Source organism: Silanimonas sp. (genome assembly GCF_044377035.1).
Classification (GTDB): Bacteria; Pseudomonadota; Gammaproteobacteria; order Xanthomonadales; family Xanthomonadaceae; genus Silanimonas.
This window is the reverse complement of record NZ_JBILJW010000024.1, coordinates 1-43,673: the sequence shown is the minus strand read 5'-3', so window position 1 is coordinate 43,673 and position 43,673 is coordinate 1. Positions and strand designations below refer to the sequence as shown.

The window sequence follows — 43,673 nt, the reverse complement described above, 5'->3', positions numbered from 1 at the left end:
CGCCGAGGAAGCCGGTGGCGTGGCATTCGTCGCTGTGGACCATCGCGCCGGACTTCGCGGCCAGCGCGGTGATCTCATCCAGCGGCGCGATGAAGCCGTCCATCGAGAACACGCCGTCGGTGGTGATCAGGATGTCGCGCACGCCGTCGGCGCGGGCCTGCTTCAGCTGCGCCTCGAGGTCGGCCATGTCGCAGTTGGCGTAGCGGTAGCGCTTGGCCTTGCACAGGCGCACGCCGTCGATGATCGAGGCATGGTTCAGGCTGTCGGAGATGATCGCGTCCTGTTCGCCCAGCAGCGGCTCGAACAGGCCGCCGTTGGCGTCGAAGCAGGCGGCATAGAGGATGGTGTCCTCGGTGCCGAAGAACTCGGCGATCTTTGCCTCCAGCTGCTTGTGAAGATCCTGGGTACCGCAGATGAATCGCACCGAGGCCATGCCGAAGCCGTGGGTGTCGAGGGCCGCCTTGGCCGAGGCGATCACGTCCGGGTGGTCGGCCAGGCCCAGGTAGTTGTTCGCACAAAAGTTCAGCACCTTGCGGCCGTCTTCCAGCGCAATCTCGGCCGACTGGGGGCTGGTGATGACCCGTTCCGCCTTGAACAGGCCGGCGGCGCGGATCTCGGCCAGCTCGGCGGCATAGCGGGTGAGGGCGGGGGTGACGGGGGTGTTCGGGGCCATGGCGATCGGGGTACACGGGGCGGGGGCGGCATTATGGACCCGGGCCGGGATGTCTTCCGTTGTCCTCCGGCGCTTGACACAATTCACACTTGTAAAACATGTTGCGGAACCGGACTTCCCGATCCGGTCACCCAGGGGACCATGTCGCGCACTCTGCAAATCGGACTCGTCGAAGACGATCCCACCCAGGCCAAGATCATCTCCACGATGATCGAGAACTCGGGCATGGATTGCCTTCACTACGGCACCGAGCTCGATTTCCGCCGCCGCATGGGGCCGGAATCGATCGACCTCCTGCTGCTCGACTGGAACCTGCCCGGGGTTTCGGGCCTCGACCTGCTGCGCGAACTCCGCCAGACCAATGCGACGCTGCCGGTGATCTTCCTGACCGGCAACGATCAGGAATCCGACATCGTCACCGGCCTGCAGGCCGGCGCCGACGACTACATCGTGAAGCCGGCGCGCGCCGCCGAGCTGGTGGCGCGGATCAAGTCGGCCATGCGCCGCGCCGCGCCGCTCAGCAACGCCAACATCATCGAAGACGTCGAGCCCTTCGGCTTTGATCTCGACCGCCGCCGCCTCACCCTGCACGGCGAGCAGATCGAGCTCACCGACCGCGAATTCGACCTGCTGGTGTTCCTGTTCCAGCGTCGTGGCAAGGTGGTTTCGCGCGAAACCCTGCTTTCGCAGGTGTGGCGCGTCGGCCCGAACGTGGCCACGCGCAGCATCGACACCTATGTGAGCCGTCTGCGCAAGCGCCTCGGCCTGCAGGGCGACAGCGAATGGCGCCTCGAGGGCATCTACCAGCACGGTTACCGCTTGGTGCGCAGCAGCAACGACGATCCGGCGGACGTCCCCGAAGCCGACGTCGGCTGAGGCCTCGGAGGGAGGCTCCGCGCGATGCCGACGGTTCGGCATCGCGCCCCCGGCTCAATACCCCGCGTCGAAGCTCGGCTGCCGCACGCTGAATTCGCGCGCAGGCCCGATCGACTGCTCCACCACCGCCCAACCCTCCGCCAGCAGCGCGGCGCGCGCGCGCGGGCTGGCGTCCCGCGAGAGCAGCAAGCGCTTGTCGGCCACCCTCGCCAGTGCCGGGTCGGCGAAGAAGTCGGCTGTTTCCGGCGTCCACTGAAGCAGGTCGACGGGCAGGGCCAGCCACAACCGCTCCTCGCCATCGCGCAGCACGAGGGCTTCGCCGAAGATCTCGAAACGCGTCGGGAAGCGCGGCCGTGCCGCCACCATCAGCTGCAGCGCATCGACGACGAAGCGGGCCTCGGCCTCGCGCTGCACGCTCGCAGCCAGGCCCAGGAAGAACTCGCAACCTCCTTGCGGCGCCAGCTCCAGCAGCGCATCCACCGCCTGTGTCTGCAGCGTCGGGCTGTAGCGCGAATTGTCGAAGAAGGCGTCCTGCACGTCGGTATGGCAGGCCAGGGGCGCGAGGCGCGCCACGTTCCAGGCTTCGACCTCTTCCGGCGGTTTTTCCCACACCATGCGGTGGATGCGACCGCTTTCGCCCAACACCGTGCCGGCGGCACCGCCGACCTGTCCGAGGCCGAAACCCACGCCGCGCCGACCGACGAGGGCCGACCAGGCGAGCCGGTCCATCTCGGCGCCGAGCCACGGGTTCGTGGAGTAGGGGTCGATGCCCAGCTCGCGGCCGAGTTCGCGTCGCGCCGCGTTGTAGCCCAGCCAGCGTTTGCCGAGCTTCAGCGCGACCCCGCCGCCCTTCTGCCACCAGGGTTCCGGCTCCGGCGGCAGCGGCTCCGCGTCGCGCGGGCGCAGGCTGGCGTCGAACAGGGCTTCGTCGGAGACCGCCTCGACCGCGCGCTCGCCCAAGTCGGAGGCTTGCCGGCCATAGCGCGACGCACGCCGACCGAACACGCGCAGCATGCCGGCCGGCAGGCCGATGACGCTCTCCACCGGGCGGGTGACCACGCCGGCCAGCGCCGAGCCGGTCTGCACCAGCGAAGAGGCCGCCGCGCGGCCCGCGGTGCCGGCCGCGCCCTGCGCGCGCAGGCGGCGCACGACCTCCATCTCGACGGCGCGGATCTCGAGCAGATCGAGGCTTTCGACGCGGAGCTCCGCGGGCTCGATGTCCTCCAGGCCGGGCCCGTGGGGCTGCAGCACGAACTGCGCCATGCCGCCGACGATGGTCGCGCAGGGCGAGGCGCTGAAATCCTCGGCACCGAGCAGGGTGGGCGAGGCCAGGGCCGAGGCGGGGACGGCATCCGGGCCGCAATCCCCGGGGGACGCGTGGGCACCGGCATGGACGAACAGCAGGCCCGCTGCCAGCCAGGCGCGGGGTTCACGGAGAAGCGAAGGCATTCAGTCGAAGCGTTTTTCGAGGTAGTAGCGGGTGTAACCGGGCGGATTGTCCGCCTGCTGGCCGAACTGCCGATAACCGAGCCGCTCGTAGAAGCCCAGCGCCTGGAACTCGATGGTCTCGAGGTACACGCCGAGCGCCCCGCGCTGCCGCGCCCAGTGTTCGGCCTGGTCGAGCAGCTGCATGCCGATGCCGGTGCGCCGGCGCTCCGGCAAGACGGCCAGCATGTCGACGTGCAGCCATCCCAGCCCGTACTGGCCGGCCAGCCCGCCGACGAGATCGTCCTCGGCGTCCAGCGCGGTGATCACCATCGGCAGCCAGTCCGGGCGGCCGATGAAGCGCGCGTTGTAGTCGCGAAGCATCTCGCGGATGGCGAGGGCCTTCTCGCCGTCGAGGTCGGGGTCGACGGCGATGCGGACGCTGGAGGCGGAGCACATGGGCGTGGCCTCGTGGGGAGGGGGATGCCGCGGGTCAGTTCCAGCTGCAGACGACCTTGCCGCAGATGCCGGCATCCATCAGGTCGAAGCCGCGCTGGAAATCGTCGATGTGGATCTGGTGCGTCAGCACCTTCTGCAGCGGGAAGCCGGTGAGCACCATCTGCGTCATCTTGTACCAGGTCTCGTACATGCGCCGGCCATAGATGCCCTGCACCGTGAGCCCCTTGAAGATGATCCTGTCCCAATCCACGCCGGTGCCCTTCGGAAGGATGCCGAGCAGTGCGATCTTGCCGCCGTGGTACATGCAATCGAGCATGTCGTTGAAGGCGCGCGGGTTGCCCGACATCTCGAGGCCCACGTCGAAGCCCTCCATGTGGAGGTCCTTCATGACGTCCTTGAGGTTCTGGTTCGCGACATTCACCACGCGGGTGGCGCCCATGTCGGCGGCCAGCTTCAGGCGATAGTCGTTGACGTCGGTGACCACGACGTTGCGCGCGCCGATGTGCTTGCAGATGCCGGCGGCGATGATGCCGATGGGGCCGGCGCCGGTGATCAGCACGTCCTCGCCGATGACGTCGAACTCCAGCGCGCAGTGCGCGGCGTTGCCGTAGGGGTCGAAGAACGCGGCCAGCTCGCTCGGGATCTGGTCGGGGATCGGCCAAAGATTCGATGCCGGCATCGCGATGTACTCGGCGAACGCACCGGCGCGGTTCACGCCGATGCCGACCGTGTGCGGGCACAGGTGCTGCTTGCCGGCGCGGCAGTTACGGCAGACGCCGCAGACGATGTGGCCCTCGGCCGAGACGCGGTCGCCGACCTTGTAGCCGGTGACGCCGTTCCCGAGTTCAACGATGCGGCCGACGAATTCATGGCCGATGACGAGGCCCGGCGTGATGGTGCGCTGGCTCCACTCGTCCCACTTGTAGATGTGCAGGTCGGTGCCGCAGATGGCGGTCTTCTCGAGCTTGATCAGCACCTCGTTGGGGCCGATCTGCGGGACCGGCACCTCCTCCATCCAGATGCCTTTCTCAGCGTGGCGCTTCACGAGCGCCTTCATCATCATGCCCATCGCGTGCTCCCGGGGCCCTCGGCCCGAAGGGCGCCGATTATACCGGCGCGTCTCCGCCCTCGCGGTGAGCGTCCGGGCCCGGCGGGGCGATCTGCTGGCCGTCGGGCCAGCGGACCGCCGGGCGATGGAACAACCAGCCCTGCACCTTGGCGAAGCCCTGGGCCTGGCAAAAGGCGAATTGTTCCGGCGTCTCCACGCCCTCCGCCACCACGTCCAAGCCGAGCGAGCGGCCGAGCACGCCGATGGCCGCGGCGATGGAGTTGCCGAACCGGTCGCCGCTGCCGATGAAGCTGCGGTCGATCTTCAGCCGGTCGGCGCGCAGCTCGCGGAGGTGCGACAGCGAGGAATAGCCGGTGCCGAGGTCGTCGAGGGCGATGCGCACGCCGAGGGCGCGCAGCGCATCGACGATGTCGCGGGCGCGGGCGAGGTCGTGCATCGCGGCCGATTCAGTGATCTCCAGTTCCAGCAGGGCGGGCGGCAGCCGGTTGCGCCGCAACTGCGCCTCGACGGCCGCGGGCAGGCCGGAATCGAGCACGGAGGCCGCGGACAGGTTCAGCGCCACGGGCACCTCCGGCAGCCCGGCCTCCTGGCGCTCGCGCAGGTGGCGGCAGACGCGGTCGAGCACCCAGCGGTCGATGTCGCCCATCAGCCCGCCGCGCTCGGCAGCCGGCAGGAAACGGCCGGGCGGCAGAACGCCCTGCACCGGGTGCTTCCAGCGCAGCAGGGCTTCCACGCCGTCGAGATGGCCCGTGGCCACGTCGAAGATGCCCTGGTACTCGAGGAAGAGCTGGTCTTCGCCGATGGCGCGGTAGAGCGCGCCGACGATCTCGACCTCGTCGGCGTCGGAGCGCGCCTGCTCGGGCTCGAAGCGCAGCATGTGCATGCCGGCGGCTTCGGCCTTCTCCTGCGCAAGGCAGGCGCAGGCCAGCAGGCTCTCGACGCTCTCGCGCTGCTGGCGGACGGCGTAGCCGAAGCTCACGCCGACCGGATGGCCGAGGCCTTGGGCGACGGATTCGACCTCGCGGCGGCGGGCCAGCACTTCGGCGTCGGCCAGCGAACCGTCAGCGGTGATGGCGATCGCGAGGCGGTCGCTGTCGATGCGGCCGATCGCGAGGAAGTGGTAGCTTCGCCCCGCGACCAGGGCCTCGCCGACGCGCTGCAGCGCCTCGCGCGCCCAGGCAGAGCCGAGCGTGCGTTCCAGCATCGGGTAGCGCTGCAGGTGCACGGTCATCAGTGTGAGGGGAGCGCCGCCCGCGGCCCCCTGGTCGATGCGCCGGAGGAAGCCGTGCCGGTTCGGCAGGCCCGTGTCCTCGTCGAAGTGCGCCATGCGTTCGGCGGTGAGCGTCTTGGCTTCGGCCATCGCCTGGGTGCGCTCCTGCACCCACACCAGCATCGCGATGGCGAGGGCCATCACGCCGACGAGGCAGAACAGCTGCAGCCACACCGTCACCTCCGCGCCCCAGGCCTGCCAGTCGCGCACGAGGGTGGTCACGGTGTTCACGCCGTTGCTGGCGGCGAGGATCGACAGCGACCCCACCACCAGCCATTGCCCGAGCGTGCGGCCGCTGTCGGGCCGGTGTCGCGCCATCAGCACCACGAGGGCGGCGTAGGCCAGGGTCGTGATCAGTGAGCGGACACCGACGCGCAGCGTGGTGCGCAGTTCCGCACCGGCCGCGTCGAAGGCCCCGGGCCAGGCGAGCGCGACGCCGACGACGACCGCTGCCGCGATGCTCAGGCGGAAGGTCCCGCGGCGCAGCCCCTGCCGGAACACGGTGAGGTACAGCGCGATGCCGAGGAACACGAGATGGATGATCGATGCGGACTGCGAGGCCGCGCTCACCAGCGTGCGCGTCAGGACCCACTGCGGCCCTTGGCCCGCCAGCCAGAAGGAAAGCATGGACAGGGCGTGGAAGGTGCCCAGCGCCGCGAAGCTGGTGGCGAGGATGCGGCGCGACATCCGCAGCCGGTTGCCGCCCATCTGCGCCGCCACCGCCGCCATCGCGAAGGCGATGACCGCCTGCGTGATGTTGAGGAAAACCAGGATCTCGCTGCTCTCCATCGACGGACTCAGCGCTCGATGCGGAAGCCGACGGCGAGCTGGCGCTCGCGCAGGAAGCGGTGGCCGAGCCGATGGCGGGTTTCGACGAAGAACGAGCGGCCGCCGGTGCGGACCCAGGTCAGCCCGAGGGCGACGTCGATCCACTGGTCATCGGGTTCTTCGGTGGCGAACCGGACCGGCGTGCCGCGCGCATCGTCGAGGAAGCGCACGCCCAGGGTGCGCGAGGGGTCGTCGAGCTCGCGGATGGCGGTGACGCGCGCGCTCGGCACCCAGACGCCGGAGGGGCGCGACATCGCGCCGGACACCATGGCATCGAGTTGGACCCGACGGGTGCGGCGCTCGCGCCCCGGCACTGCCAGCGCCCATCCGGCGCCGCCCGATTCCGCGTAAGGCGCGATGCGGACGCGCGAATCGTCGATGCCGAGCCCGCTGTCGATCGAGATCGCGCCGAAGCTGTCGTTCCGGCGGACGGACAGCGCCGCGCCGCGCCGACGGGTGTCCGTGCGTGCGCGGGCTTCGCTGTCGATGGATTCCCCGCCGGGCAGGGCGTAGCGCACGCGGCGCCGGCTTTCGAGGCGGCCCTCGCTCCAGTCCGCCTGCGCCTCGAGGCGCCAGGTCGTCGAAGGCATCCACGCCGCGACCAGCAGCGGGCCATCGACCCGGGCGTCGAGTCGGCCGTCCGAGGCGGTGTAGTCCAGCGTTTCGCGCAGGGACTGCCAGCCGCCGTCGAGGCTGAGCGTCGGCAACGGCTGCCAGCCCGCGCCCAGCAGCAGGCCGGTCCGTCCGGCCTCGAAACCGGCTTCGATCCGGCCCTCGCGCCGGTCGAGGCCGCCATCGATCACGCTGGCCCAAGCGCTCCAGGGCTGCGCTGCATCGGCGTCGCGCGGCGCCGAAGCCTCCGAGCTACCGCGTTGCGTGTCGGCCACGCGCGCATGCCCGGGCAGTTCTCCGAGTCGCTGCGCTTGGGCCGCGCTCTCGAAGCCGCCCGACCCGACGGCACCCAGCGCCGCGCAGCGCAGGGCGAGGTCGCGAACCGCACCCGCGCAGATCGTGGGCAGCGCGGCACGGAGGGCATCGCTGGGGCTGGGCGCGGTCTGGGCCCGTGCCTGTGGCAGGAGGGCCGTTGCGACCAGCAGGCTTGCAAGGACGCTTTGGCCGCCGATTCCCATCGCCTTGCTCCGTTCTGTCGAGCGGACACAGTAGAGACCTTGGCGCAGCGGCGGAAGTCGCCGACGGCCACGCCGCGTGAAATCGCACCCCCGACTTCCGGCAGGGGGGAGGGGGGAGGGGGCGGGCTAGACTCGGGAAGTTTCGTTCGCAAGCATTCCGCTGCGCCTAATTGTCCGAACCGGGGAACCCCTCATGCGTCGACTTCCGCTTGCCGCCGCCGTCGCGGCCACGCTCATCGCTTCCGCCGCCACCGCCCGTGAGGGCATGTGGGTGCCGCAGCAGCTGCCCGAGATTGCCGGGCCGCTGAAGGACGCCGGCCTCGAGCTCTCGCCCGAGCAGCTCGCCAACCTGACTGGCGACCCGATGGGCGCCGTCGTCGCACTGGGCGGCTGCACCGCGAGCTTCGTCTCGCCGAACGGCCTCGTCGCCACCAATCATCACTGCGCCTACGGCGCCATCCAGCTGAACTCGACGCCCGAGAAGAACCTGATGGCGACGGGCTTCAACGCCGCGACGCCGGCCGACGAGGTCTCGGCCGGCCCGAACGCGCGCGTGTTCGTGATGGACCAGATCACCGACGTCACCGCCGACATGCGCGCCGCGATCGCCGGCGCCGCGGATGGCCTCGCGCGCCAGAACGCGCTGGAGGCCAAGCAGAAGGCGCTGATCGCCGCCTGCGAAAGCGAAGCCGGCTTCCGCTGCACGCTGTACTCGTTCTTCGGCGGCCAGACCTTCCGCTTGTTCCGCCAGATGGAGATCAAGGACGTGCGCCTCGCCTACGCGCCGCCGTCCTCGATCGGCAACTACGGCGGCGAGATCGACAACTGGATGTGGCCGCGCCACACCGGCGACTTCACCTTCTATCGCGCCTACGTGGGCCCGGACGGCAAGCCGGCCGCGTTCTCGAAGGACAACGTGCCCTACCAGCCGAAGCACTGGCTGAAGCTGGCCGACCAGCCGCTCCAGGCCGGTGATTTCGTGATGGTGGCGGGCTATCCCGGCCAGACCAACCGCTACGCCCTGTTCGACGAGTTCCAGAACGTCGCTGGCTGGCAGTACCCGGTGGTGGGCCAGCACCTGAAGAACGTCGTCGCCCTCGTCGAGGCGGCGGGCAAGGCCGACAAGGACGTGGAGGTGAAGTACGCCGCCACGATCCGCGGCTGGCAGAACGCGATGAAGAACTGGGACGGCCAGCTGGAAGGCTTCCAGCGCATCGACGCGCTGGCCACCAAGCAGGCCGAGGAGCAGGCCGTGCTCGACTGGCTGCGTGCCGGCGCCGCCGGTGCGGAGGGCCTCGATGCGAAGGCGACCCTCGACGCGCACGCCGCGCTTGAAGCCCTCGCCGCCAAGGCCCGCGAGACGCGCGAGCGCGATCTCGTGCTGGGCCAGGTGGCCAACGCCGGCCTGCTGGGCAGCGTGCGCCAGCTCTACCGCCTCGCGCTCGAGAAGGCGAAGCCGGACCTCGAACGCGCGCCGGGCTTCCAGCAGCGCGACCTGCCGGGCATCGAAGGCGGCCAGCGCCAGCTGGAGCGTCGCTACGCCCGCAGCATGGAGATGCAGCTGATGGCTTACTGGCTGGGCCACTACGCCAAGCTGCCGGCCGCGCAGCGCGTACAGGTTCTTGATGCCATCGTCGGTGACGGCAGCGAGGCGGCGATCAAGGCCGGCCTCGACAAGCTCTACTCGGGCACCCAGCTCGAAGGCACCGATGCGCGCCTCGCCCTGCTGACGGCCGACAAGGCCGCGTTGGAGGCCAGCGCCGACCCGATGCTGAAGCTGGCCGTCGCCCTGCACCCGACGATGCTCGCCATGGAAAACGAGGCGAAGTCGCGCGGTGGTGACAGCCTGCTGCATCGCCCGGCCTTCCTCGCCGCCGTGCAGGCCTATCGCAAGTCGAAGGGCGGCCATGTCTACCCGGACGCCAACCTCAGCCTGCGCATCACCTTCGGCAACGTGACCGGCTACACCCCGCGCGACGGCGTGGCCTACACGCCGTTCACCACGCTCGAGGGCCTCGCGGCCAAGGCGACCGGCACCGAGCCCTTCGACGCGCCACTGGTGCAGCTCGACGCCATCCGCGAGCGCCGCCACGGCAACCGCGCCGATGCCGCGTTGGGCACCGTGCCGGTGAACTTCCTCTCCGACCTCGACATCACCGGCGGCAACTCCGGTTCCCCGGTGATGGATGCGCGTGGCCGCCTCGTCGGCCTCGCCTTCGACGGCAACTGGGAATCGGTGAGCTCGAACTGGGTGTTCGACCCGAAGATGACGCGCATGATCGCCGTCGATTCGCGATACATGATGTGGACGATGGAGCACGCCTACCCGGCGCCGCAGTTCGTCAAGGAGCTCGAGGACGCCGCCAAGGCGCGCTGAGCCGCAAGCGCCCGGCGTGCCCTTCGGGGCATGCCCGGGGCCTCGCACCGGGGGCGGCCGCAAGGCCGCCTTCGTCGTTTCCGGCTACGCTCGGGGCATCGAAAGGAGAAAGCGCATGCGGGTGATCTTCCACGGTGCTGCAGGCGAAGTGACGGGCTCCTGCCATGAGGTCGAAGCGGCCGGCCATCGCCTGCTGCTGGATTGCGGCCTGATCCAGGGCAGCCGCGCCGACGAGGCGCGCAACCGCGAGGATTTCGGCTTCGATTCCGAGGCCATCGATGCGGTGGTGCTGAGCCATGCGCACATCGACCACTGCGGCCGACTGCCGCTGCTGGTGAAGCGCGGCTTCCGCGGGCCGATCTGGACCCAGCGCGCCACCGCCGACCTGCTGAAGGTGATGCTGGAGGATTCGGCGAAGCTCGCGCAGGCCGATGCCGAGCGCGCGCGTCGCCGATTGCACGAGGGCCGCGGCGGTCGCGATGACGAGGAGGAGCTCGAGCCGCTGTACACGCTCGACGACGTCACGAGGACGCTCAAGCACGTGCGCGCGATCGACTACGACGCGCCGACTGCGCTGTTCCCCGGCCTCGTTCTGACGCTGCGCGATGCCGGCCACATCCTCGGCTCGGCCAGCGTCGAGCTGGTCGAGACCGCCGCGGATGGCACGCGCCGGACTCTCGTGTTCTCTGGCGACCTCGGGCCCAACGGCACGCCGATCCTGCGCGACGCCGCGCCGGTGCCGCACGCCGACCTGCTTCTGCTGGAGGCCACCTACGGCGGCCGCCTGCACCGCGAGCGCGCAGCCACCGTGACCGAACTCGGCGAGATCTTCCACGAGGCGTGGCGCGACCGCGGCAACGTCATCATCCCGGCCTTCGCCGTCGGTCGCACGCAGGAGCTGCTCTACGCCTTCGCGCAGCACTTCGAAGAATGGGGCCTCGGCCGCTGGCAGATCTTCCTCGATAGCCCGATGGCCACCAAGGTGCTCGCTGTCTACGAACGGCACGCGGAGCTCTTCGACGAGGAAGCGGCGCGCGTCTTCGCGACGACGCCCCATCCGCTGCGGCTGAAGAACCTGCACCTCACCGACAGCACGGAGGAGTCGATGGCCATCAATCGCATCGACAGCGGGGCCATCATCATCGCCGGCTCGGGCATGGCCAACGGCGGCCGCGTGCGCCACCACCTGCGCCATCGCCTGCCGTTCGAGCGCAACCACGTCGTGTTCGTTGGTTACCAGGCGCAGGGCACCTTGGGCCGACGCCTCGTGGACGGCGCGGCCTACGTGCGCGTGCTGGGCAGCGAGGTGCCCGTGCGGGCGAAGCGGCACACGGTGGGCGGGCTTTCGGCGCACGCCGACCAGGCCGGGCTGTTGGACTGGTACGGCAGCGTCGGTGGCCGCCCGGACACCTTGCTGGTGCATGGCGAAGACGACGCCCGCGAGGCCCTGGCGCGCGAACTGCGCCGCCGCTTCGACGCCGATGTCGAACTGGCGCTGCCCGACATGGCACGCACGGTGGGCCGCTGAGCCGCGAACCTCAGGCCGCGTCGAGCGTGTCGGCGATGTCCCTGAGGTAGATCGAGAGCACGAGTCGCTCCGTCTTCGGCAGCGCGCGGAAGCTCAGCCCCAAGCGCTCGCGGCTGGGTGCCTCCATGGCGCGGCGATGGCAGATCACCGCCTCGGTGGTGATCTGCGTCTTCTCGCCGTCGGCATCGACGACGAAGCTGATGCGCAGCGTGTCGCCCACGTCGCCCATGGGATGCAGGGTTTCCACCAGCGCTCCCGAAGCGCTGAGGTCGAGCACCGAGGCCGCCTGCGTTTCGCCTTTCGCGCTGACGGGCGCGAGCTGGGCCGGCAGCAGGGTGCGCACCCGCAGGGCCTGGCGAACCAGGCGCGCCTGCACGGCCTCCGGCCACGCCAGCAGGGCGTAGACGAAGGGGGCGTCGAACGTTCCGACGGCCTGCGTTTCGAACTGGAAGTCGTACTGGCCAGTGAACCCCTGGACGCCGTAGCGCGCCCCGGTGGCGACCGGCGCCATCTTCTGCCCGGGCATCGGCGCGAGCATCAGCCCCTTGCCCTCGATGGCTGCGCAGAACTGCCACTCCTGGGCGATGCCGGCGTCGCCGATGCGCCAGGTCTGCAGCAGGGTCTTGGGACGCAGGCGCAACTGTCGGAGAGGGATGGCGCTGTTGTTGGAGGCGTCTGCGGGCATCGGAGGGTCCGGGGTGGGGGAGGGCTCAGGCGGGGCCGAGGAAGCGCCACGCCATGGTTTCACCGGCGGCCAGGGGCACGAGCGTCTGCGTGCCGTAGGGCAGGGCCGACGGAATCACGTTGGCTTCCTTGCGCAGCTGGACGCGCGAGGCGTGCCGCGGCAGGCGGTAGAAATCCGGGCCGAAGTGGCTGGCGAAGCCTTCGAGCCGATCCAGCGCACCGGCGGCCTCGAACGCACTCGCGTACAGCTCCATGGCGTGCAGCGCGGTGTAGCAGCCGGCGCAGCCGCAGTCGGATTCCTTGTCCCCTTTGGCATGCGGCGCGGAATCGGTGCCGAGGAAGAAGCGCGCGCTGCCGGAACTGGCCGCGGCGACGAGCGCTTGGCGATGCACCTCGCGCTTCAGCACCGGCAGGCAGTAGTAGTGCGGGCGGATGCCGCCGGTGAAGATGGCATTGCGGTTGTAGAGCAGGTGGTGCGCGGTGATGGTGGCGGCGATGTCGCCCTCGGCGCCCGCGACGTAATCGGCGGCGTCCTTGGTGGTGATGTGCTCGAACACCACGCGCAGGCCGGGGAAATCGCGTCGCAGCGGGATCAGTTTCTCGTCGATGAAGACCTTCTCGCGGTCGAACACGTCGATGTCGCGGTCGGTCACTTCGCCGTGGATGGCGAGCACCATGCCCACCTCCTGCATCGCCTCGAGCGCCTTGTACGTGTGCTTGAGATCGGTGACGCCGGAATCCGAGTTGGTCGTCGCACCGGCCGGATAGAGCTTCACCGCATGCACGAAGCCGCTGTCCTTTGCACGGCGGATCTCCTCGCCCGGCGTTTTGTCGGTGAGGTAGAGCGTCATCAGTGGGTCGAAATCCGAGCCTGCGGGGCGCGCGGCGAGGATGCGCTGGCGGTAGGCCGCGGCCAGCGCCGTCGTCGTCACTGGCGGCTTCAGGTTCGGCATCACGATGGCGCGGCCGAACTGCGCGGCGGTGTCCGGCAGCACCGCCTTCAACGCCTCGCCGTCGCGCAGGTGCAGGTGCCAGTCGTCCGGACGGGTGATCGTGAGCGTGGTGCCGTCGGGCACCGAGGCGGGCTGGGTGAAATGGTGGGCGAGGGTCATGGGATGGGCAGCGAAGGCAGCAGGGCCGAGGCCGCTAGTCTGCCATCGCCGTCAAGGGCGCCGGTTGCCAGCGTGCCGCAAGGCGTCGCGCCAGCACCGCAGCCCAGGCGCCTTGCGTCGCGGCATTGGCGTGGTAGCCGTCGGGGGCGAACTCGTCGGCGCGCGGCACGTAGGTGGTGGGCTCGTGCAGCACGCCCGGTTGTCGCGCCGCCACCCCGGCAGCGAGCGCATCCAGGGTTTGCGCGCGAAGTCCGGCCGCGTAGCGCAGCGGCTGGGGCAGCAGCGGGAAATGCTGCATGCGCGGCAAGCCGCAGAGCAGCACGGTGGCGTGCGGCGCACGCGACTGCAGGCCCTCCACGAGGTCGACGAGGCGTTGTTCGAAAGCTTCGCTGCGCGTAAGCCCGGACACATCGTTCACGCCCACCGAGACCAGCACGAGGTCCCACGGTCCCGCGGGTACCTCGGGAAGCAGCGTTTCGCCCAACTCGCGCACGCAGGCGCCGGTGCGGCCGAGTGCACGCCAGCGCACCTCGCGTTCGAACACTTGGGCCAGCTCGCGGCTGAAGTGGCCGGTGAGGGCGTACTCAAGGCTGGGGCAGCCCACGCCGTCGATCACCGAATCACCGATCGCCAGCAGGTGCAGCGGCGGGCCGTCGCCGACGCGCCCTTCGCGCGGCCCGGGGGCAGGCGCGAATCGTGGTGCCGTACGCTTCAGGCGCAGGCCTTGCGGTGCGGCGAGGGGCATCAATCCCCAGAACAGGGCGCGTTTCCAGAGCATGGCGGGGCGGGCAGGGGGGAGAAACCGGAGTATGGCCGGGGCGGTGCCCATGCGGCGCGCGGCGTGACGCCCCGCCGACGGCGCGCCGGCCACCATGGCAGTCCCGAAATCCGCTGGAACCGCCATGCGCCTCGCTCCCATCGCCCTTGCCCTCGGTCTCGCCATCGCTCTGCCGGTCGCCGCACAGGCGCCCGCCGCGCCGGCCACGGCCGCCGCACCCGTGGCGCAGGGCCCCTACGCGCTGCCGCCGCTGCCCTACGCCGCGAACGCGCTGGAGCCGGCGATCGATGCCGAAACCATGACGATCCATCACCAGCGCCACCACGGCGCGCAGGTGAATGGCCTGAACCAGCTGGCCGCCACCGTGCCGGAGTTGAAGGAAGGCGCCATCGAGCCGCTGCTGGCGCGCGTGTCGACCCTGCCGCCCGGCGTGCGCAACAACCTCGGAGGCCACTACAACCACAGCCTGTTCTGGACGGTGATGGCGCCGGCGGGGCAGGGCGGCGAACCCTCGGGCGAGCTGGCGGCGGCGATCACGCAGGGCTTCGGCTCGATGGACGCGATGAAGCAGCAGTTCTCGCAGGCCGCGGCCACGCGTTTCGGCTCGGGCTGGGCGTGGCTCATCGTCAAGGCCGACGGCACGCTGGCCATCACCAGCACCCCGAACCAGGACAACCCGCTGATGGACGTGGCCGAGCTGCGCGGCACGCCGGTGCTCGGGCTGGACGTGTGGGAACACGCCTACTACCTGAAGTACCGCAACGTCCGTGGCGATTACATCGCGGCTTGGTGGGACGTGGTGAACTGGAATGAGGTGAACCGGCGCTACGCGGCCGCGCGCGCCGCCACGGCGCCCTGAGCCGAGCGCGAGGCCCTCAGCGCCAGAACGGGATGCGCCACGGGAGGTCGTCGTCGCCCGTGGCGTTGTCGTCGAGCTTCCGCTGCGATTCGGGCTGGTCGATCTCGAGCAGGAAGGGCCCGGTGCGTTTAGCCCGCACGTCGATCATCACCTGGAAGCCGCGGCGATCGTGCCGCGCATCCTCGCTCCACCACCAGAGGGCATCGACGGGCTGACCATCCAAGCGGATGGGCTGCGAGGCGGCGAGGCAGTCGAGCACGGCACGGCTGGCCGCGGAATCGGCGAGCCAGCGCTCGCGCGACTTCGGCGCGCAGCGCGCCAGCGCGGCGTCGTGCCACTCCGGCACATAGGGAATCCAGAGCTTCGCGTAGGGGCCGGTGAGCACCTCGCTGGCGAGCGCGGGGGCGTTATGGCTCTCTCCGACGCGTTGGCGGTCGAGGTAGTGCGCGGCGCGCAGCGTGCCGGCATCGCCGCCGTGCAGGCCAGGGAAATCGCCGTCGAGCAGGCCGCCGATGCCGCGGTTCTGCAGCACCGGCACCAGCAGGGCCACCAGGATGACGCTGGTCACGATGGCCGCGATGGCGAACTGGGCCCGCCATCCCCGCTTCACCCCGGCCACGCGGTAGGTGGCCATTGTCGTGCCGAGGTTGCGGTCCGCCGTGAATCCCGCCAGCGCATAGCCCCGCAGGACCGGCATCACCCAGCGCGGTGCCGCTCGGCCGTGTTTGCCAGCATGGTTGTCGACCATCGTGGCGAGCATCAACGGCACGATCCACAGGGCCAGGAAGGCGAAATTGATGGGGACAAGGTGCTTGTCGAGCCCAAGGCCCTTCGCGAAGGCATACGCCAGCAGGAAAAGCGCGCCGAGCGTCAGGGTGAGCCCCGTCATCATCTTGGCCAGCCCGAGTGCCGCACCGAACACCAGCGTGGCGGCGTCGTCGAGCGCCGCGATCCGCTGGGGCAGGGCATCGAGGGCCTCGCCGAGCAGGGCGCGCTGCGCCGGCCCGAGGTTCTCGTTCTCTCGCAGCCGGCCTTCCGGATCCACCGATCGCAGCCCGACCAGCGACACCCAAGCGGCGCGCAGCAGCAGATGCACGAGGAAGCCGAGCGCGAGCCCGAGCACGGCGCCCTGCACGTACAAGCCCAGCGGGCTGACGATGCCCCCCAGGTCGCTCGGCAGTCGTTCGAACAGCCAGAAGACAGCGACGTTGAGTTCGGCGTAGGCCTGGAACAGCGCGAAGACGGTCGCGCCGGAGAGCAGGGTCTCCATCTCCCAGGTCGGGGTGGTGCGCTGGGGCAGTGTGTCGCCGGTGTCGTTCGCGGCGGGCGAAGGGGTCTGGGTCATGGGCCGGGGGTTCCAAATTCGTTGGAACGCTGCCACGCCGCGACGATCCGGGCAATCACGCCCACCTCGCGTTCAAGACTCGGGAAGGCGGCGCGCGTCGCTTTCCGGCCACGGGTACTCCATGTGTGCGGCGGTAGCGCGCGCGAGGTCCTCCCCGAAGTCGGCTTCGATGAGCTTCAGCGAGAGGTCGATGCCGGCGCTGATGCCCGCGGAGGTGGCGACGCGGCCGTCGACGACCCAATGCCGCTCGCGCTGCACCTGCACCGACGGCCAGTCCCGCGCCATCCAGTCGAGGCTCTTCCAGTGCGTGGTGGCCCGCACGCCATCGAGTTGCCCGGCTTCCGCGAGCAGCAGGCTGCCCGTGCACACCGACGCCAACCGGCGCGGCTGCGGCGCAGCCCGGCGAAGCCAAGCGAGGAAGGCGGCGTCCTGCAGCAGCGGCCGCACGCCGTAGCCGCCGGGCACCAGCAGCGTGTCGAGCGCGGCCGGGTCGAGTTCGGCGATGGTCGTGTCGGGTTGCACCTTCAGCCCGCCGCGGCAGTGCACGAGGCCTGGCTGCACACCGGCCACGATCACCTCGTACGGCGACGCCGAATCGCGGCGCGTGGCTTCGTCGAGTCGCAGCGCCGAGAGCACCTCGAAGGGCCCGGCGAAGTCGAGCACCTCGACCTCGTCGAACACAACGATGGCGATGCGGGGCCGGCTCACGCGTCCTCGCGCGTGGGAGCCGCGGCAGCGCCGGCCAGCAGGCCGCCGTCGACGTTGAATTCGGCACCGGTGATGTACGTGGCTTCATCGGAGGCCAGCAGGACGGCAAGCGCCGCCACTTCCTCCGCCTGCCCGAAACGACGAAGCGGGGTGTCGGCCACGAAGGCGGCCATGCGCGCCTCGCGATCCGGGCCGTCGCCGAGCATCGGCTCCCACATCGGCGTCAGCACCGCGGCGGGTTGGATGACGTTGCAGCGGATGGCCGTGCCCTGCTCGGCGGCCCACAACGCCACGCTGCGGGAGTGGTTGCGGACGGCGCCCTTGGCCGAAGCGTAGGCGGCCGCGCCCGGAATACCGACCACGCCCGAGCGCGAGCCGATGTTGATGATGCTGCCACGCCCAGCGGGACGCATCGCCCGCAAGGCCTCGCGGCAGCCGAGGAATACGCCGTCCAGCGTGGTGCGGTGCACGCGCTGCCAATCGGCCAGCGCCACGTGGCAGGGGTCCTGCGGTGCGCTGCTCTCCTCGAAGCCGGTGATGCCCGCGTTGTTCACCAGCACGTCGAGGCGGGACTGCGCGGCGAGCACGCCCGCCACGACCGACGTCCAGTCGGCTTCCTCACGGACGTCGAGGCGCTCATAGCGTGCGCGTGCGCCGAGCGCGGCGGCGAGGGTGCGGCCCTCGTCGTCGCGCACGTCAGTCAGCCAGACCATCGCCCCTTCGGCCACGAAGGCGCGGGCGATGGCGGCACCGATGCCGCGCGCGGCACCGGTGACCAGGCACACCTTGCCCTCCAATCGGCCCAAGCGGATTCAGCCCTTGCGCGCCGCGATGAAGCGGTCGAGCTTCGCCTCCAGCACCGAAAGCGGCAGCGAGCCGTCCTCCAGCACTTCGGCGTGGAAGGCCTTGATGTCGAACGCGTCGCCGAGCGCTTCTTCCGCGCGCGCACGCAGTTCGAGGATCTTCAACTCGCCGATCTTGTAGGCGAGGGCTTGGCCCGGGATGGCGATGTAGCGCTCGGCCTCGGAGACGGCTTCGGTGTCGGTCGTGGCCGAATTGGCCTTCATGTAGGCGATGACCTGTTCGCGCGTCCAACCCTTGCTGTGCAGGCCGGTGTCGACGACGAGGCGGATGGCGCGCCAGATCTCGGCCTGCAAGCGCCCGAAGTACTGCTGCGGCGTGTCGTAGGCGCCGAGTTCCTTGCCCAGCGATTCGGCGTACAGGCCCCAGCCCTCGGCAAATGCCGTTTCGCCACCGAAGCGACGGAACATCGGCAGGCCGGTCAGTTCCTGCTGCAGCGCGATCTGGAAGTGGTGTCCGGGCACGGCTTCATGCAGGTAGAGCGCGTCGCGGTCCCAGTTCTTGCGGCTCGGCAGGTCGTGCGTGTTCACGTAGAACACGCCCGGGCGCGTGCCGTCCTGGCTCGGGCCCTGATAGCTGCCGCCGGCCGCGGAGGCGGCGCGGAAGGCTTCCACCGGGCGGATCTCGAAGCCGGCTTTCGGCACCAGCGAGAACATGTCCTTCGCACGCAGATCGATGCGCTCGCGCAGCGAGTTGTAGTCGGCGAGCAGCGCCGCTTCGGTCGGGTACTCGTACTCCTTCGCCGTCGTCATGTGGACGAAGAAGTCCTGCAGGCTGCCTTCGAAGCCCATCTGCTTCATCACGTCATGCATCTCGCCCTGGATGCGCGCCACTTCGGCGACGCCGATGTCGTGGATCTGCGCCGGCGTGAGGTCGGTCGTCGTCTGCACCTTGGCGAGGTAGGCATACCAGGCCTCGCCGTCCGGCAGCGCCGAGATGGCGACGGTGTCGCGGGTCTTGGGCAGGTACTCCTCGGCCACGAAGCGGCGCAGCTCGCGGTAGGCCGGCATCAGCTGCTCGGCGATCAGCGCGCGGTAGGCGGCCGTGAGGCGCTCCTTCTCCGCGGCGGGCATGTCGGCGGGCAGGTTGGCGATGGGGCGCCAGAACAGCGTGTCCTCGGGCTTGTCCTTGATCAGCGCGTCGAGCTGCGGGATCGCCTTCTGCATCAGCACGCGCGGCTGCACGACGCCGCTGGCCATGCCTTCGCGCATGTTGGCCTGCATCGTGGTGAACAGCACCGGCAGGCGCGAGGCGCGCTTCAGCCAATTGTCGTAGTCCTGCACGGTCTTGAAGGGCTGTGCGTTCGTGCCGGAACCGAGCTGCGCGAACAGCGCGGCGACGTTGCGGAACTGGTCGAGCGGCTGCTGCCAGCTCGGGAAGCGCTCACCTTCGATCTCGAGCTTCATCTCGCGCAGCAGGATCTCGGCGCTCAGGCGGCGCTGCGGCGAGAGGGCCTCGAGGTCGAGGGCCTCCACCCGGGCCAACCAGGCCTTGTTGAAGGCCGAGGCTTCGGCGCGGCTCTCGGCGCTGAAAAGGTCGGGCAGCTGGTCGTTGTAGCGGGCGTCGCCGACGAAGGTGGCACGCAGCGGCGAGAGCTTCAGCGAGGCTTCCCAGTACTCGGCGAACAGCGCGTCGGCGGCGGCATCCGCCGGCTGCACAGCCTCGCTGGCCGTCGTGGTCGCCGGTGCCGCGGGCGTCGATTGCGCGTGGGCAACGGCGGGCAGGCCGACGGCGAGGCTGATCGCCAGAGCGAGAGTGAGCGGGCGCAAGGGCAAGGCGGGAAACTCCGGCAGCGGTCGACACGTAGGGTCGGGGAACGCCGAGCTTCTGCCGATGTGAAGACGGCCGCATGGGCCTGAGGTCACGGTGCTGCGTGAGGAAGCGCGCCCTCGAGCCGCAAAGCGCGCTCCAGGCGCGCGCGGGCTTCGTCATTCCACGGGCCGGCATGCTCGAATCGCCACCGCGCGCGCTCGTCGCGCAGCACGACCGCGGGGAGCGTGGAGCGCGTGAGGTCCGCGGGCAGGACGGCGGCGCGTGGCACCCGGAGGCGGGCGGACCAGTCCTCGAGCGCCGCCGCGTCCGCCACCGGCCCCGTGCCCTCGCGAGTGAGCAGGTGCACCACGCGCAGCCCGCCGGGTAACGTGGAGCGAAGCGCCTTCCACTCCTCGATGCAGGCGCTGCAGGACGGCGCGCCGTACACCACGAGGAAGGGTTCGCCACGCAGCGGGGCGAAGTCGGGTTCGCCGCGCAGGCCCGGCGGTTCGTCGCCGTGCACCCACCACGCCAGCGCGAGCACCAGCCCGACGCCGACGAAGAAACCGGCGTTCAGCGTGAGGGTGCGCGTGCGCGGCTTGGGCCGTTCACCGGTGCGCGAGGCGCGCATGGGTCAGCCCTGCGCGGCGGCCATGCGCAGCTGCTCGGCGCGTTCGCGACCGAGCCACGCGGTGAAGGCGCGGCGCGCGAGGTAGATCAGCGGGATCAGCGCGATCGCCGCCGCGACCTTGTAGCCATAGTTCACCGTGCCCACCGCCAGCCACAGCGAAGTCGGCCAGACCTGCGGGCCGATCACGAAGGCGATGTAGAGCACGACGAAGCTGTCGATGAGCTGCGAGACGGCCGTCGAACCGGTGGCGCGCAGCCACACCCAGCGCTCGCCGGTCATTCGGCGGATGCGGACGAAGATCGCGATGTCGATGAACTGGCCGATGAGGAAAGCCACGGTCGAACCGAGGATCGACCACAGCCCCTGTCCGAAGATCGCCGCGAACGCCGCCTGCTGGTCGGGCACGCCATTGGCCTGCGCGGCACCCACCCACCAGCCGGCCGGCACCAGGGCAATGGCCGCGTAGGCAAAGGCGAAGGCGTAGAGGATCAGGCCGACCGACAGCAGGCTGATGAAGCGCACGCCGCGCCGGCCGTAGAACTCGTTGACGAGGTCGGTGAGCACGAAGATCAGCGGCCACACCAGCACGCCGGCGGTGAACGAGAGCGAGCCGCTCTGGCCGAAAAGCGACCATTCGAAGGGCGCGACGCCGAGCGTGTCTTCGAGCGCGAAGATCTTCACGCCGATCAGGTTCGCGAGCACCGCGTTGACGGCGAAGAAGGCCGCCAGCATCAGGAACAGCCGCGTCGCGCGGTCGTCGAGCAGGGTCACTGGCGCGGCCCCTCGAAGGGCACTTCCTTCGGTGCCACCGCACCGCCGGAGATGATGAAGGCCATCGCCTCGTCGAAGCTCCACTGCGTCGGGGTGAGACGGTCGACCGGCACGATCTCGAGGTAGCCCGAGGTCGGGTTCGGTGTGGTCGGCACGTACACGGCCGCGAGCTCGCGGCCGGTGCCTTCCTCGCGCAGCGTGCGGGTGACGAAGCCGACGGCCTTCATGTCGCGATGCGGGAAATCGATCAGCACGACGCGCTGGGCGCCACCTCCCGGCGGATGCTGCAGCAGGTCGAGGAGCTTGCGTGCGCTCGAGTAGACGACGTTGACCAGGGGCACGCGGGCGATCAGGCCTTCGGTCCAGCGCAGCAGGGTCTGGCCGACCACGCGGCGCGTCAGCGCGCCGACGCCGAGGATGATCAGCAACGTGCCGACGAGGGCCACCACCGGCAGCACCCAGGGGTGCGTGGCCCAGCCGAACACCTCCGGCTGCGCGCCGGCGAGGCCGTTGAGCAGGGGGCCCACCCAGGGCCGCGAGAGGTCGGAGAGCAGGGTGAACAGCAGGCTGATGACGAACCATGCCAGCCAGAGCGGCAGCAGGGTCAGTAGGCCGGTGAGGAACCAGGTGCGGAGATTGCGCATAGCGCCATCGTAGCGGGCTCAGCGTGGACGGCGGGGCGAGGCGTCCAGCAATTCGTCCAGCGAGACCTCGCGCACGAGGCGGAAGCCGAGGTCGTCCTGCCCGCGTTCGTCGCCCGCGGCCTGCGTCGCACCGGCACGCGCCTGCGCGGCATTCGTGCGCCAGCCGGCGCCCGCGGTCTGACGGCCGCCGGCCAGCCACTCACGGGCGTTGCCACCGATATCGACGAGCCCCAGCGACGAGGCCTTGCCGGCGCCCACCGGCACCGTGCCCTCGCGGCGGTCGCAATTCAGGCGGGTGCCGGCGCAATCACCCGCGGCGCCCTGGCTCAACTGGCTCCATTCGCCGGCCGTCGGCAGGCGATAGCGGACACCATCGCGCTGGCCGCGCCATTGCGCGTAGGCGTCGGCGTCGGCGGCGGTGACGCACACCGCCGGGTCGCGCGCGGTCTGGGCGAAGCCGGGATCACTCCAGGTGCGGCGCTCGAGGAAGCCACCGCGGCAGCGCGACACCGGCCGGCCGGTGGCCTGCACGAAGGCGAGGAAGTCGCCGCGGGTCACTTCCGTTTCCATCGCCGCGAGGCCCGGCCGGGCCTCGCTGGGCGCGGTGACCAGGCGCATCGCCGGCCCGCCGCCTTCGAGGCGGGCGCCCGGCCGCGGCAGCAACGCCACGCGGGCGGTGCGGATGGCGTCGGCGAAGCGCGCCTCGTCGAGGCCGTAGAGCGCGATCTCGTCGGTGGCGCGCTTCAGTTCGCGTGCGCTGCGCCGGGAGGCGGCGTCGGCCAAGCGGCGTTCGACGGCGGTGGCGCGCGCGTCGACCAGCGTCGTCCAAGCCGCGCTGTCCTTGAGGGCGGCCTGCTCAACGTAGCGCTGGGCGCGCTGCCACAGCGCGACCGCGTTGGCGTTGTCGTCGTCGTCGAGGGCCTTGTCGATCTGCGCGCCGAAAGCGGCGATGAGCGCGGCCTCCAGTCGGGGCAGGGCGGGATCGCGCGGGGCCAGGGTGCGCGCCGCCAGCAGGGACTCGATCGCGTTGTCGCCGGCTGGTGTGGATAGGCGCAGCCGCGCGATCTGCCGCTGCGCGGCGGCGAGTTCGCGCGCCGCCGGCACGCGCGGGTCGTAGGGCAGGGCCTGCGAGACAAAGGCGGCTGAAGCCGTCGGCGTCGGCGCGTTGTCGGCGCGATCCGCGGGAGCGGCCTCGGCCGAAGGGGGCGTGGGCGGCATCCCGGCCTCGGCGCCGGCCGGGGCTGGCGCAGCCCCCGCGGCAATCGCGACGGAGCCGATCGGGTCGTCAACCACGGTCGGTGCGCTGCCATCGATGGTGAGGAAATCCGGCGCCTGGTCGCGCGAGGCCATCCACCAGGCCGCACCGGCCGCGATCACCAGCGCCGCGGCACCCACGCCCAGCCAGCGTCCGGCGGGCCGTGACGTGGCGGGGCTTTCTCCAGTGGTGCGGCCCGGGGGCGTCGCGGCCGGTTCGGGCGCCGCTTCGCGGGCGGGGCCAAGCCGGTGCCGGCGCTCGAGTTCGTCGAGCGCGCTGAGCATCTGTTCGGCATTGCGGAAACGCTGCTCCTTCGTCTTCGCCATGGCCAGCGAGATGAAGGGCTGCCAATGCCGTCGGTTGCTCGGCAGGGGCGGTATCGGGTCGTGGGCGTGCATCACCGCCAATGCGAGGGCGTCATTGGCCTGGAAGGGCAGATGGCCGGTGACCATCTCGTAGGCCAGCACGCCAACGGCATACAGGTCGGCACGGCCGTCGACGTTGTCGCCGCGGGCCTGCTCCGGCGCCATGTAGGCGGCGCTGCCCACGGCGAAACCGACATTGGTGATGCGCGTCGAACTGCGGAAAGGGAGCGCGATGCCGAAATCCGCCAACACCGGGCGATCGGCGTTGTCGAACAGGACGTTCTCGGCCTTGACGTCGCGGTGCACGATGCCGCGGGTGTGGGCATAGCCCAGCGCGGAGAGCAGCGAGCGCAGCACGGCGATGATCCGCGGCTCGTCGTTGCGCAGGTCGCGCTGGCCGAGATGCCCCTTCGAGAGGTAGGGCATCACGTAGTACATCAGCCCCTGCGGCGAGCGGCCCACTTCGTAGATGCCGACGATGCAGGGGTGTTCGAGTTTCGCGATCGTCCGCGCTTCCTGCTCGAAGCGCTGCTTGCTGATCTCGTCGCGGAGGATCTCCGGCGCGGTGATCTTGATCGCCACCTGGCGATCGAGCGATTCCTGCACCGCGAGATAGACGAAGCTCATCCCGCCCTTGCCGATGCGCCGCATGACCCGATAGCCGGGGATGTCCGGCATCATCGAGGTCAGCAGGGCCGACAACTCCTCCGGCGACATCTCCTCGTCGGGCGACGGCGTGAAGCGCAGGATGGCCATGCGGGTCGGGCGGGGGGTATGGGCGGCCAGCTTCGCGCGTCGTCCGTGGCCTGTCCAGCAGGGAAACCGCGTGGATCCGCGTCGATCAGGGCCTTGGGGCGCTGCTGTCCTGCGGGCTGTGAGCGGCGTCACGTTCCGCGGCGGCCTCGCGGCGAACCCTCGGCTTCAGGCGTACGTACAGCTGCTTGCGCACCCGGGCCACCACGTCGCCTTCGGCATCGACCACCGGGCAGTCCATCCAGCGCAGCACCTTGCCGCCCCCGGCCGCCTCGGCGCGGAGCTCATCGAGCACAGCGTCGTTGAGGTCGAAGCGGCAGCGCACGGTGCCGCGGCCGGGCTTCACGAATTCGATCTCGCCGGCCTTGTCCCAGACCACGTAGTCATCGCCCAGCGCGCGCAGGGTAAGGATCATCCAGAACGGATCGGTCATCGCGAACAGCGAGCCGCCAAAGTGCGTGCCCACGTAGTTGCGGTTCCAAGGGCGCATCCGCAGTTCGACCTCGGCACTGCGCCAGTCGGCGCCGAGGTGCGTGACATGGATGCCGGACAGCAGGAACGGCGGCCAGACGTTGAAGAAGTGGCGGAGCAGGCGGGGCGGCATGCAGGAGATCGCGCAGCAGTAGGCGCGGCGATCATGCCATACGCATGCGTATGGAGGAAGGCTCAGGGAGGAGCGGGTTGGGGAGAGAGTGACGGTCCCGGAGTCTGCTGGGGATCGAGATCGAGCACGCTGGCGACCAGTTCCCCCAGCCCAACACCCAAGGTCTCATTGGCCGCCGACTCTCCGGCATCGGCGAAGTCAGCGCGAAGCGCGAAGTCGCGGAACACCGGCCAATTCGTCGCCAAGCCTTGGACGATCTGCCGCGCGAGGTCGTAGGCCAGTTCGGCCACCTGCTCGCCGGGCGAATGGAAGGCCTCACCCGACCAGAAGTCCGCGATGCGCTGCGGGTTCCAGAATGAGCGGTGGCGAGCTTGGCGCTCGGCCGCTTCGTAATCCAAGGAGGCGGCACAAAGCCGACGCTCGGTGTTGACCGCGATTCCTTCGTTGAGCCAGAGGGGCAAGGGCAGGTGCGACACGAGGCTGTGCGTCATCTCGTGCACGACCGTTGGTTCGATGTGCAGGAGGTCGTCACCGTGAGCGGCGAAATGGCCGCAGCCCTGGTTGATGTGAATGCCGGCGCTGCCGGCGTACTCGCCACCTTCCGGGTAGTAGCGGCTGATGTAGCGGTAGTAGTCGTCCTGCTCGGCGAATAGCAGGAACACGTCCTTGCCGAGGTCTGGCCGCTCGGCGAGACCGTCCAGCAGCCGGATCACCCGGCTGCGCGTCCGTCCGATGTGATCGATGACGACGCGTGCGCGACGGTCGTCGAGGTGGCTCAGGACGAACGCGTCGGCGCTCTCGTGGACGCGGTAGGGCGGGCCCAGAGCTTTCGCGAGATGCAGCACGAAGCTGCGTTCCGCATCCATCCAAGCGCTTGCGGACGCCGTATCGTCCTCGATGCCGGCTCGCCAAACGTCGAAGGCCTGCCAGTCGGGTGTGGGCAAGTCCTCCGCCCAGACCAGCGAGGCTTCGAAAGGAAACGAGGGGCCGTGACCGCCGCCGATGTCCCGCATCGCCATGTCCGCGGGGACGACGCTAAGCGTTGGCCGGAAATCCTTGCGTTGTCCGAACAGCCAGGCGAGCACGGCGGGCTCAGAACAGCACGGAGGCCATCTTCCGCCGGTAGGCGCCCACAAGGTCCTCGTCGTCCACCACGCGGAAGGCGTCGATCAGGGCCTTCTTCGGCAGGCCGTCCTCGTAGGCCCGGTTGCGCTTGAGCATTTCGAGGAACTGCACGAGGCCGGCTTCCGAATCACCCTCGACGATGCAGCGCGCCCCAAGAAGGTGGCGGGCGCGCAGGTCGTCGGGGTTCGCGGCGATGGCCTGTTCGAGCACCACAGCCGGCGGCGCGTCCTTCAGCAGGGCGGCGAAACCCAGTCGCGCGCGGGCCTTTACGGCGCGGTCGTCGGTGGCGAGGTTGGCGGGCAGGGCGTCGAGCAGCGTTTCCGCCTCGGCGGCGGCGCCGACTTTCAGCAGGGCCAGCACGAGGTCGAGCTTCAGCGCGCCGTCGTCCGGGGCTTCGGCCACGGCGTGGCGCAGGCGGATCACCTCGGCTTCCGGGTCGACCGGTGGCGCCTCGGCGGCCGCTTCCTCGGCCACAGGCTCGGCCGGCGAGATGCCGTGCTGGGTGAGGAAAGCCTTCAGCTGCCCCTCCGGCAGCGCGCCGGGGAAGCCGTCGACGATCTGGCCGCCCTTGAGCAGCATCACCGTCGGTACCGAACGAATCTGGAAATAGCCGGCGAGCTGCTGCTCCTTGTCCACATCGACCTTCGCCAGCAGGAAGGCCCCGTGGTACTCGGCGGCCAGCTTCTCGAGGATGGGGCCGAGCGTCTTGCAGGGGCCGCACCAGGTGGCCCAGAAGTCCACGAGCACCGGGACGTCCTTCGACTTCAGCAGCACCTCGGCCTCGAAGCGTTCCAGCGTCACGTCGAACACGTGCGGCGACGCGGCGTCGGCGGTGGGAGCGGAGGCAGGCGGCGTGCCGAAGGCGTCGAGGCGGATCATCGAAGTCTCACGAGGGAAAGGCGCAAGGCGCCGATGCCCCCACGGATGGGGGCGGGGGCACCGGCTTGCAAGGCGGTCAGTTGGCGAGCGGCTTCACCACCGCGCCGCCCTTCATCACGAAGTCGACCTTTCGGGTCAGGCCGATGTCGGTCAGCGGATTGCCGGGCACGGCGACGATGTCGGCGTGGAAGCCCGGCGCGATCTGGCCGAGGTCGGTGGCGCCGAGCACCGTGGCGGCATTAACGGTGGCGGCCTGCAGGGCCACGTTGGCGGGCATGCCGCCTTCCACCATGAACTCGAACTCGCGGGCGTTGTCGCCGTGCGGGCTGACGCCGGCGTCGGTGCCGAAGGCGATGGGCACGCCTGCGGCATAGGCGCGGCGGAAGGTCGCCATGATCTGCGTACCGACCGCGCGCGCTTTCGGACGGATGATCTCCGGGTAGAAGCCGTCGATCTCGGCCTTCTCACCCACGAAGCGGCCGGCGCTGAGCGTCGGTACCCACCAGGTGCCCTTTTCCTTCATCAGGCGCATGGTCGCGTCGCTCATGAAGGTGCCGTGCTCGATGCTGGTCACCCCGCCCTCGATTGCGCGGCGCATGCCGACGTCGCCGTGCGCGTGGGCGGCCACCGTGTAGCCGTAGTCCTTCGCCGTGTCGACGATGGCGCGGATCTCCTCCACCGTGAACTGCGGCGCATCGGCGCTGCGGGCGTAGCTGAGCACGCCGCCGGTGGCGGTGATCTTGATGGTGTCGCTGCCTTCCTTGTAGCGCTGGCGCACGGCCTGGCGGGCCGCGTCGACGCCATTGATGACGCCTTCGGTCGGACCGGGCGGGCCCATCAGCGTGGACAGGGTGTTGTTCAGGCCATTCGTCGGGTCGGCGTGGCCGCCGGTGGTCGCGATCGACTTGCCCGCGGCATAGATGCGCGGGCCCGGGATCGTGCCGGCGTTGATGGCGTCACGCAGGTGCGGGGCGATCTCGCCGCCGAGGTCGCGCACGCTGGTGAAGCCGGCCTCCACGGTGCGGCGGGTGTAGAGCGTGGCGCGCAGCGCGAAATCGACGTCGTCGAGGCGGAAGCCCTCGGAGTAACTGTTCGGGTTCGACTCCTGGCCGACGTGCACGTGCAGGTCGATCCAGCCCGGCGAGCAGGTGTGGCCGGCGAGGTCGATGGTCGTGGCGCCTTCCACCGCCACCTTGCCCGGCTGGAGTGCCGTGATGCGGCCGGCATCGACCACGATGGTCTGCGCGCCGATAAGGCGGCCGGCCTTGGCATCGAAGACATCGCCGCATTGCAGGGCGGTGGGGGCGGCCTGCACGGGCAGGGCGAGGAGCACGGCGGTGGCCAGCAGGCCGGGGCGAAGCGACATCGGCACTCTCCTCAGAAGCCGGTGGGACGTTCACCGCGGGCCCCGGCACAGCCCATGGCGCGACGCCCGACTCTACGGCCTGTGCAGCCGCTGCGGTACCCTTGGCGGCTTGCCGAATTCCGGGCAGCCCGCCGTGGGCGCCCCCGCCGAGACCCCATGCACGCCGAATCCACCGCCCCGAACGACACCGCCGAGACCGGCTTCCAGCCCAAGGCCCTCGAGGCCGCCGCCCAGCAGTGCTGGGACAGCGCCAAGGCCTTTGAGGTCGTCGAAGACCCGTCCAAGCCCAAGTACTACGCGCTCTGCATGCTGCCGTACCCCTCGGGCGCGCTGCACATGGGCCATGTGCGCAACTACACGATTGGCGACGTGATCAGCCGCTTCAAGCGCATGCAGGGCTTCAACGTGCTGCAGCCGATGGGCTGGGACGCCTTCGGCCTGCCGGCCGAGAACGCCGCGATAAAGAACAACACCGCGCCGGCGAAGTGGACCTACGAGAACATCGGGAAGATGCGCAACCAGCTGAAGTCGCTGGGCTACGCCTACGACTGGTCGCGCGAGGTCACCACCTGCACGCCGGAGTACTACCGCTGGGAGCAGCAGTTCTTCACCCGCCTGTATGCGAAGGGCCTCGTCTACCGCAAGAACAGCGTCGTGAACTGGGACCCGATCGACCAGACGGTGCTCGCCAACGAGCAGGTGGTCGACGGCCGCGGCTGGCGCTCCGGCGCGCTGGTGGAAAAGCGCGAGATCCCGCAGTGGTTCCTCAAGATCACCGACTACGCGCAGGAGCTGCTGGACGGCCTCGATGCGCTGCCGGGCTGGCCGGAATCGGTCAAGACCATGCAGCGCAATTGGATCGGCCGTTCCGAAGGTCTCGAGATCAGCTTCGCCGTTGAAGGCGAGGCCGAGCCGATGGTGGTGTTCACCACCCGACCCGACACGCTGATGGGCGTCACCTACGTGGCCGTCGCCGCCGAGCACGCGCTGGCCGCGAAAGCCGCGGCGATGAACCCCGAGGTCGCGGTCTTCGTGGCCGGCTGCAAGCAGGGCGGCGTGTCCGAGGCGGAGCTGGAGACGCAGGAGAAGCGCGGCATCGCGACGGGCCTGTTCGCCATCCATCCGATCAGTGGCGCCAAGGTGCCGGTGTGGATCGCCAACTTCGTGCTCATGGGCTACGGCACCGGCGCCGTCATGGCCGTGCCCGGCCACGATGAGCGCGACTTCGAATTCGCCACCAAGTACAGCCTGCCGATCACGCAGGTCATCGCGGTCGACGGCGAAAGCTACGACGCCACCCGCTGGCAGGACTGGTACGGCGACAAGACCGCCGCGTCGCTGCGCACGGTGAATTCCGGCGCGATGGACGGCTTGGGCTACAAGGCTGCCTTCGACAAAGCCGCCGCGCTGCTGGGCGACAAGGCCACGCGCCGCGTGAACTACCGCCTGCGCGATTGGGGTGTGTCCCGCCAGCGCTACTGGGGTTGCCCGATCCCGATGCTTTACGACGCCGAGGGTAACGCCCACGCGGTGCCGGAGGAGCAACTGCCGGTCGTGCTGCCGGAAGACGTGCGCTTCGAGGGCGTGGCTTCGCCGATCAAATCGAACCCGGCGTGGCGCCAGGTCACCGATGCGAATGGCCAGCGCTTCGAGCGCGAGACCGACACCTTCGACACCTTCATGGAGTCGAGCTGGTACTACGCGCGCTATTGCTGCCCGGGTGCCACCGACATGTTGGACGACCGTGCCAAGTACTGGCTGCCGGTCGACCAGTACATCGGCGGCATCGAGCACGCCGTGATGCACCTGATGTACTTCCGCTTCTTCCATAAGCTGCTGCGCGATGCGGGCTACGTGGACAGCGACGAGCCGGCGACCAATCTCCTTTGCCAGGGCATGGTGATTGCCGAGACCTTCTATCGCGAGAACGCCGACGGTTCGAAGGATTGGCACAACCCGGCCGATGTCGACGTCGAGCGCGACGAACGCGGTCGCGTGGTGGCCGCCAAGCTTCGCGCCGACGGCCAGCCGGTGACCATCGGCGGCACCGAGAAAATGTCGAAGTCGAAGAACAACGGCGTCGACCCGCAGGTGATGGTCGATCGCTACGGCGCCGATACCGTGCGCCTGTTCTCGATGTTTGCCGCGCCGCCGGAGCAGTCGCTGGACTGGAACGAGTCGGGCGTGGAGGGCATGGCGCGCTTCCTGCGTCGCTTGTGGAATCAGGTGCAGAAGCACGTCGATGCGGGTGCGGCGCCGAAGCTCGATACCGCTTCGCTGTCGCCCGCCGGCAAGGCGATCCGCCGCCAGCTGCACGAGGCCATCCAGAAGATCACCGACGACTACGCGCGCCGCTACAGCTTCAACACCGCCATCGCCGCCGTGATGGAGCTGCTGAACGCGCTGTCGAAGTTTGATGAGGCCGGCGACGCCGCCCGCGCGCTGCGGCAGGAGGCCTTCGAGGCCGTCACCCTGCTGCTGAACCCGATCACGCCGCACACCAGCCACGCGCTGTGGCAGGTGCTGGGCCACCCGGAAACGGTGCTGGAGACGCTGCCGTTCCCGGCGGTCGACCCGGCGGCGCTGGTGCGCGATTCGCTGACGCTGGCCGTTCAGGTCAACGGCAAGCTGCGCGGCACCATCGAGGTGCCGGCCGCCGCCGACAAGGCCGCCATCGAGGCGATGGCGCTGGCCGAGCCGAACGTGGTGAAGTTCATCGAAGGCCAGGCGGTGAAGAAAGTGATCATCGTCCCGGGCAAGATCGTCAACATCGTCGTCGGATGACCCGCATGCGCGCTCGCTTCCTCGTTCCCGCCCTCGTCGCCGCCCTCGCTGTGGGCTGCGGCTTCGCTCCGCGCGGCGCGCTGAAGGTGCCCGAGGGCTTCGGCGCCATCGCGGTGACCGCGGCCGATCCCTACAGCCCGCTGGCCGACGAACTGCGCCGCTCGCTGCAGCGTGCCGGCGCGAGCACGACGGAAGCGGCGGACGGTGCCGCCAAGCTGGCGATCACCGCCGAAACTTGGGAAACCCGCCCGATCTCGGTGGACGCCTTCGTCGCCGTGCGCGAGGTCGAAACCCGGTATCGCGTGACCTTCGATCTCGTCGATGCCGCCGGCGGGAAGCGCCTCGACCAGCAGACGGTCGAGCTGACGCGCGACTACGTCTACGAGGCCGCCGAGGCCTTCGGCAACCCGGGCGAGCAGGAGATCATTCAGCAGGAGCTGCGTCGCGACATGCAGGCGGCGATCCTCCGCCGCGTCGACCTCGCCCTGCGCGCCGACTGATGGCGGAGATCCGCCCCGACGCCTTCATGAAGCGGGTGGCGGCGGAGGCGCTGCCGTCCGTGATCCTGATCGCCGGGGACGAGCCGCTGGTGGTGCAGGAATGCGCCGACGCCGTGCGCGAGAAGGCCAAGGCCGAAGGCTACGGCGAGCGCGAGGTGCTGGATGCCGAGGGCAACTTCGACTGGAACCGGCTCACGCAGGGCCTAGCCTCGCTGAGCCTGTTCGCGCAACGCCGCCTCTTCGACCTGCGCCTGCCCAGCGGCAAGCCCGGCAAGGACGGCAGCGAGGCGATCCGCGAGTACTGCGCCAATCCGCCGCCCGACACGGTGCTGCTGATCACCGCACAGGACTGGAGCCGCCAGCACGCGGGCAAGTGGAGCGAAGCGATCACCGCCGCGGGCCACATGGTGCCGGTGTGGCCGCTGAAGGCACACGAGCTGCCCGATTGGCTGGCCACCCGCCTGCGCCGCAAGGGCCTTTCCGCGACGCCGGAAGCGCTGGCGCGCCTCGTCGAACGCGTCGAAGGCAACCTGCTGGCCGCGGCGCAGGAGATCGACAAGCTGGCCCTGCTGCTCGACCAGGGCACCGGCCCGATCGATCTCGAGACGCTTGAGCGCCTGGTCGCCGAGGCCTCGCGCTACGACGTCTTCAAGCTGGTCGACGCCGCGCTGGCCGGCGAAGCCGCCCGCGTGCCGCGCATCCTCGCCGCGCTGCGCGGCGAGGGCGAGCAGGTGGCCGGCCTGCTGGGCTGGACGCTCGGCGAGATCACCAAGATCGCAGGCTTCGCCGCGGTGAAGGCCCGCGGTGGCAACGTCATGGCCGAGATGCGCGCGGCGAAGCTCTGGGAATCGAAGATGGCGCAGTACACCCGCGCGCTGGAACGGCATCCGCCCTCGTCCTGGGAGCGCTTCGCGATCGCCGTCGGCGAGGTGGAGCGCATGGCCAAGGGGCGGGCCAGCGGCGATGCGTGGCGCGCTCTCGAGCGCCTGCTGCTGGCGGTCGCGCGCCCTCGCGCGGCGATGACCCTGCTGGCGAAGTGAGCCGCCCGGAGCGCGCCGCATGACGCCTGCCACCGACGCTTCCCTGCACCTGCTCTACGGCGGCACCTTCGATCCGGTCCATCTCGGCCATCTGGCCGTCGCGCGCGCCGCGCTGGCCACCACTGGGGCAGCGCACCTCGATTTCGTGCCCGCCGCCGACCCGCCGCATCGCGGCCCGCCGGGCGCCGCGTTCGCGGATCGCCTTGACCTGCTGCGCGCCGCCCTGGCCAGCGAACCGCCGCCCGCGGTGGGCACCTGGGCCATCGACCCCCGCGAAGGGGCGCGCCAAGGCCCCAGCTACACCGTCGACACCCTGCGCGAATGGCGAGCGGAGCACGGCGAGGCCCGGCCGCTGGGCTTCGTCCTCGGTGCCGACGCCTTTCTCGGCCTCACCGGCTGGCACGAGTGGCGCGCGCTGTTCGACCTCGCCCACCTGCTGGTGGCGCGCCGCCCCGGCTGCGCCCTCGAAGGCCTCCCGCCGGCCTTGCGCGAGGCGCTGGACGGCCGCTGGGCCACCGAGCCGGCCGATTTCCACACAGCGCCTGCCGGGCGCGTCGCGGTGCTCGACCTGCCACTTCAGCCGGAAAGCGCCACCGCCGTGCGTGAGGCCGTGGCCGGCCGGCGGCCCCCCTTCGGCCTGCCTGCGGGCGTGGCGGCGGTCATCGCCGCCCGGGGCCTTTACCGCGACCTGGCGCCGGGTTGAGCCGGGAGGGTCGGGGGTATACTCCGCGCCATCCCACACAGGACCGCCCCGTTGTCGCATCCGCAGCATGTCATCAAGCCGCAGCCGCCGAACCCGCTGCCGGCCCCCGCCGACCTCCTGAAGCTCGCCACCGCGGCGCTCGAGGAGATCAAGGCCAAGGACCTCGTCGAGATCGACGTGCGCGGCAAGACCTCGGTCTGCGATTACATGCTGATCGCCTCGGGCACCTCGACCCGCCACGTGAAGTCGCTGGCCGACGAAGTGGTGAAGGCCTCGAAGCACGCCGGCTACCAGCCGCTGGGCGTCGAAGGCGAGCGCGAAGCGGAGTGGGTGCTGGTCGACCTCGGCGACGTCGTGGTCCACGTGATGCTGCCGCGCGTGCGCGAGTTCTACGCGCTGGAGCGCCTGTGGACGGTCGGCGACCAGCCGCCGGAAGCCTGATCGCCTGAAAGCGAAGCTGATCGCCGTCGGTGAACGGCCGCCCGGCTGGGTGGCCGAGGGCTACGCCGACTACACCAAGCGCCTCTCGCGCGAGCTGCCGCTGGAACTCGTCGAAGTGGCGCCCGGCATGCGCGGCAAAGGCCGCGACGCCGCCCGTGCGATGCATGACGAAGGCGAGCGCGTGCTCGCCGCGCTGCCGAAGAACGCCTGGGTCGTCGCCCTCGATGGCCGCGGCAAGCCCTACACCTCCGAGCAACTCGCCGAACGCCTCGCCGCGTGGCGCCAGCAGGGGCGCGATCTCGCCTTCCTGATCGGTGGGCCGGAAGGCCATGCGCCCGACGTCTGGGCGCGCGCCGACGAGCGCTGGGCCTTCGGGCCGATGACGCTGCCGCACATGCTGGTGCGCCTGCTGGTGGCCGAGCAGCTCTACCGGGCCTGCTCGATCCTCGGCAACCACCCCTACCATCGCGCCTAGGCGGAACGCTCCTCGCGGGGCACGGGCGTGAGGCGGGGGCGGAGGTTCTGCCACTGCAGGCGGCCTTCGCCGACGAGTTCCGCGATGCGCTTGCCCGGATGGCCGCCAAGCGCGGCATCGCCCATGTGCGGGCCCGCGGTGAGGCCCACCCAGGTGTTCCTTCCGCTGGCCTTCGCCTGGTAGAGCGCGGCGTCGGCCAGCTCCAGCGCGTGCGCCCAGTCGGACTGGGCGGTGGCGCCGAGCGGATGCCGGGTCCAGCCGACGGAGAAGGTCAATGTCAGCGGCCGCTCGGTGCCGAGATCGAAGTTGAGGCTGTGCCCGTCGTTGAGCAGCCGGGTCATGCGTGCGGGGACCGCGTCCTCGCGCAGGCCGCCGAACACGATGATGAATTCCTCGCCGCCCCAGCGCGCGAGCAGGTCGCCTTCGCGCGTCGCCCGGCGAAGGAAACCGGCGAAATCACGCAGCACCGTGTCGCCGGCGGCGTGCCCGTAGTCGTCGTTGACGTGCTTGAAGTGGTCGATGTCCACCAGCGCCAGCACCACGCCTTCCGGGTATCGGGCGAGCATCGCCGGCATCTGCTGGAACACCGCGCGGCGGTTCGGCAAGCCGGTGAGCGCATCGGTCTGGCTTTCGACGGCCAGCACGGCGTTCGCCTGCTCGAGGCGCTCGTTCGCCCGCTGCCATTGCGCCGTGCGCTCATCGACGAGGGTCTGCAGGCGCGCCATGCGGGAACGTTGCCGGCGCTGGCCCAGCACCACGCCCGCCACGAGCAGCAGCAGGCCGCCCACGAGTGCGAGCACGCGCAGTTCCGGTCGCTCCGACCATCGTGGTTCGACGCGGAGGTCGAGCGGATTGCCGGCCTGCACCGATTTACCGAATTCGTCGCGCGCGCGCACCCGGAACCGGAAGTCGCCCGGAGGCAGGTTGGTGTAGAACGCGCTGCGCCGGTCGCCGGCATCGACCCAATCACGGTCATAGCCGTCGAGGCGATAGTCGAAACGCATGGCGCGCGGGCTGCGGAAGTTCAGCGCGGTGAAGTCGAAGCGCAGGTCGCGCAGCTCGCCGTCGAGCACCAGCGGGCCGGCATCCGCGGGGTGGCGGCGGTCGCCGACGGTGGCGGCTTCGACGTGCACCAGCGGCTCGGTACTGCCGCTGCCGATGGCGTCGAGGTCGACACGAAGCACGCCGGAGATCGAAGGCAGCCAGAGCTGGCCGCCGACGAGCAGGGCGCGCGAGCGGGCGCCGCCGTTACAGCAGCGCGCCCGCTGGCCGCTCTGGTTGCGCCCGGCCATGGACAGCACCCAAGAGGCCCCGACCTCGGCGCCGTGCGCGGCGTCGGCATTCGTGGTCGTCGGGTCCGGCAGCCGGGACAGCGGCATGCGGTACAGGCCTTCGATCGAACTCACGTAGAGGTAGTCGTCGTGGGCCCGCAGCGTCCACGCGTTCATCGTGGGCAGGCCCTCATCGAGGGTGATCGCCCGCTCGCCGGCGACGAGGGTCAGGCCGGAATCGAGCGTTCCCGCCACCAGCAGGCCGTTCGGCAGCCGCAGCAGGCTGCTCACCATCCGGCCGCGCAGCGTGCGCGCCCAGTCCGGAACGCTCACTTGGGCGCCGTCGACGTAGCGCAGGCCGTCCTCGGTACCGACCAGCACGCGCTGGCCATCGATCGGCAGCAGCGAACGGATGCGCAGCGCCGAACCCTCGAAGGCGCCTTCGCCAACCGGCCGCAGGCCGTCGTCCGGCGTCGAGCGATAGAGGCCGTTGGAGGTGCCCACCCAGATCGCCTCGGCCGTCGGGGCGATCACGTTGATCTGCGTGCCTTCCAGGGTCTCGGCGCCGCGCGGGACGCTCAGCTGGCCGTTCGAGCGCTCGCGCAGGCCGCCGCGGGTGCCGATCCACAGTCGTTCCGCGTCGAGCCGCGCCAATTCGTAGACCGCCGCTTCCGGCAGCGCACTGCCGGGAACGAGCGTTTCGACGCGGCCGTCGCGCCACTGGGACAGCCCCGAATTGGTGCCGACCAGGACGCCGCCCCGGCCGTCGTCCTCCAAGGCCCAGACGAAGGGGTCCACGAGGCCGTCGGCTTCGGTCAGGCGCGTGACGAGACCATCCCAGGCGCGGAACAGGCTTTCCGTCTGGCTGCCCAGCCACAGGTTGCCCTCGCGATCCTCGAAACAGGCGTTCACCCAGGGATTGCGGACGAACTGCGCGTCCTCGATGGCGTCGAGCTCACCGTTCGAGCGGAGCCGGTAGAGCCGCGGTGCCGTGCTGATCCACAGGCTGCCGCCGCTGTCGGTGCACAGGGTTTCGATCGGTTGGCGGGCGAGCTCCGGAAGCGGCGCGAACGGCGCTGGCGGTCGGTCGCCGTCCTGCAGCCACAGCCCGCGCGGCGTGGCGATCCACAGCCGGGGGCCATCGGCGAGGAGGTGGGTGATGCGCAGGTCCTCGCCGCCGGGCAGGGCGATGCTGCGCGTCTGCTCGCCTTCACGCCGCAGCAGGCGGCCGCGCGCGCCGATCCAGAGCACCGGACCGTCGGACACCATCGCGCCGATGTCCAGGCCTTCGAGGCCGGCGGGGACGAGGCTTTCGCCTTCCTTCTCGTAGAGGCCGCGCGCCGTGCCGAAGAGCATCCGCCCTACCGGCCATTCGGTGATGGCCTGAACCGCCACGCCGGTGCCCGCGGCGGCAACGCGCGTCACGCGGTCGCGGCGCAGGCGCAGGGCACCCGTGCGGTTGGCGAACCAGACATCGCCGTCGCGCGAGCGGTAGCTCGATTCCGCCATCGAGGTGTCGATGCCGCCCGTGCGGCGGCGATCGAAGGGTTCGAAGCGCACGCCGTCGAAGCGCGCGATCGAGGACTGCGTGCCGACCCACAGGTAGCCGTCGCCGTCCTGCGCGAGGCTCTGCACGGCCACCTGGGGAAGGCCGTCGGCGACGGTCCAGTTGTCGATGGCGAAGTCGCTGAAGCGACGATCCTCGCTCAGGGCCAGCGCGGCGCTGCTGACGCACAGCAGCGCTGCGCCCATCCAGAGGGCGAAGCGGGTGCGTCGGCGTTGGGGGGGCTGCCGTTTCATGGCGTAAGGCTAGCGTGCCTGCGACCTGAACGGGCGGCTATGCTTGGGGCATGCTTTATCTCGCGTCCCAATCGCCGCGTCGTCGTGCGCTGCTGCAGCAGCTCGGCGTCGAGCCCGGCCTCCTCGATGTCGATGTGCCGGAGGTCCGCCAGCCGGGCGAGCCGGCGCTCGACTACGTCAACCGCGTCGCCCGCGAGAAGGCCGGTGCTGGCCTGCTCGCCGTGGCCGCGGTGCCCGGGGCGAGGGTCCTGGCCGCCGACACCGAGGTGATCCTCGACGACGAGGTCTTCGGCAAGCCCGCCGATGCCGCGGACGCGGCGCGCATGCTCCGCAGGCTCTCGGGGCGGACCCATGCCGTTGCCACGGTGGTCTGGCTGCTCCATGCCGGCGGCGAGGCCTCGGCCACGTCGATGTCGGAAGTGACCTTCGCTGCCCTGGACGAGCCGACCCTCGACGCCTACCTCGCCAGCGGCGAGTGGCAGGGGAAGGCCGGGGCCTACGCCATCCAGGGCCGCGCGGCGGCCTTCATCGCCCATCTCTCCGGCAGCTACACCGGCGTGATGGGCCTGCCCCTGTTCGAGACGGCCGCGCTGCTGCGCCGCCACGGAGTGACGATTTGAGCGCCGAGATCCTGATCAACGTCACGCCGCGCGAGACGCGCGTGGCGCTCGCCGAGCAGGGCATGCTGCAGGAGCTGCACATCGAGCGCAGTTTGCGCCGGGGCGTGGTTGGCAACCTCTACAAGGGTCGCGTGCAGCGGGTGATGCCGGGCATGCAGGCCGCGTTCGTCGAGTTGGGTCTCGAGCGCGCCGCCTTCCTGCACGCCTCCGACATCGTCCGCGTCCCGCAGGTGCAGCCCTCCGAGAGCGAGGAGCTGGGGCCGCCGGCGCCGCCGCCGTCGATCACCTCGCTGGTGCACGAGGGCCAGGAGATCGTCGTGCAGGTGGTGAAGGACCCGATCGGCAGCAAGGGCGCCCGCCTCACCACCCAGGTCAGCATCCCGTCGCGCTACCTCGTGCTGCTGCCCTATTCGAAGGTGATCGGTGTCTCCGCGCGCATCGAGGACGACACCGAGCGCGCGCGGCTGAAGGGGCTGGTGACCGAACTGGCCGAAGGCAGCGGCATGGGCTTCATCGTCCGCACCAATGCCGAAGGGCTGGATCGCGACGCGTTGGAGGCCGACGTGGCCTACCTGCGGCTCGCTTGGCAGCTGATTCGCGAGGCCAGCGCCAGCACGCCGGTGGGCGCCCGCATCTACGAGGACCTGTCGCTGCCGATGCGCGCCCTGCGCGACATGATGAGCACGCAGATCGACCGCGTGCTGGTCGATTCCCGCGAGACGCATGAACGGCTGCTGCGCTTCGCCGGCCAGTTCATGCCCGATTTGGCCGGGCGGATCGAGCATTACGCTGGCGAGAGGCCGCTGTTCGACCTGAACGGCGTGGAGGACGAGATCTCCCGCGCGCTGCAGAAGGAAGTGCCGCTGAAATCGGGCGGTTACCTCGTGGTCGACCAGACCGAGGCGATGACCACGGTGGACGTCAACACCGGGTCCTTCCTCGGCCAGCGCAACCTCGAGGAAACCGCCTTCCGCACCAACCTCGAAGCCGCGCAGGCGGTGGCGAGGCAGCTTCGGCTGCGCAACCTCGGCGGGATCATCATCATCGACTTCATCGACATGCACGACGCCGACCATCGCCGCCAGGTGCTTCGCACGCTGGAGAAGGCCTTGGCGCGCGACCATGCGAAGACGACGGTGTACGACTTCTCGCCGCTCGGCCTCGTGGAGATGACGCGCAAGCGCACCACCGAGAGCCTCGAGCACCAGCTTTGCGAGACCTGCCCGACCTGCAGCGGACGCGGCATGCTGAAGTCGCCGGAGACGTTGAGCTACGAGATCTTCCGCGAGGTCACGCGCGCCGTGCGTCAGTTCGAGGCCGAGCGCCTGCTGGTGATTGCCGCACCGAATGTCGTCGCACGCATCACCGACGAGGAGTCGGTCGCCGTCGCCGAACTCGAGGAATTCCTCGGCAAGACCATCCGCTTCCAGCCCGACGAGCAATACGGGCAGGAACAGTACGACGTCGTCCTGCTGTGAGCTGCGCCTGAGCCATGGCCTCCGTCGCACGCCGCTGGTGGCGTCGCTGCCGCCGCATCGGCGGCTACGGGGTATTGGTCGTACTGATCGTCGTGGCCCTGCTCGTCGCGGTGGCGAACCAGTTCCTGCCGGCCGTCGAGAAGCATCCTGACGAGGTCGCGCGCTGGCTCTCGGAGCGCGTGGGGCAGCCGGTGCGCTTCAGCGGCATCGATGCCCGATGGACCCGGCAGGGCCCGCGTTTCGCGCTGGACGGCCTGGTGGTCGGCGAGGGCGATCGGCAGCTCGCCATCGGGCGCGCCGACCTGCAGGTGTCGGTGTATTCCGGCCTCTTCCCGGGCATGCCGCTGACCGAGCTGAGTGTCGATGGGCTGTCGCTCACGTTGCACCAGGATCTTGAAGGTCGTTGGCGCATGAGCGGCCTGCCCGAACCCGCACGGCCGGGTATCGATCCCTTCGACGTCCTCGCCGGTTTCGGGGAGTTGCGCGTGCAGGACGCGAGGTTGCGCATCCTCGCCGAGCGCTGGGACATCGACCACACGCTGCCGCGCATCGATGGCCGCTTGCGCGTGAGCGATTCGCAGGTGCGTGGCGGTGTCCGCCTGTGGTCGGCGGACGGCCGCGCACCGCTGGACGTCAGCGCCGATGTCGCCCGCGACGGCCGCCTCGGGCGCCTCTGGGTGGGCGCCGAACAGGTCGATCTGCCGGCATGGGGCCCGCTGCTCGCGGCGCTGGGCGTCGAGCCGCTCGCCGGTCGAGGCGAATTGGGCGCGTGGGTGGAGTTGGATGATCGCCGCATCGCCCGTGTGCAGGTGCGCGCGGCACTGGAAGGCGTGAGCCTGCGTCGCGTGGGTACGGCCTTGCCGCCCGTGCGTTTCGAGCGCGCCGGTTTCGATGCGCAGTGGCGTCTGGAGGCTCGGGGCTGGCAGGTCTCCGTGCCGACCGGCACGTTCGCCAATGGCTCGAGCGAGCAGCGCATCGACGGATTCTGGATGGCGGGTGGCGAGCGCTTCGCCATCGAGGCCGAGCGCATCGACATGGGGCCGCTGCTGGCCCTCGGTGCCCTCAGCAACCGCCTGCCGGGCGGTGTCTCCGCGTGGGTGGCCGAAGCGCGTCCGTCCGGCACGGTGCGTGCCTTGTCGGTGCCCGCGTCGCTGCCGGGAGCCTTCGCCGGTCGGGCGACGCTCGAAGACGTCGGTTTCGCGCCTGTCGGCTCGCGTCCCGGCCTGCGCAGCCTGGCGGGCGAGGTGGCGTTCGACGCTGAAGGAGGCGTGCTGGCCCTCGATGGGGCGCCGATCGGCCTCGACTGGCCGGCGGAATTCGGGCCAGTCCTGCCGCTCGGCCTGCGCGGTGAGCTGGCGCTTTGGCGCGACGGCGAGGGCTGGAGCCTCGGCAGCGACGCGCTCGGCATCGAGGCGCCGGGCCTGCGGATCGACACGCGCTTCGCCCTGGGCTTCCAAGGCGACGGCACGCGGCCGACGCTCGACCTCGCCGCCGACCTCGCCGACTTCGATGTGGTGGACGCGAAGCGCTTCTGGCTGCAGACCACGATGAAGCCGCCGGTGCGTCAGTGGCTCGACACCGCACTGGTGGCCGGGCAGGCGCGCGGTGGACGGGTCGCGATGGGCGGTGATCTCGACCACTGGCCGTTCCGCGACGGCGGCGGACGCTTCGATGCGCGCGTCTCGCTGGAGGACGTCACGCTGAAGTTCAACAACGCGTGGCCGGCGGCGACCGCATTCCATGGCGAGGCGCTGTTCACCGGCCCGGGCATGGCGCTCACCGGGATGCGCGCCAACCTGCTCGATACCGTGGTGGGCGATGCCAGCGGTGCCATCGAGGATTTCAAGGCGCCTTGGCTCGACCTCGCCGTGCGCGGTGGCGGTGATGCCGGCGGCCTGCGCACGCTGGTGATGCAGAGCCCGCTCTACGCGCCGCAGCGCGCGAACATCGATGCCCTGTCGATCAGCGGCCCGGCGGCGGTCGACCTGCGCCTGAAGCTGCCGCTGCGGAAGGATCTCGGCGAGCGCGTGGTGGAAGGAGCGCTCTCGCTCGACAACGCCAGCGTCGCCGATGCGCGCTGGAAGATCGGTTTCGAGGGCCTGAGCGGCGCGATTCCCTTCACCGACAAGGGCTTCCTCGCCGACGCCCTGCCGGTGCGCTACGGCGACAGCGAGGGCGCGCTGTCCTTGCGCGTCGGCGATATGGTGCGTGACGCCGAGAACGTGGCCGAACTGCAGCTCGATGCCGCGCTGGCGCCGTCGCAGTTGCTCGAACGCAGCCCGGAGCTCGCATGGCTGCAGCCCTGGCTCGAGGGCCGTAGCCTGTGGGACGTGCGCGTCGACGTGCCGCGGCCGCGCGCCGATGCGCCCCCGCCGCCGGCACGCCTCAGCCTCCGGTCCGACCTCGTCGGCACCCGCCTCGGGTTGCCGGCGCCGCTGCGCAAGAGTGCGGCCACGCCGCTGCCGCTGCGTCTCGATCTCCCGCTGCCGGCCAGTGCCGGCGCGCTCCAGTTGCGACTGGGCCGTCTGATGCAACTGCGCGGGCGGATGGCCGACGGCGAGCGCCCGTTCGCCGCCGTCGCCGAGTTCGGCAGCATCGGCGACCCGCTGCCGATTCCCGAGGCGGGTATTGCCGTCCGCGGCCAGGTGCCCAGCCTCGACATCGGCGGTTGGGTGGCGGCGGCGTCCGGCGGTGGCACCGGGCAGGGCGGCCTGCAGTCCGTCGATGTGCAGGTGGGCGCCATCGACGTGCTCGACCGCAGCTTCGGCGAAGGCCGGGTGCGTCTGCGGCGCGAGGCCCAGGGGCTGTGGGTCGGCTTCGACGGCGCCGCCATCGCCGGCGAGATCCGCGTGCCCTCGGCCGAAGGCGCCGCGGTGGACGGGCGCTTCGCGCGCCTGCATTGGCCTCCGATGGACACCAAGGCGATGACCGGCAGCCGTGCCGAGTCCACGCCGGCCGTCGACCAGACCGACCCCTCGGGACTGCCGCCATTGCAGTTCCGGATCGAGGATTTCCGCCTCGGCGAAGCGCGGCTCGGCCGCACCGAGCTGCAGACCTTCCCGACGCCGGAAGGCATGCATGTGGACCGCTTCAGCACCAGCTCCGAGGCGCTGACGGTGATGGCCAGCGGTGACTGGACGCGAATCGGCGGGCAGACCCGCTCGCGCTTCGCGGTGGATTTCGATGCCGACAGCCTAGGCGGCATGCTCGATGCGCTCGGCTTCACGGGCATGGTCGAGGAGGGGCCGGTGAAGTCGCGCATGGTCGGCGACTGGCCGGGCTCGCCGGGCAGCTTCCGGCTCGACCGCTTCGACGGCAACCTGCGCGTGGACGTTGGCGCCGGCCGACTGCTCGATGTCGAACCCGGCACCGGCCGGTTCATCGGGCTGGTCTCCATCGCCGAGATCCCGCGCCGCCTGACGCTCGATTTCAGCGATTTCTTCTCGAAGGGCTTCGCCTTCAACGGCATGAGCGGCGACTTCGAGTTCAAGGGCGGCGATGCGCGAACCGCCAACCTGCGTATCGATGGGCCCTCCGCGGAAATCAACGTGAGCGGCACGACCGCGCTGGCCTCGCGCGAGTACGACCAGCGCGTCGAAGTGCTGCCCAAGGCCGGCGGGGTGCTCCCGGCGATCGGCGCGGTCACCGGCGGGCCGGCCGGTGCCGCCCTCGGCGCCGTGGCACAGGCTGTCCTGCAGGTGCCGCTGAAGCAGGCGACGCGCACCGTCTACAGCGTGCAGGGCCCCTGGGCCCAGCCCGACGTCGACGTCGTCGAACGCGGCCCGCGCCGCACCACCCCGAATCGCGACACCCCCGAAGGAATCCCCGATGACGCCGCTTGAACTCGCCGAACGCACGCTGCTCACGCCGACCGGCCTCGGCCTCGACGACGTCGATCGCGCGCTGGCCGAACTGCTTGGCCCCGGTGTGGACGACGGCGACCTCTACTTCCAGCACAGCCGCCGCGAGAGCTGGACGGTGGAGGACGGCATCGTCAAGGACGGCGCCCACAGCATCGAGCAGGGCGTCGGCGTGCGCGCCATCAGCGGCGAGAAGACCGGCTTCGCCTACACCGACGAAATCGACCTGCCGGCGCTGCTTGAATCCGCCCGCGCCGCCCGCGCGATCAGCCGCGAGGGCCTGAAGACCGCCCGCGGCCAGCGCGTCCAGGTGGCCGGCCACTCGCTGTACCCGGCCATCGACCCCATCGACCGCTTCGCGCCGGAAGGCAAGCTGTCGAAGCTGCGCGAGATCGAGGCCTGGGTGCGCGCCGCCGATCCGCGCGTGGTGCAGGTCAGTGCCTCGCTGTCGGCCGCGGTCGATACGGTGCTGGTCGCCCGCGCCGACGGCACGCTGGCCGCCGACGTGCGCCCGCTGGTGCGCTTCAACGTGCAGGTCATCGTCGAGCAGGGTGGGCGCCGCGAATCCGGCTAC

General features: G+C 70.4%; 36 protein-coding genes. 14 read left to right on the top strand and 22 right to left on the bottom strand.

The genetic code is table 11. The features are described from left to right. Positions 1-673 (bottom strand): aminotransferase class I/II-fold pyridoxal phosphate-dependent enzyme (locus ACIQ6S_RS12610; RefSeq protein WP_397608666.1); only part of this gene is annotated, 673 nt, incomplete at its 3' end. Between the two features lie 141 nt (positions 674-814). Between ACIQ6S_RS12610 and ACIQ6S_RS12605 the strand changes: the two genes are divergently transcribed. Then, positions 815-1,549 carry a response regulator transcription factor gene (locus ACIQ6S_RS12605; RefSeq protein WP_397572788.1) on the top strand — a complete coding sequence of 245 codons (735 nt, stop codon included), beginning with the start codon at positions 815-817 and terminating at the stop codon, positions 1,547-1,549. Positions 1,550-1,603: 54 nt separating this feature from the next. Here the strand turns inward: ACIQ6S_RS12605 and ACIQ6S_RS12600 are convergent, their stop codons facing one another. The 5 genes from ACIQ6S_RS12600 to ACIQ6S_RS12580 are packed head-to-tail and all read right to left on the bottom strand — an operon-like array spanning position 1,604 to position 7,730. Next, positions 1,604-2,998 (bottom strand): hypothetical protein, encoded by a 1,395-nt coding sequence (locus ACIQ6S_RS12600; protein ID WP_397608665.1) that lies wholly within the window; start codon positions 2,996-2,998, stop codon positions 1,604-1,606. Next, positions 2,999-3,433, bottom strand: coding sequence for an N-acetyltransferase (locus ACIQ6S_RS12595; RefSeq protein WP_298338515.1), 435 nt, complete (start codon positions 3,431-3,433; stop codon positions 2,999-3,001). A 34-nt stretch (positions 3,434-3,467) separates the two neighbouring features. Next, complete coding sequence (gene tdh / locus ACIQ6S_RS12590; protein WP_397608668.1) at positions 3,468-4,490, bottom strand: L-threonine 3-dehydrogenase; 1,023 nt, start codon at positions 4,488-4,490, stop codon at positions 3,468-3,470. Between the two features lie 49 nt (positions 4,491-4,539). After that, positions 4,540-6,561, bottom strand: coding sequence for a putative bifunctional diguanylate cyclase/phosphodiesterase (locus tag ACIQ6S_RS12585; protein ID WP_397608664.1), 2,022 nt, complete (start codon positions 6,559-6,561; stop codon positions 4,540-4,542). Between the two features lie 8 nt (positions 6,562-6,569). After that, complete coding sequence (locus ACIQ6S_RS12580; RefSeq protein ID WP_397608663.1) at positions 6,570-7,730, bottom strand: autotransporter domain-containing protein; 1,161 nt, start codon at positions 7,728-7,730, stop codon at positions 6,570-6,572. Positions 7,731-7,923: 193 nt separating this feature from the next. Between ACIQ6S_RS12580 and ACIQ6S_RS12575 the strand changes: the two genes are divergently transcribed. Both ACIQ6S_RS12575 and ACIQ6S_RS12570 read left to right on the top strand, forming a co-directional pair. Beyond that, entirely contained in the window at positions 7,924-10,107 is a 2,184-nt protein-coding gene (locus tag ACIQ6S_RS12575; protein ID WP_397608662.1) for a S46 family peptidase, read from the top strand. A gap of 115 nt (positions 10,108-10,222) precedes the next feature. After that, complete coding sequence (locus ACIQ6S_RS12570) at positions 10,223-11,635, top strand: MBL fold metallo-hydrolase RNA specificity domain-containing protein (RefSeq protein WP_397608661.1); 1,413 nt, start codon at positions 10,223-10,225, stop codon at positions 11,633-11,635. 10 nt (positions 11,636-11,645) lie between these two features. On the opposite strand, the gene ACIQ6S_RS12565 is transcribed toward ACIQ6S_RS12570, so the two are convergent. Genes ACIQ6S_RS12565 through ACIQ6S_RS12555 form a run of 3 tightly spaced genes read right to left on the bottom strand, consistent with a single transcriptional unit; the run spans position 11,646 to position 14,209 of the window. Further along, positions 11,646-12,320 (bottom strand): PilZ domain-containing protein, encoded by a 675-nt coding sequence (locus ACIQ6S_RS12565; RefSeq protein WP_397608660.1) that lies wholly within the window; start codon positions 12,318-12,320, stop codon positions 11,646-11,648. Between the two features lie 25 nt (positions 12,321-12,345). Next, positions 12,346-13,431 (bottom strand): dihydroorotase, encoded by a 1,086-nt coding sequence (gene pyrC / locus ACIQ6S_RS12560; RefSeq protein WP_397608659.1) that lies wholly within the window; start codon positions 13,429-13,431, stop codon positions 12,346-12,348. A gap of 34 nt (positions 13,432-13,465) precedes the next feature. After that, positions 13,466-14,209 carry an SGNH/GDSL hydrolase family protein gene (locus ACIQ6S_RS12555; protein ID WP_397608658.1) on the bottom strand — a complete coding sequence of 248 codons (744 nt, stop codon included), beginning with the start codon at positions 14,207-14,209 and terminating at the stop codon, positions 13,466-13,468. Between the two features lie 124 nt (positions 14,210-14,333). Between ACIQ6S_RS12555 and ACIQ6S_RS12550 the strand changes: the two genes are divergently transcribed. Continuing rightward, positions 14,334-15,068, top strand: coding sequence for a superoxide dismutase (locus tag ACIQ6S_RS12550; RefSeq protein ID WP_397608657.1), 735 nt, complete (start codon positions 14,334-14,336; stop codon positions 15,066-15,068). Between the two features lie 16 nt (positions 15,069-15,084). Here the strand turns inward: ACIQ6S_RS12550 and ACIQ6S_RS12545 are convergent, their stop codons facing one another. The 12 genes from ACIQ6S_RS12545 to ACIQ6S_RS12490 form a co-directional block, all read right to left on the bottom strand. Next, positions 15,085-16,413: a hypothetical protein gene (locus tag ACIQ6S_RS12545; RefSeq protein ID WP_397608656.1), complete on the bottom strand. Its 1,329-nt coding sequence runs from the start codon at positions 16,411-16,413 to the stop codon at positions 15,085-15,087. 72 nt (positions 16,414-16,485) lie between these two features. Continuing rightward, positions 16,486-17,121, bottom strand: coding sequence for a DJ-1/PfpI family protein (locus tag ACIQ6S_RS12540; protein WP_397608655.1), 636 nt, complete (start codon positions 17,119-17,121; stop codon positions 16,486-16,488). Beyond that, a complete protein-coding gene (locus tag ACIQ6S_RS12535) occupies positions 17,118-17,906 on the bottom strand; it encodes an SDR family oxidoreductase (protein ID WP_397608654.1) in 789 nt (262 codons plus the stop codon). The genes ACIQ6S_RS12540 and ACIQ6S_RS12535 overlap by 4 nt, the downstream gene beginning before the upstream one ends. Positions 17,907-17,933: 27 nt before the next feature. Next, complete coding sequence (locus ACIQ6S_RS12530; protein WP_397608653.1) at positions 17,934-19,757, bottom strand: DUF885 domain-containing protein; 1,824 nt, start codon at positions 19,755-19,757, stop codon at positions 17,934-17,936. Positions 19,758-19,843: 86 nt separating this feature from the next. Continuing rightward, the gene (locus ACIQ6S_RS12525) at positions 19,844-20,365 is read right to left on the bottom strand and encodes a TlpA family protein disulfide reductase (RefSeq protein WP_397608652.1); all 522 of its coding nucleotides are present in this window, start codon (positions 20,363-20,365) and stop codon (positions 19,844-19,846) included. 3 nt (positions 20,366-20,368) lie between these two features. Continuing rightward, complete coding sequence (locus tag ACIQ6S_RS12520) at positions 20,369-21,097, bottom strand: queuosine precursor transporter (protein ID WP_397608667.1); 729 nt, start codon at positions 21,095-21,097, stop codon at positions 20,369-20,371. 35 nt (positions 21,098-21,132) lie between these two features. Continuing rightward, positions 21,133-21,780: a DUF502 domain-containing protein gene (locus ACIQ6S_RS12515; RefSeq protein WP_397608651.1), complete on the bottom strand. Its 648-nt coding sequence runs from the start codon at positions 21,778-21,780 to the stop codon at positions 21,133-21,135. Between the two features lie 18 nt (positions 21,781-21,798). Then, the gene (locus tag ACIQ6S_RS12510) at positions 21,799-24,156 is read right to left on the bottom strand and encodes a protein kinase (protein WP_397608650.1); all 2,358 of its coding nucleotides are present in this window, start codon (positions 24,154-24,156) and stop codon (positions 21,799-21,801) included. 85 nt (positions 24,157-24,241) lie between these two features. Beyond that, positions 24,242-24,757: a DUF4442 domain-containing protein gene (locus ACIQ6S_RS12505; RefSeq protein ID WP_397608649.1), complete on the bottom strand. Its 516-nt coding sequence runs from the start codon at positions 24,755-24,757 to the stop codon at positions 24,242-24,244. A gap of 62 nt (positions 24,758-24,819) precedes the next feature. Continuing rightward, on the bottom strand, positions 24,820-25,842 hold the full coding sequence (locus tag ACIQ6S_RS12500) for a hypothetical protein (protein WP_397608648.1): 1,023 nt from the start codon (positions 25,840-25,842) through the stop codon (positions 24,820-24,822). A gap of 7 nt (positions 25,843-25,849) precedes the next feature. Continuing rightward, the gene (trxA, locus tag ACIQ6S_RS12495; RefSeq protein ID WP_397608647.1) at positions 25,850-26,761 is read right to left on the bottom strand and encodes a thioredoxin; all 912 of its coding nucleotides are present in this window, start codon (positions 26,759-26,761) and stop codon (positions 25,850-25,852) included. 76 nt (positions 26,762-26,837) lie between these two features. Beyond that, the gene (locus ACIQ6S_RS12490; protein WP_397608646.1) at positions 26,838-28,127 is read right to left on the bottom strand and encodes an amidohydrolase family protein; all 1,290 of its coding nucleotides are present in this window, start codon (positions 28,125-28,127) and stop codon (positions 26,838-26,840) included. Between the two features lie 156 nt (positions 28,128-28,283). On the opposite strand from ACIQ6S_RS12490, the gene leuS reads away from it, so the two are divergent. Genes leuS through rlmH form a run of 6 tightly spaced genes read left to right on the top strand, consistent with a single transcriptional unit; the run spans position 28,284 to position 34,070 of the window. After that, entirely contained in the window at positions 28,284-30,911 is a 2,628-nt protein-coding gene (leuS, locus tag ACIQ6S_RS12485) for a leucine--tRNA ligase (RefSeq protein ID WP_397608645.1), read from the top strand. A 5-nt stretch (positions 30,912-30,916) separates the two neighbouring features. After that, entirely contained in the window at positions 30,917-31,411 is a 495-nt protein-coding gene (gene lptE, locus ACIQ6S_RS12480) for an LPS assembly lipoprotein LptE (RefSeq protein ID WP_397608644.1), read from the top strand. Further along, complete coding sequence (holA, locus tag ACIQ6S_RS12475; RefSeq protein WP_397608643.1) at positions 31,411-32,451, top strand: DNA polymerase III subunit delta; 1,041 nt, start codon at positions 31,411-31,413, stop codon at positions 32,449-32,451. Before lptE ends, holA begins: the two co-directional genes overlap by 1 nt. Positions 32,452-32,470: 19 nt before the next feature. Continuing rightward, positions 32,471-33,154 carry a nicotinate-nucleotide adenylyltransferase gene (gene nadD, locus ACIQ6S_RS12470; RefSeq protein WP_397608642.1) on the top strand — a complete coding sequence of 228 codons (684 nt, stop codon included), beginning with the start codon at positions 32,471-32,473 and terminating at the stop codon, positions 33,152-33,154. Between the two features lie 51 nt (positions 33,155-33,205). After that, entirely contained in the window at positions 33,206-33,595 is a 390-nt protein-coding gene (gene rsfS / locus ACIQ6S_RS12465) for a ribosome silencing factor (RefSeq protein ID WP_397572806.1), read from the top strand. 4 nt (positions 33,596-33,599) lie between these two features. Next, on the top strand, positions 33,600-34,070 hold the full coding sequence (rlmH, locus tag ACIQ6S_RS12460) for a 23S rRNA (pseudouridine(1915)-N(3))-methyltransferase RlmH (protein WP_397572820.1): 471 nt from the start codon (positions 33,600-33,602) through the stop codon (positions 34,068-34,070). Here the strand turns inward: rlmH and ACIQ6S_RS12455 are convergent. Then, positions 34,067-37,141 (bottom strand): diguanylate cyclase domain-containing protein, encoded by a 3,075-nt coding sequence (locus ACIQ6S_RS12455; RefSeq protein ID WP_397608641.1) that lies wholly within the window; start codon positions 37,139-37,141, stop codon positions 34,067-34,069. The two genes, rlmH and ACIQ6S_RS12455, sit on opposite strands and share 4 nt — an antisense overlap. Positions 37,142-37,191: 50 nt before the next feature. On the opposite strand from ACIQ6S_RS12455, the gene ACIQ6S_RS12450 reads away from it, so the two are divergent. The 4 genes from ACIQ6S_RS12450 to ACIQ6S_RS12435 all read left to right on the top strand — a co-directional run. Beyond that, positions 37,192-37,761: a Maf family protein gene (locus ACIQ6S_RS12450; protein ID WP_397608640.1), complete on the top strand. Its 570-nt coding sequence runs from the start codon at positions 37,192-37,194 to the stop codon at positions 37,759-37,761. Continuing rightward, positions 37,758-39,239 (top strand): ribonuclease G, encoded by a 1,482-nt coding sequence (gene rng, locus ACIQ6S_RS12445; protein WP_297866858.1) that lies wholly within the window; start codon positions 37,758-37,760, stop codon positions 39,237-39,239. The genes ACIQ6S_RS12450 and rng overlap by 4 nt, the downstream gene beginning before the upstream one ends. Positions 39,240-39,253: 14 nt before the next feature. Then, complete coding sequence (locus tag ACIQ6S_RS12440) at positions 39,254-43,081, top strand: YhdP family protein (RefSeq protein WP_397608639.1); 3,828 nt, start codon at positions 39,254-39,256, stop codon at positions 43,079-43,081. Next, positions 43,068-43,673: PmbA/TldA family metallopeptidase (locus ACIQ6S_RS12435; RefSeq protein ID WP_397608638.1), on the top strand; the 606-nt coding region annotated here is incomplete at its 3' end. The genes ACIQ6S_RS12440 and ACIQ6S_RS12435, both read left to right, overlap by 14 nt.

What these genes read in the sequence shown, in the direction of transcription:
- ACIQ6S_RS12605 (WP_397572788.1), top strand. Translation starts at nt 815, where the DNA reads ATGTCGCGCACTCTGCAAATCGGACTCGTCGAAGACGATCCCACCCAG.
- ACIQ6S_RS12600 (WP_397608665.1), bottom strand. Translation starts at nt 2,998, where the DNA reads ATGCCTTCGCTTCTCCGTGAACCCCGCGCCTGGCTGGCAGCGGGCCTG.
- ACIQ6S_RS12595 (WP_298338515.1), bottom strand. Translation starts at nt 3,433, where the DNA reads ATGTGCTCCGCCTCCAGCGTCCGCATCGCCGTCGACCCCGACCTCGAC.
- tdh (WP_397608668.1), bottom strand. Translation starts at nt 4,490, where the DNA reads ATGAAGGCGCTCGTGAAGCGCCACGCTGAGAAAGGCATCTGGATGGAG.
- ACIQ6S_RS12585 (WP_397608664.1), bottom strand. Translation starts at nt 6,561, where the DNA reads ATGGAGAGCAGCGAGATCCTGGTTTTCCTCAACATCACGCAGGCGGTC.
- ACIQ6S_RS12580 (WP_397608663.1), bottom strand. Translation starts at nt 7,730, where the DNA reads ATGGGAATCGGCGGCCAAAGCGTCCTTGCAAGCCTGCTGGTCGCAACG.
- ACIQ6S_RS12575 (WP_397608662.1), top strand. Translation starts at nt 7,924, where the DNA reads ATGCGTCGACTTCCGCTTGCCGCCGCCGTCGCGGCCACGCTCATCGCT.
- ACIQ6S_RS12570 (WP_397608661.1), top strand. Translation starts at nt 10,223, where the DNA reads ATGCGGGTGATCTTCCACGGTGCTGCAGGCGAAGTGACGGGCTCCTGC.
- ACIQ6S_RS12565 (WP_397608660.1), bottom strand. Translation starts at nt 12,320, where the DNA reads ATGCCCGCAGACGCCTCCAACAACAGCGCCATCCCTCTCCGACAGTTG.
- pyrC (WP_397608659.1), bottom strand. Translation starts at nt 13,431, where the DNA reads ATGACCCTCGCCCACCATTTCACCCAGCCCGCCTCGGTGCCCGACGGC.
- ACIQ6S_RS12555 (WP_397608658.1), bottom strand. Translation starts at nt 14,209, where the DNA reads ATGCTCTGGAAACGCGCCCTGTTCTGGGGATTGATGCCCCTCGCCGCA.
- ACIQ6S_RS12550 (WP_397608657.1), top strand. Translation starts at nt 14,334, where the DNA reads ATGCGCCTCGCTCCCATCGCCCTTGCCCTCGGTCTCGCCATCGCTCTG.
- ACIQ6S_RS12545 (WP_397608656.1), bottom strand. Translation starts at nt 16,413, where the DNA reads ATGACCCAGACCCCTTCGCCCGCCGCGAACGACACCGGCGACACACTG.
- ACIQ6S_RS12525 (WP_397608652.1), bottom strand. Translation starts at nt 20,365, where the DNA reads ATGCGCGCCTCGCGCACCGGTGAACGGCCCAAGCCGCGCACGCGCACC.
- ACIQ6S_RS12520 (WP_397608667.1), bottom strand. Translation starts at nt 21,097, where the DNA reads ATGCTGGCGGCCTTCTTCGCCGTCAACGCGGTGCTCGCGAACCTGATC.
- ACIQ6S_RS12515 (WP_397608651.1), bottom strand. Translation starts at nt 21,780, where the DNA reads ATGCGCAATCTCCGCACCTGGTTCCTCACCGGCCTACTGACCCTGCTG.
- ACIQ6S_RS12510 (WP_397608650.1), bottom strand. Translation starts at nt 24,156, where the DNA reads ATGGCCATCCTGCGCTTCACGCCGTCGCCCGACGAGGAGATGTCGCCG.
- ACIQ6S_RS12505 (WP_397608649.1), bottom strand. Translation starts at nt 24,757, where the DNA reads ATGCCGCCCCGCCTGCTCCGCCACTTCTTCAACGTCTGGCCGCCGTTC.
- trxA (WP_397608647.1), bottom strand. Translation starts at nt 26,761, where the DNA reads ATGATCCGCCTCGACGCCTTCGGCACGCCGCCTGCCTCCGCTCCCACC.
- ACIQ6S_RS12490 (WP_397608646.1), bottom strand. Translation starts at nt 28,127, where the DNA reads ATGTCGCTTCGCCCCGGCCTGCTGGCCACCGCCGTGCTCCTCGCCCTG.
- leuS (WP_397608645.1), top strand. Translation starts at nt 28,284, where the DNA reads ATGCACGCCGAATCCACCGCCCCGAACGACACCGCCGAGACCGGCTTC.
- lptE (WP_397608644.1), top strand. Translation starts at nt 30,917, where the DNA reads ATGCGCGCTCGCTTCCTCGTTCCCGCCCTCGTCGCCGCCCTCGCTGTG.
- holA (WP_397608643.1), top strand. Translation starts at nt 31,411, where the DNA reads ATGGCGGAGATCCGCCCCGACGCCTTCATGAAGCGGGTGGCGGCGGAG.
- nadD (WP_397608642.1), top strand. Translation starts at nt 32,471, where the DNA reads ATGACGCCTGCCACCGACGCTTCCCTGCACCTGCTCTACGGCGGCACC.
- ACIQ6S_RS12455 (WP_397608641.1), bottom strand. Translation starts at nt 37,141, where the DNA reads ATGAAACGGCAGCCCCCCCAACGCCGACGCACCCGCTTCGCCCTCTGG.
- ACIQ6S_RS12450 (WP_397608640.1), top strand. Translation starts at nt 37,192, where the DNA reads ATGCTTTATCTCGCGTCCCAATCGCCGCGTCGTCGTGCGCTGCTGCAG.
- ACIQ6S_RS12440 (WP_397608639.1), top strand. Translation starts at nt 39,254, where the DNA reads ATGGCCTCCGTCGCACGCCGCTGGTGGCGTCGCTGCCGCCGCATCGGC.